65 protein-coding genes and 3 pseudogenes (1 of these 68 cut by a window edge) are annotated in these 56,812 nt (G+C 30.7%); 41 read left to right on the forward strand and 27 right to left on the reverse strand.

What is annotated here, in order from left to right; translation table 11 throughout:
* A partial coding sequence (locus AJ888_RS02105; protein WP_002934477.1) for a methyl-accepting chemotaxis protein occupies window positions 1–915 on the forward strand: 915 nt, incomplete at its 5' end.
* A 47-nt stretch (window positions 916–962) separates the two neighbouring features.
* On the opposite strand, the gene AJ888_RS02110 is transcribed toward AJ888_RS02105, so the two are convergent.
* From AJ888_RS02110 to AJ888_RS02205, 20 genes are all read right to left on the reverse strand, one after another.
* Window positions 963–3,329 (reverse strand): tetratricopeptide repeat protein, encoded by a 2,367-nt coding sequence (locus AJ888_RS02110; protein WP_070296110.1) that lies wholly within the window; start codon window positions 3,327–3,329, stop codon window positions 963–965.
* 21 nt (window positions 3,330–3,350) lie between these two features.
* A complete protein-coding gene (locus AJ888_RS02115; RefSeq protein ID WP_044794378.1) occupies window positions 3,351–4,739 on the reverse strand; it encodes an NADH-quinone oxidoreductase subunit N in 1,389 nt (462 codons plus the stop codon).
* Window positions 4,729–6,216, reverse strand: coding sequence for an NADH-quinone oxidoreductase subunit M (locus AJ888_RS02120; RefSeq protein ID WP_070296111.1), 1,488 nt, complete (start codon window positions 6,214–6,216; stop codon window positions 4,729–4,731). Before AJ888_RS02120 ends, AJ888_RS02115 begins: the two co-directional genes overlap by 11 nt.
* Before the next feature lies 1 nt (window position 6,217).
* Complete coding sequence (nuoL, locus tag AJ888_RS02125) at window positions 6,218–8,008, reverse strand: NADH-quinone oxidoreductase subunit L (RefSeq protein ID WP_070296112.1); 1,791 nt, start codon at window positions 8,006–8,008, stop codon at window positions 6,218–6,220.
* A 1-nt stretch (window position 8,009) separates the two neighbouring features.
* Window positions 8,010–8,306 (reverse strand): NADH-quinone oxidoreductase subunit NuoK, encoded by a 297-nt coding sequence (gene nuoK, locus AJ888_RS02130; RefSeq protein ID WP_002858466.1) that lies wholly within the window; start codon window positions 8,304–8,306, stop codon window positions 8,010–8,012.
* Entirely contained in the window at window positions 8,303–8,821 is a 519-nt protein-coding gene (locus tag AJ888_RS02135; RefSeq protein WP_002856161.1) for an NADH-quinone oxidoreductase subunit J, read from the reverse strand. Before AJ888_RS02135 ends, nuoK begins: the two co-directional genes overlap by 4 nt.
* On the reverse strand, window positions 8,818–9,459 hold the full coding sequence (nuoI, locus tag AJ888_RS02140) for an NADH-quinone oxidoreductase subunit NuoI (RefSeq protein WP_002862213.1): 642 nt from the start codon (window positions 9,457–9,459) through the stop codon (window positions 8,818–8,820). The genes AJ888_RS02135 and nuoI overlap by 4 nt, the downstream gene beginning before the upstream one ends.
* A 9-nt stretch (window positions 9,460–9,468) precedes the next feature.
* The gene (gene nuoH, locus AJ888_RS02145; RefSeq protein WP_002856570.1) at window positions 9,469–10,467 is read right to left on the reverse strand and encodes an NADH-quinone oxidoreductase subunit NuoH; all 999 of its coding nucleotides are present in this window, start codon (window positions 10,465–10,467) and stop codon (window positions 9,469–9,471) included.
* Window positions 10,460–12,922: an NADH-quinone oxidoreductase subunit G gene (locus AJ888_RS02150; RefSeq protein WP_002862214.1), complete on the reverse strand. Its 2,463-nt coding sequence runs from the start codon at window positions 12,920–12,922 to the stop codon at window positions 10,460–10,462. Before AJ888_RS02150 ends, nuoH begins: the two co-directional genes overlap by 8 nt.
* Window positions 12,919–13,611: a hypothetical protein gene (locus AJ888_RS02155; RefSeq protein ID WP_002862215.1), complete on the reverse strand. Its 693-nt coding sequence runs from the start codon at window positions 13,609–13,611 to the stop codon at window positions 12,919–12,921. Before AJ888_RS02155 ends, AJ888_RS02150 begins: the two co-directional genes overlap by 4 nt.
* Window positions 13,608–13,835 (reverse strand): NADH-ubiquinone oxidoreductase subunit E family protein, encoded by a 228-nt coding sequence (locus AJ888_RS02160; protein WP_002824979.1) that lies wholly within the window; start codon window positions 13,833–13,835, stop codon window positions 13,608–13,610. Before AJ888_RS02160 ends, AJ888_RS02155 begins: the two co-directional genes overlap by 4 nt.
* Window positions 13,832–15,058 carry an NADH dehydrogenase (quinone) subunit D gene (gene nuoD / locus AJ888_RS02165; RefSeq protein WP_002862216.1) on the reverse strand — a complete coding sequence of 409 codons (1,227 nt, stop codon included), beginning with the start codon at window positions 15,056–15,058 and terminating at the stop codon, window positions 13,832–13,834. The genes AJ888_RS02160 and nuoD overlap by 4 nt, the downstream gene beginning before the upstream one ends.
* A 1-nt stretch (window position 15,059) precedes the next feature.
* On the reverse strand, window positions 15,060–15,854 hold the full coding sequence (locus tag AJ888_RS02170; RefSeq protein WP_079396365.1) for an NADH-quinone oxidoreductase subunit C: 795 nt from the start codon (window positions 15,852–15,854) through the stop codon (window positions 15,060–15,062).
* Entirely contained in the window at window positions 15,851–16,354 is a 504-nt protein-coding gene (locus AJ888_RS02175) for a NuoB/complex I 20 kDa subunit family protein (RefSeq protein WP_002851253.1), read from the reverse strand. Before AJ888_RS02175 ends, AJ888_RS02170 begins: the two co-directional genes overlap by 4 nt.
* A complete protein-coding gene (locus tag AJ888_RS02180; protein WP_002824972.1) occupies window positions 16,336–16,725 on the reverse strand; it encodes an NAD(P)H-quinone oxidoreductase subunit 3 in 390 nt (129 codons plus the stop codon). The genes AJ888_RS02175 and AJ888_RS02180 overlap by 19 nt, the downstream gene beginning before the upstream one ends.
* A gap of 112 nt (window positions 16,726–16,837) precedes the next feature.
* Complete coding sequence (locus AJ888_RS02185) at window positions 16,838–17,503, reverse strand: ATP-binding cassette domain-containing protein (protein ID WP_002862218.1); 666 nt, start codon at window positions 17,501–17,503, stop codon at window positions 16,838–16,840.
* Window positions 17,496–18,206, reverse strand: a complete 711-nt coding sequence (locus AJ888_RS02190) for an ATP-binding cassette domain-containing protein (protein WP_032603387.1) — start codon at window positions 18,204–18,206, stop codon at window positions 17,496–17,498. The genes AJ888_RS02185 and AJ888_RS02190 overlap by 8 nt, the downstream gene beginning before the upstream one ends.
* Window positions 18,203–18,997: an ABC transporter permease gene (locus AJ888_RS02195; RefSeq protein WP_074487149.1), complete on the reverse strand. Its 795-nt coding sequence runs from the start codon at window positions 18,995–18,997 to the stop codon at window positions 18,203–18,205. The genes AJ888_RS02190 and AJ888_RS02195 overlap by 4 nt, the downstream gene beginning before the upstream one ends.
* Window positions 18,984–19,928, reverse strand: coding sequence for an ABC transporter permease (locus tag AJ888_RS02200; RefSeq protein WP_002862221.1), 945 nt, complete (start codon window positions 19,926–19,928; stop codon window positions 18,984–18,986). The genes AJ888_RS02195 and AJ888_RS02200 overlap by 14 nt, the downstream gene beginning before the upstream one ends.
* A complete protein-coding gene (locus AJ888_RS02205) occupies window positions 19,928–21,463 on the reverse strand; it encodes an ABC transporter substrate-binding protein (protein ID WP_002862222.1) in 1,536 nt (511 codons plus the stop codon). Before AJ888_RS02205 ends, AJ888_RS02200 begins: the two co-directional genes overlap by 1 nt.
* Before the next feature lie 334 nt (window positions 21,464–21,797).
* Between AJ888_RS02205 and AJ888_RS09350 the strand changes: the two genes are divergently transcribed.
* From AJ888_RS09350 to cgb, 12 genes and pseudogenes are all read left to right on the forward strand, one after another.
* A complete protein-coding gene (locus AJ888_RS09350) occupies window positions 21,798–21,947 on the forward strand; it encodes a hypothetical protein (RefSeq protein ID WP_002862223.1) in 150 nt (49 codons plus the stop codon).
* A gap of 151 nt (window positions 21,948–22,098) precedes the next feature.
* Window positions 22,099–22,506: a molybdopterin-dependent oxidoreductase gene (locus AJ888_RS09355; RefSeq protein WP_002862224.1), complete on the forward strand. Its 408-nt coding sequence runs from the start codon at window positions 22,099–22,101 to the stop codon at window positions 22,504–22,506.
* 228 nt (window positions 22,507–22,734) lie between these two features.
* Window positions 22,735–22,863, forward strand: a complete 129-nt coding sequence (locus tag AJ888_RS09360; RefSeq protein WP_257841613.1) for a hypothetical protein — start codon at window positions 22,735–22,737, stop codon at window positions 22,861–22,863.
* A gap of 19 nt (window positions 22,864–22,882) precedes the next feature.
* On the forward strand, window positions 22,883–23,107 hold the full coding sequence (locus AJ888_RS09365; protein WP_050376792.1) for a molybdopterin-dependent oxidoreductase: 225 nt from the start codon (window positions 22,883–22,885) through the stop codon (window positions 23,105–23,107).
* Between the two features lie 88 nt (window positions 23,108–23,195).
* Entirely contained in the window at window positions 23,196–23,336 is a 141-nt protein-coding gene (locus tag AJ888_RS09370) for a hypothetical protein (protein ID WP_002862228.1), read from the forward strand.
* 16 nt (window positions 23,337–23,352) lie between these two features.
* Entirely contained in the window at window positions 23,353–23,535 is a 183-nt protein-coding gene (locus AJ888_RS09375; protein ID WP_002862229.1) for a hypothetical protein, read from the forward strand.
* Window positions 23,536–23,559: 24 nt separating this feature from the next.
* Complete coding sequence (locus AJ888_RS09380) at window positions 23,560–23,745, forward strand: hypothetical protein (RefSeq protein ID WP_002862230.1); 186 nt, start codon at window positions 23,560–23,562, stop codon at window positions 23,743–23,745.
* A gap of 256 nt (window positions 23,746–24,001) precedes the next feature.
* Window positions 24,002–24,406: a 4Fe-4S dicluster domain-containing protein gene (locus AJ888_RS09600; RefSeq protein WP_243832894.1), complete on the forward strand. Its 405-nt coding sequence runs from the start codon at window positions 24,002–24,004 to the stop codon at window positions 24,404–24,406.
* Window positions 24,343–24,555, forward strand: coding sequence for a DmsC/YnfH family molybdoenzyme membrane anchor subunit (locus tag AJ888_RS09140; protein ID WP_002862234.1), 213 nt, complete (start codon window positions 24,343–24,345; stop codon window positions 24,553–24,555). Before AJ888_RS09600 ends, AJ888_RS09140 begins: the two co-directional genes overlap by 64 nt.
* A complete protein-coding gene (locus tag AJ888_RS09145) occupies window positions 24,533–24,973 on the forward strand; it encodes a hypothetical protein (protein ID WP_002862235.1) in 441 nt (146 codons plus the stop codon). The genes AJ888_RS09140 and AJ888_RS09145 overlap by 23 nt, the downstream gene beginning before the upstream one ends.
* Before the next feature lie 75 nt (window positions 24,974–25,048).
* A pseudogene (locus AJ888_RS02235) lies at window positions 25,049–25,447 on the forward strand (molecular chaperone); the annotation flags it as partial.
* A gap of 66 nt (window positions 25,448–25,513) precedes the next feature.
* Complete coding sequence (gene cgb, locus AJ888_RS02240) at window positions 25,514–25,936, forward strand: single-domain globin Cgb (RefSeq protein WP_002862237.1); 423 nt, start codon at window positions 25,514–25,516, stop codon at window positions 25,934–25,936.
* A 19-nt stretch (window positions 25,937–25,955) separates the two neighbouring features.
* On the opposite strand, the gene AJ888_RS02245 is transcribed toward cgb, so the two are convergent.
* Entirely contained in the window at window positions 25,956–27,587 is a 1,632-nt protein-coding gene (locus AJ888_RS02245; RefSeq protein ID WP_002862238.1) for a multidrug ABC transporter permease/ATP-binding protein, read from the reverse strand.
* Window positions 27,588–27,636: 49 nt separating this feature from the next.
* Window positions 27,637–28,933: pseudogene (locus AJ888_RS02250) on the reverse strand (MFS transporter).
* A gap of 87 nt (window positions 28,934–29,020) precedes the next feature.
* On the opposite strand from AJ888_RS02250, the gene AJ888_RS02255 reads away from it, so the two are divergent.
* The 15 genes from AJ888_RS02255 to hisIE all read left to right on the forward strand — a co-directional run bounded on the left by AJ888_RS02255 (window position 29,021) and on the right by hisIE (window position 39,330).
* Window positions 29,021–29,818 (forward strand): MBL fold metallo-hydrolase, encoded by a 798-nt coding sequence (locus AJ888_RS02255; RefSeq protein ID WP_002862240.1) that lies wholly within the window; start codon window positions 29,021–29,023, stop codon window positions 29,816–29,818.
* 87 nt (window positions 29,819–29,905) lie between these two features.
* Window positions 29,906–30,124, forward strand: coding sequence for a translation initiation factor IF-1 (gene infA / locus AJ888_RS02260; RefSeq protein ID WP_002781436.1), 219 nt, complete (start codon window positions 29,906–29,908; stop codon window positions 30,122–30,124).
* Between the two features lie 171 nt (window positions 30,125–30,295).
* On the forward strand, window positions 30,296–30,409 hold the full coding sequence (gene rpmJ / locus AJ888_RS02265; protein WP_002781429.1) for a 50S ribosomal protein L36: 114 nt from the start codon (window positions 30,296–30,298) through the stop codon (window positions 30,407–30,409).
* Window positions 30,410–30,411: 2 nt separating this feature from the next.
* Entirely contained in the window at window positions 30,412–30,777 is a 366-nt protein-coding gene (gene rpsM, locus AJ888_RS02270; RefSeq protein WP_002800121.1) for a 30S ribosomal protein S13, read from the forward strand.
* 9 nt (window positions 30,778–30,786) lie between these two features.
* A complete protein-coding gene (gene rpsK / locus AJ888_RS02275) occupies window positions 30,787–31,179 on the forward strand; it encodes a 30S ribosomal protein S11 (RefSeq protein WP_002779544.1) in 393 nt (130 codons plus the stop codon).
* Between the two features lie 28 nt (window positions 31,180–31,207).
* Window positions 31,208–31,834 (forward strand): 30S ribosomal protein S4, encoded by a 627-nt coding sequence (gene rpsD, locus AJ888_RS02280; RefSeq protein ID WP_002856574.1) that lies wholly within the window; start codon window positions 31,208–31,210, stop codon window positions 31,832–31,834.
* Between the two features lie 12 nt (window positions 31,835–31,846).
* On the forward strand, window positions 31,847–32,860 hold the full coding sequence (locus tag AJ888_RS02285) for a DNA-directed RNA polymerase subunit alpha (protein ID WP_002862241.1): 1,014 nt from the start codon (window positions 31,847–31,849) through the stop codon (window positions 32,858–32,860).
* A gap of 3 nt (window positions 32,861–32,863) precedes the next feature.
* The gene (rplQ, locus tag AJ888_RS02290) at window positions 32,864–33,217 is read left to right on the forward strand and encodes a 50S ribosomal protein L17 (RefSeq protein ID WP_002851332.1); all 354 of its coding nucleotides are present in this window, start codon (window positions 32,864–32,866) and stop codon (window positions 33,215–33,217) included.
* 172 nt (window positions 33,218–33,389) lie between these two features.
* Window positions 33,390–34,289, forward strand: a complete 900-nt coding sequence (hisG, locus tag AJ888_RS02295) for an ATP phosphoribosyltransferase (protein WP_002862242.1) — start codon at window positions 33,390–33,392, stop codon at window positions 34,287–34,289.
* 7 nt (window positions 34,290–34,296) lie between these two features.
* The gene (gene hisD, locus AJ888_RS02300) at window positions 34,297–35,583 is read left to right on the forward strand and encodes a histidinol dehydrogenase (protein WP_002862243.1); all 1,287 of its coding nucleotides are present in this window, start codon (window positions 34,297–34,299) and stop codon (window positions 35,581–35,583) included.
* Complete coding sequence (hisB, locus tag AJ888_RS02305) at window positions 35,580–36,641, forward strand: bifunctional histidinol-phosphatase/imidazoleglycerol-phosphate dehydratase HisB (RefSeq protein ID WP_002862244.1); 1,062 nt, start codon at window positions 35,580–35,582, stop codon at window positions 36,639–36,641. Before hisD ends, hisB begins: the two co-directional genes overlap by 4 nt.
* Complete coding sequence (gene hisH / locus AJ888_RS02310) at window positions 36,638–37,225, forward strand: imidazole glycerol phosphate synthase subunit HisH (RefSeq protein ID WP_002862245.1); 588 nt, start codon at window positions 36,638–36,640, stop codon at window positions 37,223–37,225. Before hisB ends, hisH begins: the two co-directional genes overlap by 4 nt.
* Window positions 37,222–37,956, forward strand: coding sequence for a 1-(5-phosphoribosyl)-5-[(5-phosphoribosylamino)methylideneamino]imidazole-4-carboxamide isomerase (hisA, locus tag AJ888_RS02315; protein WP_002862246.1), 735 nt, complete (start codon window positions 37,222–37,224; stop codon window positions 37,954–37,956). Before hisH ends, hisA begins: the two co-directional genes overlap by 4 nt.
* Complete coding sequence (hisF, locus tag AJ888_RS02320; RefSeq protein WP_002862247.1) at window positions 37,938–38,705, forward strand: imidazole glycerol phosphate synthase subunit HisF; 768 nt, start codon at window positions 37,938–37,940, stop codon at window positions 38,703–38,705. Before hisA ends, hisF begins: the two co-directional genes overlap by 19 nt.
* 1 nt (window position 38,706) lies before the next feature.
* On the forward strand, window positions 38,707–39,330 hold the full coding sequence (gene hisIE, locus AJ888_RS02325; RefSeq protein ID WP_002862248.1) for a bifunctional phosphoribosyl-AMP cyclohydrolase/phosphoribosyl-ATP diphosphatase HisIE: 624 nt from the start codon (window positions 38,707–38,709) through the stop codon (window positions 39,328–39,330).
* A gap of 22 nt (window positions 39,331–39,352) precedes the next feature.
* Here the strand turns inward: hisIE and AJ888_RS02330 are convergent, their stop codons facing one another.
* On the reverse strand, window positions 39,353–40,513 hold the full coding sequence (locus tag AJ888_RS02330) for a tetrahydrodipicolinate N-succinyltransferase N-terminal domain-containing protein (RefSeq protein WP_002862249.1): 1,161 nt from the start codon (window positions 40,511–40,513) through the stop codon (window positions 39,353–39,355).
* A 25-nt stretch (window positions 40,514–40,538) separates the two neighbouring features.
* A complete protein-coding gene (locus AJ888_RS02335; protein ID WP_002856052.1) occupies window positions 40,539–41,645 on the reverse strand; it encodes an Mrp/NBP35 family ATP-binding protein in 1,107 nt (368 codons plus the stop codon).
* Window positions 41,646–41,767: 122 nt separating this feature from the next.
* On the opposite strand from AJ888_RS02335, the gene AJ888_RS02340 reads away from it, so the two are divergent.
* The 6 genes from AJ888_RS02340 (at window position 41,768) to prfA (ending at window position 46,838) form a co-directional block, all read left to right on the forward strand.
* On the forward strand, window positions 41,768–42,883 hold the full coding sequence (locus AJ888_RS02340) for a bifunctional 2-C-methyl-D-erythritol 4-phosphate cytidylyltransferase/2-C-methyl-D-erythritol 2,4-cyclodiphosphate synthase (RefSeq protein ID WP_002862250.1): 1,116 nt from the start codon (window positions 41,768–41,770) through the stop codon (window positions 42,881–42,883).
* Window positions 42,880–43,767, forward strand: a complete 888-nt coding sequence (locus AJ888_RS02345; RefSeq protein ID WP_002862251.1) for a response regulator — start codon at window positions 42,880–42,882, stop codon at window positions 43,765–43,767. The genes AJ888_RS02340 and AJ888_RS02345 overlap by 4 nt, the downstream gene beginning before the upstream one ends.
* Entirely contained in the window at window positions 43,745–44,905 is a 1,161-nt protein-coding gene (locus AJ888_RS02350) for a sulfate adenylyltransferase (RefSeq protein WP_002862252.1), read from the forward strand. The genes AJ888_RS02345 and AJ888_RS02350 overlap by 23 nt, the downstream gene beginning before the upstream one ends.
* 4 nt (window positions 44,906–44,909) lie before the next feature.
* Window positions 44,910–45,410: a phosphatidylglycerophosphatase A gene (locus AJ888_RS02355; RefSeq protein ID WP_002862253.1), complete on the forward strand. Its 501-nt coding sequence runs from the start codon at window positions 44,910–44,912 to the stop codon at window positions 45,408–45,410.
* A 78-nt stretch (window positions 45,411–45,488) separates the two neighbouring features.
* Window positions 45,489–45,752 carry a 30S ribosomal protein S20 gene (gene rpsT, locus AJ888_RS02360; RefSeq protein WP_002856547.1) on the forward strand — a complete coding sequence of 88 codons (264 nt, stop codon included), beginning with the start codon at window positions 45,489–45,491 and terminating at the stop codon, window positions 45,750–45,752.
* Window positions 45,753–45,770: 18 nt separating this feature from the next.
* Window positions 45,771–46,838, forward strand: a complete 1,068-nt coding sequence (gene prfA / locus AJ888_RS02365) for a peptide chain release factor 1 (protein WP_002862254.1) — start codon at window positions 45,771–45,773, stop codon at window positions 46,836–46,838.
* A gap of 13 nt (window positions 46,839–46,851) precedes the next feature.
* Here prfA and AJ888_RS02370 read toward each other — a convergent pair whose 3' ends face one another.
* The gene (locus tag AJ888_RS02370; RefSeq protein WP_002862255.1) at window positions 46,852–47,607 is read right to left on the reverse strand and encodes a HugZ family heme oxygenase; all 756 of its coding nucleotides are present in this window, start codon (window positions 47,605–47,607) and stop codon (window positions 46,852–46,854) included.
* 193 nt (window positions 47,608–47,800) lie between these two features.
* Here AJ888_RS02370 and AJ888_RS02375 point away from each other — a divergent pair, with 193 nt between their 5' ends.
* From AJ888_RS02375 to AJ888_RS02390, 4 genes are read left to right on the forward strand one after another with little or no spacing between them, the layout of a single operon-like run.
* On the forward strand, window positions 47,801–49,951 hold the full coding sequence (locus AJ888_RS02375) for a TonB-dependent receptor (protein ID WP_002862256.1): 2,151 nt from the start codon (window positions 47,801–47,803) through the stop codon (window positions 49,949–49,951).
* Window positions 49,926–50,912 (forward strand): FecCD family ABC transporter permease, encoded by a 987-nt coding sequence (locus AJ888_RS02380; RefSeq protein ID WP_002851460.1) that lies wholly within the window; start codon window positions 49,926–49,928, stop codon window positions 50,910–50,912. The genes AJ888_RS02375 and AJ888_RS02380 overlap by 26 nt, the downstream gene beginning before the upstream one ends.
* Complete coding sequence (locus AJ888_RS02385; RefSeq protein WP_002862257.1) at window positions 50,912–51,688, forward strand: ABC transporter ATP-binding protein; 777 nt, start codon at window positions 50,912–50,914, stop codon at window positions 51,686–51,688. Before AJ888_RS02380 ends, AJ888_RS02385 begins: the two co-directional genes overlap by 1 nt.
* A complete protein-coding gene (locus tag AJ888_RS02390) occupies window positions 51,685–52,491 on the forward strand; it encodes an ABC transporter substrate-binding protein (protein ID WP_002862258.1) in 807 nt (268 codons plus the stop codon). The genes AJ888_RS02385 and AJ888_RS02390 overlap by 4 nt, the downstream gene beginning before the upstream one ends.
* Here the strand turns inward: AJ888_RS02390 and AJ888_RS02395 are convergent.
* Window positions 52,488–53,345 (reverse strand): radical SAM/SPASM domain-containing protein, encoded by an 858-nt coding sequence (locus AJ888_RS02395; protein ID WP_002862259.1) that lies wholly within the window; start codon window positions 53,343–53,345, stop codon window positions 52,488–52,490. The two genes, AJ888_RS02390 and AJ888_RS02395, sit on opposite strands and share 4 nt — an antisense overlap.
* Before the next feature lie 165 nt (window positions 53,346–53,510).
* Here AJ888_RS02395 and AJ888_RS02400 point away from each other — a divergent pair.
* Window positions 53,511–54,763, forward strand: a pseudogene (locus AJ888_RS02400) (MFS transporter).
* On the opposite strand, the gene mutY reads toward AJ888_RS02400, so the two are convergent.
* Window positions 54,749–55,768 (reverse strand): A/G-specific adenine glycosylase, encoded by a 1,020-nt coding sequence (mutY, locus tag AJ888_RS02405; protein ID WP_032603448.1) that lies wholly within the window; start codon window positions 55,766–55,768, stop codon window positions 54,749–54,751. The pseudogene AJ888_RS02400 and the gene mutY overlap by 15 nt on opposite strands.
* 187 nt (window positions 55,769–55,955) lie before the next feature.
* On the opposite strand from mutY, the gene AJ888_RS02410 reads away from it, so the two are divergent.
* Window positions 55,956–56,552: a hemerythrin domain-containing protein gene (locus AJ888_RS02410; protein WP_250482857.1), complete on the forward strand. Its 597-nt coding sequence runs from the start codon at window positions 55,956–55,958 to the stop codon at window positions 56,550–56,552.
* A 3-nt stretch (window positions 56,553–56,555) separates the two neighbouring features.
* Window positions 56,556–56,812, forward strand: the start of a protein-coding gene (locus AJ888_RS02415) for a bacteriohemerythrin (RefSeq protein WP_002862264.1). Its footprint extends 343 nt past the window's final position; the window shows 257 of its 600 coding nt (coding positions 1–257); it begins with the start codon at window positions 56,556–56,558; its stop codon lies off the right edge, out of view.

The raw sequence follows: 56,812 nt of genomic DNA on the forward strand, positions 1-56,812 counted from the left end.
ATCAACGAAAACATCCTTGCTACTAAAAAAGGTTTAGAACAAGACAATCAAGCTGTTAAAGAATCAGTTCAAACCGTATCAGTTGTAGAAGGTGGTAATTTAACAGCAAGAATTACTGCTAATCCAAGAAACCCACAACTTATTGAACTTAAAAATGTTCTAAATAAACTTCTTGATGTTTTACAAGCTAGAGTAGGTTCTGATATGAATGTTATTCATAAAATATTTGAAGAATACAAAAGCTTAGATTTTAGAAATAAAATCTCTAATGCTTCAGGAAGTGTTGAATTAACTACTAATGCTTTAGGCGATGAAATAGTTAAAATGCTAAAACAAAGTTCAGACTTTGCTAATGCTTTAGCTAATGAAAGTGGAAAATTACAAACTGCTGTTCAAAGCTTAACCACTTCTTCAAATTCTCAAGCTCAATCTTTAGAAGAAACTGCAGCAGCTTTAGAAGAGATCACTTCTTCTATGCAAAATGTTTCAGTTAAAACTAGTGATGTTATCACTCAATCTGAAGAGATTAAAAATGTTACAGGTATTATAGGAGATATCGCAGATCAAATCAATCTTCTAGCTTTAAATGCAGCTATTGAAGCAGCTCGTGCTGGAGAACATGGTAGAGGCTTTGCTGTTGTGGCTGATGAAGTTAGAAAACTAGCTGAGAGAACTCAAAAGTCTTTATCTGAAATAGAAGCTAATACTAACTTACTTGTTCAATCTATCAATGATATGGCAGAAAGTATTAAAGAACAAACTGCAGGTATTACTCAAATCAATGATAGCGTAGCACAAATTGATCAAACTACTAAAGATAATGTTGAAATTGCTAATGAATCAGCTATTATTTCTAGTACAGTAAGTGATATAGCTAATAATATCTTAGAAGATGTTAAGAAGAAGAGGTTTTAATCTTAGATAACTAGCTAAAAAGCTAGTTATCTATAAAATAAATTTACTTATTGATTTAAAATTTGATTTTTACTCTTACATAAATTCTGCCAATTTGAAACACTTTTGATTTCAAGACATTGTTTTAAACTTTCTTTTTCAGCTTGTATATTTTGCATTCTTTCATAAGTTAAAGCTTGGATATATAAAGCTCTTGCTCTATCTTCATCTGAAAGTTTTAATTTAAGCAAATCTGCTAAAACAGCTAAACTTTCTTCATTTTTATTGATTTTAGCCAAAGCATCAAGATACATAAATTCTAAATTAGGACTAAAAAGATTTATACCTTTAAAATTTTGATAGTCAATGGCCTTAGGTGCGTAAGTTAAAATAGTTGTTTGCATATTATGATCATTAGCATAAGAAAGTAAAGCATCATAAGCTTCTACCATACTAAAATTCATTGGAAAACTTTCTAAAATTTGCAAAATTTTAATGGCTTGATTGTAGTCATTTAAACGCAACAAAGACAAAAATTGCAAATAATAAGCCTTAAAATTCTCATCATCGCTTTTTAAAATTCTAGAATTAGCTATATCTTTAGAAATTTTAATCACCTGAGGATATTGTTTATTATCAAAAAGAATAGATGCTTTTTGAAGACCATAAAATATAGAATCTTCGCTATAATTTTTATCTATATAATCAAGTGCTTGTTCAACATTAGAAGTTCTGATAAGACAAGCTAACATTTGTTTTTTATTCTCAATTTTCTGACCTATATCATAAGCGCTAAAACGCATAAAAATATTTGCAGCATTGATACAATTATCAGCTTTTATCGCATTTTTTAAATCATTAACAGCTGCTTTCTCTAAAAATTGAATAGCATTTGGAATTTTTTTACTTTCTATAAGATCTTTATAAGCTAAAATCGCACTAAAATTTCCCTCTTTATAATAAAGTGCAACATCTTCATCTAAAGCTTTATTTGCAATATTCTCATCTTTATTTGCATATTGCTTCATTAAATCTGTATAACGCTGATGCAAAAAGCTTGCATTATTATCACCTAAAGCAAAGAATACCTCATCACTTGCTTTTTTGATTTCATCTAAATACCTACCATCTAAATAATCATCCATATACAAATCAAGGTATTTTTTAGCATCACTAGATCTGTTAGTATGTGATAAAACTAAGGCTAAATCTTTTAAAGTTTCTTCATAACTTGGATCAAGTTTGGACATTTTAGCAAAGGCATCTTCATAAATACTTGCACTTATATCAAATTGTCCTTTTTGATTAAATAATTTAGCAAGTTCTAAAGATCTTGGAATATCTTTTCCAAAATATTCAGGATTGGCTTTTAAAATAGTGTTAATATACTCTATAGCTTTATTTACTTGCCCATTTGAAAGCAAATTCTTTGCCAAACTCATAGCTGCTCTTGCAGCTAAATCTAAATTTTTTGTATTAAAATAAGTATTTTCATAAATATTTACAGCTTTTTCTTTTTCATTTAAATTATAAATATAGTCTGCATAATCAAGTTTTGATAACTGAGTAAAATAATTATTAGGTTGTTCATTATCCAAAATCGACATTGTATATTCTACATCAGCACGCTGGGCTAAAGCGATATAAGTTCTTAACATTATATGTAAAACTTCTGAAAAATTTTTATCACTTGTAAAAGTACGCGTCCAATTTTTAGCATCATCAATCATCTTTTCTAAAATTTGTTGATCACGCATGCTTGGATCTTGGGTGTAAAGTTTATTTTGAGCTCTTAATTTATATAGTATAAATTCACTAATAAAAATACTACCACGATATCTATTGATAGCATTTTGCGCATCAATAGCAACCTGACTATAATTAGCCTTATCGTATTCTTTTTTGATGCGTAAATAAGTATTAATATCTGCACTTTGAGGGATAATAACAGGATCAGAATTTAAATCCAAAGCTCCAACATAAGGCAAGCTCTCGTGTGGAAAATTGATATTAAAATCAAGTCCATCATAGTCTTTAATAGGTGCTAGCTCTGGTGCAAAAATAAAAGTAAAAGCCTTACTTTTATGCGAACTTGATGAACTAAGTTCTTTATCTATATAAATATTTTGAGAAGTGTCAAACATTCTTGCTTGTATTTTTGGCAAAATGATCATTTTAATTTTTTGAGCTTCTTGTATAAATTTTAAATCAAAAGCAGAAAAACTCTGATCTTTTAATTTATTATCAACCATACCTGCAATATCACATTCAAAATGAACTTTTGATTCGGTAATAAATTTTTGACATGTAAATTCTAAATCATTACTCGCATGTAAAACTGCAAAAGCTTGATTATTTTCGCGACCCGTGTTTAAAACAAGCTCAAAAGCAAAAGCATTTAAAAAACTTAATAAAATTAAAAATAATATTCTCATAAAATAATTATAGCAAAACTCTTATAACATTAACAATATAGCAAAAGTGCTTATACAAACACAAAAAGCTAAAATAAAATTTTGTATAAAACTAAACTTAATATTATGAACCCTATCATTTTTCATAAATAAAGCATGAATTAAAATCTTTAAATACGCATAAAGCATAATAACAGAAGATAAAGCCACAAAAAGTGCCAAATACCAATATCCATTTAAAATTGCTGTATTTAAAATCATAAATTTACCCCAAAATACTCCAAAAGGCGGGACACCTGCTAAAGAAAGCACACTAATGCTCAAACAAAAAGCAATTAAAGGTTTTTTAACCAAAAGTCCATTTAAACTCTCATAAGAATTATTCTCATAATTGCTTAAAATCATAAATACAGCATAATTTGCAAAAGCAAATAAAGTCCAATATCCAAAAATAGCAAGCAAAATTCCATCAAAATTTTGTTCTTTTAGTAAAGGAATACAAGCCACCAAAACCAAAGAAGAATGCACTACAGAACTATAAGCAAACATTTTTTTGATATTGTTTTGACTTAGAGCCGCAAAAGCACCTATAAGCATAGAAAAAATCGCTAGAACTATTATGATATATTCAAAACCTGTATTATTTAAAAAATCAAACAAACGAATAACCACACCCAACATGGCAACTTTTGGCACAACTGAAATAAAAGCAACCAAATTTGTATGTGCTGCATAATACACATCTTTAAGCCAAAAATGAAAAGGTGCCAAAGAAAGCTTGATTGCACAAAGAACAAAAATCATCACTCCAGCACCCAAAAGCATGGGATCTTTTTGAAACTCATTTTTTAACGCTAAATTAGCAGATAAATCTAAAGTTCCTGTTTTTAAATAAATAAAAGCTACAGCCATAACAAAAAACCCAGCTCCTACAGCCGCTACACTAAAGTATTTTATCGCACTTGAAATAGCATTATCACTTCCACGCATTGCTATTAAAGTATAAAGTGCTAAAGAAGAACTTTCAAGTCCTATAAAAATAAGTACTAAATTTGAGCTTGAAACCATCAAAAGCAAAGATGCAATCACAAATAAAAATAAAGCATAAAATTCACCCTGATTTTCTTCTTTTTGCATTAAAAGATATAAAAATGAAAAACACAAAATCACCAAAGAAGCATAAAATGAAACAATATCATTATTTAAAGTAGCCAAAAAAGCTTTTGCTTCTAAACCTTGAGCATTTGCATTATTTAAAATCAAAAAAGCACTTACAATTAAAGATAAAGAACTTATACCGATATAAAACGATCGATGAAATTTCCAAAAACCAGAGCAAAGCAAAAGAACTATTGCAGTTGTAATTAAAAATAAAAATGGATAAGATAAGCTTATATTTAAAAGTTCTAAATTTAAAAAATTATTTAACATTTGCCTCTCCTATTTTAGATAAAAAATCTAAAGTATTTTGCTCAACAGCTCTAATATTCATTGTTTTTATAAGATTATCCACATCTTTTTGTATCGGCTTTAAAAGTATATTTGGCATAAGCCCTAGTCCAAAAATCATTACTACAATGCACACAAGCGCTACTATTTCTCTAAAACGTAAAGAAAAACCCTCTATAAAGCTTTGTTTTTGCATGAAAAATATTTTTCTAAATACTGCAAACATATAAATCGCTCCTAAAATAATCACCAAACCTGCCAACAAAGCGTAAAATAAATTAATCTTTGCTATACCTAAAAGAATTAAAAACTCTCCCACAAAAGAAACAGTTAAAGGCAAAGAAACGCTTGCGAGTAAAATTAACATAAAGAAAATTGAAAATAAAGGTGCTTTTTTGGCCAAAGAATGGTAAAAAGAAATATCATAAGTATGATATCTTTGGTATAAAAGTTCAACCATTAAAAATAAAGTTCCTGTTACAATACCGTGTGCAAACATATAAAAAACTGCACCACTAATACCCAAAGCATTTAAAGAAAAAATTCCCAAAATCATCACACCAAGATGTGAAATAGAACTATAAACGATCAATTCTTTAATATTTTCTGCTCTATAAGCAATTAAAGCATTATAAACGATACTCACTATACATAAAGCTACAATTAAAGGCATAAAATACACACTCGCATCTGGAAAAAGTGGTAAACAAAAAAGTAAAAATCCAAAAGGAGCCATTTTAAAAACTACAAGCATTACAGAAACAAGCACAGGCGAATTTGCATAAACCTTAGGTGCCCAAGTATGAAGTGGAAATAAAGGAGCTTTGATAGCAAAAGCGATAAAAAATGCTCCAAAAAGTAAAAGTTGCTCTGTGAAATTTACTGCTGAGGCATTATTTTTCCAAATTTCCAAGTCAAAAGTGAAAATATTTAAAAGTTGATAATTTAAATAAGCTTGATAAATCAATGCTACAAGCATTAAAATTGAACCCGCAAAAGCATAGATAAAAAATTTCACCCCTGCTCTAAAATCTTTACCATAAACTCCCATAATATAAAGCAAAGGCAAAAGAGAAAATTCCCAAAAAACATAAAATAACAAACCATCTTTTGCGCTAAAAAGTCCCATAATGGCAAATTCTAAAAAGAATATACAAGATACAAGTGCTTTTTGTTCCAGCTTTAAAAATAAAAAGCTTAAAAATATCATCAAAGAACTTAAAAGCATCAACACAAGTGCAATACTGTCTACTCCTACATGAAAGCTAAAAAATTTCAAAATTTTAAAAGAGAGATTATAATCAAAGCTTGCCCCTTGTAAAAAATCCGCAAAAATATCCAAATTTAAAGCCAAAATTATAAAACTTACAACAACGCTAAAAACCTTAACGCCTCCGCGATTTAAAAGCAAAACCACAAAAGCAGAAATTAAAGGAAAAAATATCAAATAATTTAGCATTTTACACCATCCATACCAAAATCAACAAAATCACAAAAGCTGCCACCAAAAATCTAAGCATTAAGTTTAAGCTGTTTGGCATAATCATTTTTTGTGAAATATTTTGAGAATACAAAGCAATTTTTTCAACTATTCTATCAAAAATGTAAAGATCACAATGTTTTAAAATCGCACATAAGCTTTCATATTTTGAAACGATAAATTGATGATAGAATCTAGGAATAAAATAATCATTGCTTAAAAGTTTGTGAATTTTATTTTCTTCAATACTTTCTTTAAACCAAGAATTTTTATAAGCAAAAATAGCCAAAATTACACCCAAAATAGCTGCTACACTCGCACAAATCATTACAATTTGATTTTGTGCATCAATAAAAACTAATTTTGTGCTTAAATATTCAAAAAAACTATGTTCAAAAAATCCTGCAACAATAGCTAAAACCATCAAAGGACTCATAGCCAAAAGTGCGATTTTACTTGCTTCATGTGGATGTTCATCATGTCTTGTAGGGGTAAAAAATACCAACATTAAAAGTCTAAAGCTATAAAATGCTGTTAAAAAAGCTGCGATTAAAAGCACTAAAAAAATACCATGGTGAAAAGAAATGAAAGAATATCCCAAAATCAAATCTTTAGAGAAAAATCCTGCGAAAGGATAAATTCCTGCTAAAGCTAAAGATCCTATACACATCAAAATAGCTGTAAATTTTAAAGGTTTAAAAAGTCCACCCATTTTTTTAATGTCTAATTTATCATTCATAGCATGCATTACATTTCCAGCACCTAAGAAAAGTAAAGATTTAAAAAAAGCATGTGTAGCTAAGTGAAATAAAGCTATACCATAAGCCCCAAGTCCTGCAGCCACAAACATATATCCAAGTTGAGATAAGGTAGAATAAGCAATAATGCGTTTTAAATCCCTAGCCACCAAAGCCATAGAGGCTGCAAAAATCGCTACAAAAGCTCCAAGTAAGGCAATAATATAAGAAACCTCAGGAACTAAATCATAAAGCGTACTCGCACGAATTACCAAATAAACCCCCGCTGTTACCATGGTTGCTGCATGGATTAATGCAGAAACAGGAGTTGGCCCTGCCATAGCATCAGCAAGCCAAGTGTGAAAAGGAAATTGTGCAGATTTTCCCATAGCCCCTATAAATAAACAAGTTGCGATTAAAATCAAAGCGTTGCGATCTAGGCTTTGTGCCATGGAAAAAACTTCATCATATTTTAAAGTTCCTGCTTGTAAATAAAGCCAAAAAATTCCTAAAAGCATACCCAAATCCGCAATACGATTCATAATAAAGGCTTCATTAGCTGCAAAAGAATAAGTATCATTTTTATACCAAAAACCTATAAGCAACCAAGAGCAAAGCCCAACGCCTTCCCAACCTACAAAAAGTCCTAAGAAATTATCACTCATAACTAAAAAAAGCATAGAAAAGACAAAAAGTCCTAAATAAGCAAAAAATTTATTAAAACCTTCATCATGAGCCATATAAAAAATACTATAAAAATGCACACAAGTAGCTACAATACCTACAACACTCATCATAGTAAGCGAAATGGCATCTATATCAAATCCAAAATTTACTCCAGCAAACCATTCAAACAAACTCACATTAAAAGCTTCATTGCAAAAAAGCAAATACAAAGAACAAAAAGCACTCAAAGCTATTAGAAGTGAGCAAATTATCCCTACAAATTGTTTTTTCTCACTCAAAGCAAAACAACTTGCAAACAAAAAAGCTATAAAAGGACTAAAAAGAGAAATCAAAGCCAAATTTTGCATACTAAGCCTCCACTTCTTTTAAGCTTTTTAATTCCAAAGTGCCTTTTCTTCTATACCAAAGCACACACAAAGCTACACCAACAGCTACTTCACAAGCCGCTACACCCATGATAAAAAGTGCAAAAACCTGTCCATTTAAATCATTGTGCATTTTAGAAGCTGCTACTAAGGCTAAATTAGCACTATTTAATAAAATTTCACTCGAAATAAAAAGCATGATGAGATTTTGTCTTTTTAAAATCCCTACAAGCCCTATGACAAACATTAAAATAGCTATAAAAAAATACTTTTCTATCATTGTTTTTCCTTTGTAAGCTCTTTATGAGTAAGAGTGATAGCACAAACTAAAGCAATCAAAAGCAAAATAGCTATAAATTCAAAAGCTAAAAGATATTTTGAAAAAATCGCTAAAGCCAGTTGTTTATTAAAATCAAACAAAGCAGGATCATTTAAAGGCAAATCCGTGCTGATATTTTGGTATTTAAAACCTATAAGCATGGCCAAAAGTAAAATTGCACTTAAAACTACCAAAGTAAAAAAACTTTTTTTAGCTTTAAGTTGTTCTTTAAATTCTTTAGAAGCATCAAAAAACATCATCGCGAAACTATAAAGTCCAAGCACAGCTCCACTATAAACAATAATTTGTATCACGCCTAAAAACTCTGCATCAAGTAAAAAATAAAATCCCGATAAAAACACCATTCCACCCGCTAAAGCCGAAAGAGAATAAAGCATATTTTTACTTAAAACCGCAATGCCAAAAAAGCCTAAAACCACTACACTAAAAAATACAAAGGCTAAATTTTCTATCATTTATTTTCTCCTTGCTCTTGTGTATTTTGATTTTCTAAGGCTCTTTCAATCATCACATCGTAATAACTTGGTGTTTTTACCACCAATAAATCAGCATCTTTTCTAAGGCTTCCTGCTCCTTCAAATTCAACTTGATTTTTAAGCTTATCAATAGGAGTTAAAAAATCTTGCTTATAGCCAAAATAAGACCTTTGCTCGGCTGCATTTTCATACTCTGTCCCATGTACTATAGCAAGTTCTGGGCAAACCTCAGCGCAAAAACCACAATAAATACAACGCCCTAAATTAATACTATAATTTCCTACTTTTTTACGCCCATTTTCATCTAAAGAAGTTTCCATTCTAATACAATTGCTAATGCAAATTTTTTCGCAAAGCCCACAACCTATACATCTTTCATTTTCGCTTTCTATAAAACGCATCAAACGATGAACAGCACGGTAACGATTGTCAAGCTTTACCTTTTCAAAAGGATATTTAATCGTAGCGCTATTATTTCTCTTAAGTAATTCTCTCATCATCACAAAAAGCCCTACAAAAAGCTCTAGTTTAACGCTTCTACGCAAAGCTTGTGAAATTTTCTCCCAAGTGCTAACAGGAGTTTTTCTTTTCTCATCCACTAAATAATAATTTTTCATATCAAACTCCTATAAAAGAACTGCCAAAGCAGTGATTAAAAGGTTTAAAACCGCTAAAGGGATTAAGATCAAATAGCACATTTTCATCACTTGATCTGGACGCAATTGCGGAAAAGCAGCTCTTGCCCAAAAATACCAAAAGAAAATAAAACTTGATTTTACTATCATCATAATCCAACCAGGAATAATCCAAAAGCTATTAAAACCCCCTAAAAACAAAAGAGTTACCAAAATAGCTCCAGCTATCATAGAAGCATATTCACCTATAAAAAACATACCCCATCTTAAACCCGAATACTCCGTTCCATAACCCGCTACAATTTCAGCATCATTTTCCGTCAAACAAAGCGGAGTTCTATTGGTCTCTATAAATAAAGCAATTATAAAAAGCACAAAAGCCAAGGGCTGTTTAAAAATAAGCCAAGAAAAAAATCCATCACTTTGATAATTGTTAATATCCACCAAAGAAAAAGAACCTACAAGCATTACAATAGCAATCAAAGCCAAAGCTCCTACGCTTTCATAGGAAATAATCGCTACAAGCCCTCTTGCAGCCCCTAAAATCGACCATTTATTATTACTTGCAAGTCCACCCAAAAACACCGCATAAAAGCAAAGTCCTGAAGTGCCGATGACAAAAAGCAAAGCTACATTGATATCTGCCACTATAGGCTGAATCACCCTTCCAAATAAAGTAAATTCAGGTAGCATAGGAATAGCCGCTAAAGAAACAAAAGCACAAATAGCAGAAATCAAAGGTGCTATAGCAAAAATAAATTTTTGCGAATTTGAAGGGATTATATCTTCTTTAGTAAAAAGTTTTATCATATCAGCTACAAGTTGAATAAGCCCAAAAGGCCCTACCATATCAGGCCCTATGCGTCTTTGAAAATAAGCTAAAACTTTTCTTTCAGCATAAGTTGCAAGACCTGCTAAACTCGCAAATATTGCAATGACAATAATACATTTAATCAAAGCCTCTAAAGCAAAAAAAGCAAAATCACTCATGGTTTGTTCCTAATTTTTCTAAATTCGCCACAACAAATCTTTCATCAAAAAAGCTTAGCGTGTCAAGTTTTTCATCAAAATACGGTAAGAAAGCTCCATTTTTTATATCCTTATCCACACGCACACTAAGGCTTAATTCTTTATCTTTTATTTTAAGTTTTACAAGATCTTTATCTTTTAAATTTTTCTCTTTAGCTAAATTTTCACTTACACCTAAAAAAATCACCTCATTAATCGCACTAGCACGATTTGAAAATCTACCAAATTGATAGCTAGGATTAGCACTATAAAGCAAAATTTCATCTTCTTTTGGGTTTAAATTTTCAAAATTTGGAGAGATGAATTCTTTTTTAGCAACTTGTTTAAAACATTCTAAATTAAGCTCATATCCCCTTTTACAATCGCCTGCATTGGTATAAAAATTGTCTAAATGATCAAAATCAATCGGAGAAAAACCTTTATTTATAGGGAGTCTCTTAGTATAATTTATGGTATATTCCTCATCAAAACCTAAAGCATTAGCTAAATCATTTAAAAAATATCCCTTAAATTCTAAAGCAGCGTTAGTTGGCACCACTCTTTTATCGTAATTTAAAAAAGTTCCTTCTTGCTGATTTAAACTCGCACTAGCTAAATTTGCATGCTCTTCATAAGAAAAACTAAAATCACCTTTTTCATTATAACCTAAAGTCTTGCCTTCTTGTGTGTTTTTATCCAAATCGCAAATCATGGCCACACCTAAGGTATTGGTATGCGTAGGATTTAAAAAGACTTTAAAAGGAGTGGTATTTTGGATCAAAGCAAGTAATTTAGCAAGTTTTTTCGCATTTTTATGAAAATAAAAATCACTCCCTATAACAAGAGTAAAATTTGCTTTTTTAAGCAATAAATCTTCTAATTTATCTTCATCTATGCCTAAATTTTTAGCAAAAATAGAGCGTTGCACTTCTATGATTTTTTTCACTTTCTTAGGCACGACTTTTTTTACTTCTTTTTGGATTTCATTGCCTTCTTCATCTTTTTCTATGACTTGCTCTACAACTTCTTCGTTGATACTTTCTTCTATTTCTTTATTTTCACTAACAAAAAACTCTGCTAAATGAGTTTTAATACCTTCATCTTGGCTAAATTTTTGAAGTAAAAAATATAAAATTTGCTCTTCATCGCCACTTTTATGAATGTGTGAAATAAAATTTTTAGAATATTTTGCTATACCCATATCTTCCATAGGATGAAAATAAAGCCCTGAGCCTTTATTCATCACTAAAGCATTATTGATTTTATAGCTAAGTGTTGGAGCATCATATCTTAAAAGCATTCCAGCCACAACCAAAAAATCACTTTTTGTTATATCTTGAGTATTAGCACTATAAAACTCGCCAGAATTAGCGATAAATTCTTGTAAAAATTCTTTAAATTTCAAAGCTTCTTCATTGATCAAAGAAAGATTAAATTTCTTTTTTAAATTTTGTAAAATCAAAGCTTCTTCATTGGTAATAAAACTATTAAATTTAATGTTTTTAATTTCATTTTTCTCAAAAAGCTCCACAAGTTCTTTAAAGGCTTTTTCATCTTTATCTGCCTCATTTTGCGTATCAAAAGCAAATCTTGCAGCCTTATTTAAACTCGCAAAGGCAAAATCATTACTCACACGATAAATTTTTTCTTTTTGATTGCTAATACCACTTTGCTTAATATCATAATACATCAACTCACAATCGCTTGAATGCGGATTTGAAGCAGGGATTCTTTTAAGTTCCCAAATATTTGAAGTGTATTGAAATTTCGAACCTATCAAAGCTCCTGTTGGGCATACGCTTGTACATTCCCCACAAAATGAACAATCAAGCGTGTCGCCATTTGCAGGACCTATCAAACTTTTTTGAAATTTAGTCCAAATCGCATAAGCATCTTTTCCCATGCTCTCTTTAAAGCTATTATCCACACTATCTCCGCCACGAGGAACGGTTTTTAAAGCACTTTCGCCGATTTTATCCTTACAAACTGTAATACAACGCTCACATACTATGCAAAGTGCGGGATCGTAATTAATCATTCCCCAATGTTTATGCGGTTTATGCGTGTCTTTAATCCAATGTTTTTGAACATTTACACGACTTTTATGAGTGAAATTTTGCAATTCACACTCGCCTGATTTATCGCAAACTCCACATTCTAAAGGATGATTGATACAATAAGCTTGCATGATCTCATTTCTTTCATCCCAAAGATTTTTTAAATCACTTTCTACAACCATACCCTCTTTTGCTTTAGTATTGCAAGAATATACCTTTTTACCATCAGCTTCAACCATACACATACGACAAGCCAAAGTAGGACTACAGCCTGAAAGATAGCAAATCGCTGGGATAAAAATATCATTTCTTCTTGCTATATTTAAAATATATTCGCCTTCTTCAAAGGCGCAATTTATACCATTAATCTTAACTGTCATTTTGCTTCCTTTATGCGAATTGGAGTAAAATCAAAACCATTGTTTTCATAATTTAAAAAAGCTATGGTGCCTTGTAAATTTTCATCTAAACAAAGCTTGGTTTTAAAACTAAAATCTTTAGCCAAAATTTTAACTTCACTTTGATCTTTGCATTTTGCAATTTGTAAAAATTGCTTTGAACAATGTAAATTTTTATCTTGCAAATTTGCTCTAAAAAGCACTAAACCATCATAATTATCTAGTTCTTTTAAGGTGTTTAATTTTGCCTTTTTAAAATCGCATTCTTCTTCATCGCTATCTAAAATCTTTAATTCATATTTTACGCTTAAGAAATTCAAAAAATATTTGATATTTTCGCTATCTTTATAAAAATGGATATTTTTATCTATAATTAAATACTTAGCCTCTTTTAAAAAAGCAAGCACTTCACCTGCTTCTTCCTCTCCAAAGCAAGATTCAGCACTTAAATATCCCTCATCTAAATCGCTAAATTGTCCTTCATCGCTTAATTTACAAAGCAAGGCTAAAACAAAACTCAAACTTGCAATTTCGCATTTGTAAAATTTAGCTTTTAAATTTTTATCTTCCAAACAAGAAATATTAATACTATTTACACCTATTTTTTCACATAAATTTTTGTTTTTAAGGCTTGGCATATCTAAAAAACAAAGAGCATTATCATAAATCATACCCTCTCCTTTTTTATAACAATAGTCCAATCCACTTGATTAAATTTCAAAGAATTTAAAAGCTCGCAACCTTGTTCTTTTACAAAAGAAAAACTTTTTTCAACAGGAGAAAAATCGCCGATTTCAAAAAGCACCACTAAAACCTCACCTTGTTTTGCTTCTTTTATGATTTGTGCTAAATCTTCAAAAAGCTCTTTGCTTTTTCTTAAATCTACTCTTCTCATCGATCTATCTCACCTAAAACTATATTTACATTACCCATAATGGCTACAACATCAGCCAAATAAGTACCTACAAGCATTTCTTCAAAAAACGCACAATGCCAATAACTAGGCGTTCTAGCCTTTAAACGATAAGGTCTTCCTGTACCATCACTATGGATAAAAAAGCCAAGCTCACCTTTTGGACTTTCGGTAGGCACATAAACTTCGCCTTTAGGAGGTTTTAAACCTTGAGTGATTAAAACAAAATGCTGCATTAAGGAATAATTCTGCGTTAAAATTTGTTCCTTTGAAGCACTTACATACTCAGGATGCGTAGCTAAAATTTCAGGTGGAGTATCTTTATAAAGCGTGGCACATTGCCTAAGGATTTTCAAACTTTCACGAAATTCTTGCATATAAACTTTATATCTTGCATAAGAATCCCCTTGTGTAGCATAAGGCACACCAAATTCGACTTCATTATAAAGCAAATAAGGCTCTTCTTTGCGTATATCGTATTTTATACCACTTCCTCTTAACATCACACCCGTACAACCCCAATTTAAGGCTTGTTCTTTGGTAACCACACCTACATTTTCAGTTCTTAAACGCCAAATTCTATTATCATCTAAAAGATCTTCATAATCTTTTAGATCATTTGGAAATTTGTCACAAAATGCAAGCATTTCTTCTAAATAATTCTCAGGTAAATCAAGCATAACCCCGCCTATTCTCATAGAAGAATGCGTAAGCCTTGCACCGCAATACTTTTCTATCAAATCCAAAACATACTCACGTTCTCTAAAGCAGTATAAAAACACACTCATCGCACCAATATCAAGCGCATGAGTGGCAAGCCAAAGTAAATGCGATGCAATACGGTTTAATTCTAAAAGTATCATGCGTATGACTGCTGCACGGCGTGGAATCTCTAAACCACAAAGCTTTTCAACCGCTGCACAATAAGCATAATTATTCGCTGAAGCGGCGATATAATCCATTCTATCAGTAGTAGGAATAAATTCTTGATAAATCATATTTTCAGCCATTTTTTCCATACCACGATGCATATAACCTATACAAGGACGCGCTTTTACAACTTGCTCTCCATCAAGTTCTAAAATAAGACGTAAATTTCCATGTGCTGAAGGGTGTTGAGGGCCTAAATTGATAATCATTTTTGAGTCTTCTTGCTCAAAAGCTATATTTTCATAATAAGGTTTTAACTTGCTAGGAATTTGCATTTTAACGCCTTTTCTCTAAAATTTTTGCTTCATCACGTTTTACTTTTTTTACAAAAGCCACGCCTTCATCTTCTTGATATTCTTGTTTAAAGGAAACTTCCTTCTTTTGACCACCTTTTGGCACTTCATGATAAAGTCTTGCAAAATTTAGCGTATCTTTATCATCAACAAAACCAGAATCTCTTTGTTCTTTACCCACTACTTCACGATATTCTTTACCAAAAATTTTATCAATCTCATACCATCTTGCAAACTCATCACCCTTTAAAGGATAAGTTTTTAAAAGCGGATGTCCAAACCAATCATCAGGCATTAAAATGCGTTTTAAATTGGGATGATTTATGATGAAAATTCCAAACATATCATAAATTTCTCTCTCACTCCAATTTGCCCCTTTAAAAACATGAGCCACGCTTTGCAAACGCTCTTTTACGCCTACAAAAGTTTTTATTCTCACTCTTAATTTTTTTTCTAAATTTAAAAGCTGATAAAACACTTCAAAACCATTTTTATCTGCTACAAAATCAATAGCACTTGCCTCTGTAAAACTTAAATACCCTAAAGTTTTAAGCATTTGCAAAGTTTTAACATTGTCTTCTTTTTTAATTTCTATTACCCAAAAATCAAGCTCTACAAAGGAATTTAAAATTTCTACTTGAGTTTTTAAAACTTCAAAATCATCTTTAAAAACACTTTCATTAACATCAGATTTTACAGTGTGTGGTGCGTGATAAAATCTATCTTTGTAATAATTTTGAGTTTGAGCATTTTTTTTATCGCTATACTTTCTCATCATATCAACCTTTTAGGTGCGATCTTACGACTTGCTTTTTCTTTGCGGATCTTTTTTTGCAAAATCATCAAAGCAAACTGAAAACTTTCTGGGCGTGGAGCACAGCCTGGCACATAAATATCTACAGGTATAATTCTATCCACTCCTTGAACCGTAGAATAAGTATTAAACATACCGCCTGTATTGGCACAACTTCCCATAGAAATCACCCATTTAGGATCAGGCATTTGATCATAAAGTCTTCTTGTAAATTCAGCGTGTTTTTTACACAAAGTTCCTGCGATAATCATCACTTCACTATGGCGTGGTGAAGCTCTAAAAATCGTTCCAAATCTATCAAAATCATATCTTGAACCCCCAGCTGCCATCATCTCAATCGCACAACAGGCAAGTCCATAAGATAAAGCCCATAAAGAATTACTCCTACCCCATTGAACTAGTTTATCAACACTAGTTAAAACTACGGGCAAACCACTTGCATAATTTACTTGATGCTCTGCCATGCAAACGCTCCTTTTTTATAAGCATATAAAAATCCAACTCCTAAAAGTACGATAAAAACAAAAACTTCTAAAAGCCCAAACCAACCTAAATCTTTAAAAATCAAAGCCCAAGGAAATAAAAACACAACTTCTATATCCAAAAGTATGAAGATTAAGGCGATGATGAAAAATTGAGAGTTAATCTTGTTAGCTTGTTTAACAGGAATAGGACCACATTCATAAATTCCAAGTCCTAATTTTTTGCGATTTTTTGCGGCAAAATTATTACCAATTTTTGAAGCTAAAAAAACCAGTCCAAAAAAAATAACACTAGCAAGTACTAGCATTAAAAAAATACCAAAATAAGGATGCGAAGCATCTATATGAGACATTTATTCTCCTTTTTTAAAGCACTTTAATCACTCCACAACAAAAATTAAATTTACACTTTTCTTTATTTTACTCTAAACTTTCTATATTGAAACTTATATTAAAAAATATTTTTTAAAGTTTTAATTTTTTATGATTAAATTTATAAAAAAGATCACTTTGATGGGTTATAAATATATAAGAAATATTATTTTTTTGCTGATAGTCATATAAAAAAGTTAAAATTTCTTTAGAAGTTTTAATATCAAGTGCTGAAGTAATTTCATCTAAAATCAACAATTTAGGATTTAAAATCAAAGCACGGATAAGACCTACACGCGTGGCTTCTCCTCCGCTTAACTCATAGGGTTTTTGTTCTAAAATTTGCTTTTTTAGACTAAAAAAATCAAAAAATTCTAAAATCAAGTCATCATTCTTTTGTAAATTAAAATTTTCCAAACCATCTTGTATAAGATTTTTGATTTTTTTATAAGGGTTTAAAGCCATTTTTTGATCTTGAAAGCAATACTGAATTTGCTTTCTTAAAAGTCTCTGTTTGTTTTTATCAAGCTTGTGTAAGTTAAGATTTTCATACCATACCTCACCCTCGCTTGGATCTTCTAAAAAACAAAGAATTCTAGCTAATGTACTTTTACCTGCACCACTTTTACCTAAAATTATTAAATTGTCATTTTTATTTAAAGAAAAATTGATATTATCAAAAATAATATGTCTTTCTTTTTTTAAATACCAATGCTTTTTAAGCTCATAAAACTTACTTAAATTACAAACTTTAAGCATTATAATACCTTAAAAACTCATCTAAGCTATATAAATTTGAACTATTTTTTTCTAGCATAAGAATTTCATCTGCTAAAGAATTTACCAAATTTAAATCATGAGTGATGCAAACTAAGGCTGTGTTATTTTTTAATTCTTCTAAAATCGATATAATCTTAGAAGCGTTTTCTTTATCCAAAGAAGCTGTGATTTCATCACAAATTAAAATTTGGGGTTGATTTAATAATGCCAAAGCTAGGCTCACCCTTCTTGCCATACCCAAACTTAATTCATTAGCATAAGAATGCCACAAACGATCAAGATTTTCAAATCCTAATTTTTTAAAATAAGAAAAAGCGTAATCTTTTCTTTCTTTTTGTTTTAATTTTGTATGAGTTTTTAAAACAAGATGACATAAATTTCCAATATCCAAATAAGGATAAAGACTAAGCTCTGCATCTTGCAAAACAAGTGCCACCTTAGAACGAAAATCTCTAAGTTCTTCTTTGTTAAAATTAAAAATACAAGAATTATGAAAACTTAATTCATCAAAACTTATTGTGAAGTTAGAATCTAAAAGTCTTACCAAAGCTTTTCCTAACAAACTTTTGCCTACTCCACTTTGTCCTAGTATCATTAAAGTTTTGCCTATTTTTATATCTAAATTAATATCCTTAAGCAACAAATTATTCTTCAAACTGATATTTAAATTTCTTACCTTCAAGATCTTATACCCCAAATTTTTTGTAAAAAATTACCCAACCATAAAAGAGGTAAAAACAACAAAAGCAAGCTTAAAAGTGGAAAAAGTATCATCCACCAAGCACCTATAAAAACTGCTTTTGAAGACTCACTCAAAAGAGTACCTAAAGTTGGAATTTCAAATCCTAAACCCAGTCCAAAAAAACTCAAAGTAGCTTCTGTGGCTATAGCATGAACGATATTAAATATAAAAAGTGTAAAAATCAGTGTTTTTAAAGCAGGTATTAAATCTTTAAAAAAAGCTCTAAATTTAGTTCTTCCAAGCACTATATTTGCTTTGTAAAAATCTAAATTTTCAAGTCTTTTTAATTCACTTTCTATAATTCTTGCTATAAAACACCAATGAATTAAAGCGATTAAAAAAATCATCAAAAACACATCAGAAGTTATCATACTTTGAAAAAACATCATAAGTAAAAAAGCAGGCAAGGCTAAAAAAAACTCTAAAATACGCATCCAAAAAATATAAAAAAAACATCGTGCTAAAAACAAATAACACAAAGCAAAGATAATAGACAATAAAGATCCACCAACACCTATAATCAAAGAATTTCTCAAAGCAAAAAGCAAACGAGAAAACAAATCTCTGCCTAAAAAATCAGTCCCTAAAATATAAGTAAAATTAGGAGCTTGATGCAAATTTTCTAAATGAGTACTTAAAATATCAAAAGGAGTCAAAAAAGGTGCAAACAAGGCGCATAAAAACAAAAAAATTAAAGGCGCAAGTATGATAAGAAATTTAAACAAAATCAAGCCTTCTTAATCTAGGATTTAAAATCCTAGCTACAATATCACTTAAAAATGTAAAAAATGCTGCAAGCAAAACACTAAAAAATATAAGCGCAAGCACAATAGGATAATCTTTAAAAATAATACTTTTAAAAAGTAAAGATCCAAGCCCCTCGTAAGCAAAGACACTTTCTACCACATAAGTTCCCATCATAAAACTTAAAGCACTTCCCCCAAAATAAGCCACAATAGGACTTAAAGAATATTTCAAAACTAAAAAATAAATATCTTTTTCTCTCAAAGCTCTAGCGTATAAATTTTGAATAAAAATTTGAGAAAAACTTTCATTGATAAAATTTCTAGCAATCCTTAAAAATAACGCTAAATGTGATAAAACAAGCACCAAAACAGGCAAAATCAAATGCTCTAAACGATTTAAAAAATCATCTTCAAAGCCTATATCACTACTTCCCATAACAGGCAAAATTTTCCAAAAAATTCCAAAAATCAAAACAAACAATAAAGCCAAAACAAAAGGAGGTAAAGCAAAAAAATTAAAAGCTAAAAAAGTGATGATTTTATCTATAAAACTTTCTTTATAATAATATCCCAAAAGTGCCAAAAAAACACTGAGTAAAAATAAAAGCATTAAGGCACTAAAACCCAAAATAAAAGTATTAAAAATTCTTTCTTTTATAAGCTTTAAAACACTTTCTCCACTTAAAAAAGAAACCCCTAAATCTCCTTTTAAAGCCTTAAAAAGCCAAATTTTATACTGCTCTAACAAAGGCTTATCAAGCCCTAAATTTTGTTCTATTCTTTGAACAAATTCTTTACTTTGTGAATTAACTCCATTAGCATAAGCTATACTGCCTTTACTAAAATAAAGCAAAATAAAACATAAAAAAGTGCTAAAAAATGCTATAAAGATACTAAAAACTAAGCGTTTTAGCACTATTTACTCCACTCATAAACATTCCAAGTAAAACCCACTCCATGATGACCTAAAGTCCTTGCTTTGATACCTTTTAAATCTTTATTATAAACTAAAGCAAAATCAAGATAAGCTAAAAAAATAAAAGGAGGATTTTCATACAAAGCATCTATAAAATCTTTATAATATTTTTTTCTCTCTTCTAAATTTGAAGTATTTCTTGCTTTTTGCAAGGCTATATCCACTTTTTTATCATGATAATGTCCAAAATTCCAACCCTCATCATTTAAAGCACTATCTTGCGAACTTTCAAATACCCTAAAAGTGTGAAAATCAGGATCTAAAGGACTTCCCCAGCCTATTAAAAAACTATCCACTTTAGAATAATCAAAACTTCCAGCAGGTTTAGCCACCACCTTGCTTACAACTCCTATTTTTCTAAATTCGCTTTGCAAAATTCCAGCTAAACTTACCCTTAAAGGATCATTACTCATCGCCCAAATTTCAAATTCTAAAATTTTCCCATCTTTTTCAAAATTTCCATCTTCATTTTTCTTAAAACCTGCACTTACAAGCAAGTCCTCGGCTTTTTTAGAATCATATTTGTAAATTTTAAAATTCTTAGAATTTGCCCAAGAACGCTCTAAAGGGTGATTGGCCACAAAAGCATAATCATGTAAAAGATTTTTTACTATACTTTCTTTATCAACTGCGTAATTTAAAGCTTGTCTTACTTTTAAATCTTTTAAAAATTCATTATCAAAATTAAACATTAAAGCCCGATAATCAGCCGATTTTTCACGTAAAATTCCAAAATTTTCATCATTTTTAAAAATATTTAGCAAAGAAACATCGATTAAAGCTGCGTCTATCTTGCCATTTTTAAGCTGGGCACTAGCTATAGAAGGATCAAAAATGTGTTTTATAATAAGTCTTGGAGTTTTTACCTTATCAAGATAAAAATGTTCATTGGCTTTAAATTCAACATATTCACCTTTTTTCCATTTTACAAATTTATAAGGACCTGTGCCTATAGGATTTTGATTAAAAGAGCTTGTGTTTAAATTCTCATTTTCAAGCAAATGTTTAGGAAGCATTCCTATGCTTAAAGCATCTAAAAATGCGGGATAAGGTTTAAAAAGTGTGATTTTTACATGAGAAGGATTTAAAATTTCCACACTTTTAATGTCTTCAAAATTGACATAAACAGAAGAATTGTTTTTAGGATTTTTAAAGGCTTCTATACTAAATTTCACATCATCAGCACCAAATTTGACTCCATCATGCCATAAAACATCATCTCTTAAAAAAATATCATAAACAAGCCCATCTTTACTAACATCCCAAGACTTAGCCAAATCAGGTTTTAAACTCATATATTCATCAAAACGCGTAAGCCCTGAAAATACAAGATTAATCACTGCATCATGATCCTCACTATAAGCAGGATTTATCCTTGTGATTTCATTTTCAACCGCTACAATAAGTGTATCTTTTGGGATTTTTGCTTCTAAATTTACAAAAAGTAACAATACAAAAATTAAAAATCTCAACATAAAAAACCTTTTTATTTTAATAACGCACAAAATTATAAAACAAAAAAACTCAACTCGCAAGCCTATACGGGGGATAAAGTTATATTTTAGTTATAAATTTCTATTTAAATACTATATTTAATAAATTTTTATCATTATATTATTCAAATTTTTATTTTTTGAAGTTAAATTCATAAACGAAAAATCCATTATAAAGCTTATATTTAGGAGTTTTAAAGTCTTAATTTTAATTGAATAAAATTATTATTTGTATTATAATTGCAATTACTTTTGTCACATAAATGCAAGGAGATAACATGAAACAAAATCGTAGAGATTTTTAAAATGGAGTTCCTTGTTTGGTGGCTTAACCTTAAGTCCTATAAGTCTAAGTGCAAATTTATTAAAAACTCCACCATTGATCAGCAAATGGGCTGAATGTAATGTAAATTGCGGAACAAAATGTCCTGTAAAAGTGCATACTCAAGATGGAATTATTAAATAATCAGTACTGATAATGAAGGTGATGATAGCTTTGATAATCGTCAAGCAAGAGCCTGTATTAGAGGGCGTAGTTCAAGATATAAAGTTTACAACGCAAATCGCCTAAAAAGATCTTTAAAAAGAGTGGGAAAAAGGGGTGAAGGTAAATTTTTATGCCTATTTCTTGGAAACAAGCTTTTGATGAAATTTCTGCCAAAATGCAAGAAATTAAAGAAAAATACGGCAATGAAGCCTTTTATATAAATTATGCAACAAGAACAATAATCAATCGCTGTACACAAGGTCCATGGGCTAGACTTTTAAATCTTTATGGTGATTATTTAAATTATCATAATTCTTATTCTACGGCTCAAATTTCAAATGCTATGAATTTTTTCTATGGAGGATCTCCTGCTAGCGATATATACACTTTACGCTCTGCAAAATTAGCTATATTTTTTGGAGTAAATCATGTTGAAACTAGAATGGGAGGTGGTGGAGTAGGCTATGCTTATCAAAAAGCCTTTAACACCAGGAACCGATGCAGCTTTGATTATGTGATGATAAAAAGATTTACTTGATAGAACTTTTCTTGATAAATACACCATAAGCTTTAGCGAAAATACTCTGCCACAAGATACAACCAAAACTCAAGCTATGAAAGCTATGTTTTAGGACTAAACGATGGAGTAGAAAAAACTCCTGATTGGGCTAGCAAGATTATAAACCACATAGTTCAACTTGCAAGAGAAATTACCACCATAAAGCCTTGTTTTTTATTCACAGATGCCATTTATCGCGGAAAAGAAATGGCAGATATTAGCGATGGAGTACGTGGTAAAACACAATTAAAACAAAATATCAAATTTATTTTAATACGGCAGGAAATTGCCTTACAAATCAGCACAACACCATTAAATAAGTGCATGATATTTTAAACGATGAGAATTTGTGTGAGTGTATAGTAGAGATATTAATGTAACTAGAACTCCGTCAAATAACTGCGCAGATTATATCTTACCTGATGCAACTATGCTAGAGCAAGAAGATTTTATAAGACCTAGTGCAGGATATTATAGCAATAAGCCTTATATTATTTATTGTCAAAAAGCTATCGAGCCAGTTGGTGAAGTAAAACCTATTTATGAAATGTGTCTTGAACTTGCTAAAGACTTGGCATAGAAAAAGAATTTAGCGAAGGAAGAACGCAAAAAGATTGGCTAAAATATCTTTATGAAGAAAAAATCCACTTTTGCCTAGTTTTGAAGAAATGTGCGAAAAAGGACTTGTAAAATTTGAGCCTGTAAAACCTGTAGTGGCATTACAAAGTTTTATAAAAGATCCCATCAATAATCCTTTAAAAACTCCTAGCGGAAAGATAGAAATTTATAGCAAAAAACTTGGAAATTAAAAGAAGGACAACAATAATGCCTATTCCTGTTTTTGAAAGCCAAAGAGAAGGGATTTTGGATCTATTAAAACAAAAGTATCCTTTGCAATTTTTTGGCTATCACTACAAAGGCAGAACGCATTCTAGCTTTTGGGAAATTCCACAAATTAGAGAAGCTAATCCACAAGAAATTTGGATAAATACTATAGATGCAGAGTAAAGAAGTATCAAAACAGGCGATGTGGTGCAAGTAAGAAATGACTTAGGAATCATACCAGGTTGTGCAGTAACCCCGCAAGATGCATGGGTAAAATATGAAAATGGCATCGATGTGGGAACTTGTGTGAATTCTTTGGCAAGTATAGTGCCAACTGCTATTTCTAAAGGAAATGGACAACATTCTATTTTAGTTGAAATTGCAAAAGTTTAAGGAGAAAAAGATAAAATTAGAAGAAAATTCACAATTTGGTTTTATACTAGATCAAAGCAAATGCGTAGACTGTAGGACTTGCTCACTTTCTTGCAAGGATTATAAAAATATGCCTGTGGGTTAATTTTCGCCGTGTATTTGAGACTGAAGCGGGAAATTGGACAGCTAAAAAAGATGGAAGTTTTGAGCAAAATGTTTTTGCTTACTACACTTCTATTTCTTGTAATCATTGCTCTAATCCATCTTGTCTTAAAGCTTGTCCAACCGGTGCAACAACGAAAATAAATGGGGCATAGTAGCAATCGATGATAGTATGTGTATAGGCTGCAAAGCTTGTGCTATAGCATTTCATTATGGCGCACCTCAATTTAACCATGAAAGTGGTCATATGAGCAAATGCGATGGGTGTTATGAGAGATTAAAAGAAGGTAAAAATCCAAAGGAATTTGCAATGGTGGTTGCTTTTATCCCTTCATTTTTTCATTTAAATGATATTATACACATTGTTAATGTATTAAATAGAATGGGTGTTTTTTATGCAAACAATGAGTGGCATATAGGCTGGATGAATAATGAAATTTTATTTATATCTCTTGTATGTGCTTTGGGCTTTTTGCTTTATCTAATAAACTTCAAATTGGGGCGGAGTATCTTACGCTAATATGTGGAATTTTAGGACTTTTCTTTATGAGTGGAGCTTATGACTCCATGCAAGAAAGTGTGCCTACTTGGGATTTTAAGATCACTTTGCTTTATTTTTTCGCTAGTACTATATTTTTAGGTGCTATTGTTTATTATTGTTTTTTTTGAAAATAGCGAACATGAAAAAAATGTCGTTTTTTACAGGACTTATGGGCATAGGGCTTTAAGCACTGCTATAGTTTTGCAAACCCTACATGTAGGACAAACTTGGATTATGGGGCTTGTAAACCCTTTTGAACTTTTAGGTGGAGCCTATGATTGGTTTATACCGCTTTCTTTTGCATTCTTAGGACTTGGGATTTTTACTTGGTATTTGCATAATTATTTACATGAAAAATTTAAAAGTAAATTTTTTGCTTATTTTTCCCTACTTTGCACATTTTTAGGGGTATTTACCACCAGAATGCTATTTTATGGACTTATAAATACTAGGACATTCTTAATGCAAAAATTGGCAATAGACATATTTATCAATTTTTTGCAAAATCCACCTAATCATTTTTTGCTAGAAAAACTTAAAAAATAAAAATTCTGGCAAAATTGGTTTTTAAAAAATAATAGCAAATTACAATGCACCGCTTTAAAGCTTTTATCATCTTCAAACGAAGATGATAAATTAATAGCAAGTGATTTTACATCTTTGTTTTTCAGCGATGTTGATTATGTAAAAGCACCGCCTTTTGCTTCTTTTTATCTTGATAAAAATAAAGAAATTTATTCAGATAATTCTGATAAAGTTAAGCAAATTTTTGCGCAAAATAACTTTTTTTCTTTTTTTAATGAAGAACCTGCAGATAGCTTGATAAATGAATTATTATTTATTAGTTTTTTAATCAAAAAACAAGATGATATAACTTTGCAAAAATTCTTAAAAGAAGAATTTTTTACTTGGTTTAACATGTGGAGTTTTGATGTTTATAATAAATCAAAATCTAATTTTTACAAAGCTTTAATAATGCTAATGAAAGATTTTTTCAATCAACTAAATACAAAATTTTAACACAAGTCAATTTTTTTCTCCTTTTTAAGATATAAAATATCTCTTTTACAATAAAAAGGAGAAATTATGACAAAAGAACAAATTCAAATCATCAAAGATTGTGTGCCTATTTTGCAAAAAAATGGAGAGGATTTAACCAATGAGTTTTATAAAATAATGTTTAATGATTATCCTGAGGTAAAACCTATGTTTAATATGGAAAAACAAATTTCAGGAGAACAACCAAAAGCTTTAGCGATGGCGATTTTAATGGCAGCCAAAAATATAGAAAATTTAGAAAATATGAGAAGCTTTGTTGATAAAGTTGCCATAACTCATGTTAACTTAGGGGTTAAAGAAGAGCATTATCCTATAGTTGGAGCTTGCCTTTTAAAGGCTATTAAAAATCTTTTAAATCCTGATGAAGCCACTCTTAAAGCTTGGGAAGTTGCTTATGGAAAAATTGCTGAATTTTATATCGATATAGAAAAAAAGCTCTATGATAAATAATACAAGCCCATTTTGGGCTTTAATCAAATTTTTCTACTAAATTTTTAGCTAATTCCTTTATATTCTCACCCTTTAATTCGCTGATTTCACCATTTTGAGCCAAGAAAATTCTATCAGCACTATCAAAATATGCATCATCATGTGTGATAGCAAAGATTGTTTTGCCTTGCTCTTTTAACAAAGGTAAAAGTTTTTTATAAAAAAATCTTCTAAAAACAGGATCTTGATCAGCCGCCCATTCATCAAGCACTAAAATATCCCTTTCTTCAAGCAAGGCTATAAGCATAGCTAAACGCTTTTTTTGCCCTGTAGAAAGTTTGGTTAAGGTCAGTTCATTATCTTTGACACTTGTTTTATCTTTAAGTTCTAAAAACTCCAACCAAAAAGCAATTTTTTCTTCGCTTGCAAAATTTTCTTTATTTAAGGTTTTAGTAAAAAGATGAAAATCGCTAAAAACAGCAGAAATAAGAGATCTATACTCATCTAACTTTTTATCATCTATAAGCGTATCATCAACATAAATTCCGCCTTTGCTTGGCTTAAAAAGTCCTGTCAAAAGCATACAAAAAGTGGATTTACCACTTCCATTTTTACCTATTAAAAATACCAATTCACCTTTTTTAAGTTCTATATTTACAGGATTTAAGTGAAAATTTTCTTCATAAGCAAATTGAGTATTTCTAAAAGAAATTTTTTTCCATTCGCTAATATAATGTGTTTTTTTAAAACCTTCTATATAATCATCTAATTCCAATTTTGCGATCTTATCCAAAGCGATTTTTGCCAAAAGCAAAGTAGGAAAAGATCCTATCATAGATACTAAAGGGGTTCGTAAAAACAAAATAGAAAGAGCTATAGTTGTAGCATCTGCAACACTTGCCCATTCAAATTTTAAAGCTAAGTAAAACTCTACGCCCACTAAAGCCAAAAGAGTTACATTTGTCCAGTTGTTTGAGAGATTGTTAAAAAGATTGCCTAAAGTACTATTTTTCTTTTTCAATCTTGCATTATTTTCAAATTCATCTTCATAATAAAGCTTAGCTCTATCACGATTGATCAAAAGTTCTTTATGTCCATCTAGTATATTTTGGTAATTATTTTGCAAAGCATCGTCATTTTCCCTTGCCTTTCGAAAATACTGATATACTTTCATCATCAAAAAATTATTAGTAATAAAAATAACCATAATCCATACCATACACAAAGCAAAAATTTGTGGTGAAAGATAACATAAATAAACACTAGTGCATAAAATCAATATACTTGATTGTAAAAAATCAGGCAATCTTAAAAGCCCAAAAGATATATTTCTCACATCACTTCCCAAAGAAGCTAAAATTCTAGCCTTACCTACTTTAGCCACTCTTAACAAAGGGGTATCTAAGATCTGCTTTACTACACGCCTTTGCATTTTAAAAATAAAATTTTGTCCAAAAATACTAAGTCCAAGTTCAACTATGGTAGAACTTATAAAAAATATCAAAAGCAAAACAATAAAATAAAAAATAGGAATGTTTTGTGCATTTTTAAGCAAATAATCATTGATAAAAACAAGAGTTAAAACTCCAACAGCACTTGTAATAAAAGAAAAAAGCAAAAAAGAAATCAACTTTAATTTATTTTGCTTAAGTAATTCCATAATAAAAGGCATTTATAAACTCCAAAATATAATTTTAATTATAACATTTTAAGAGTGATTATCAAAATTTTATTTTATCTTTTACTATAAAAACGGCACAAATAGCCAATAACGCTAAAAAAATCATATATATACTCATACCATATAAAAATGGATTTTCATTATTTACTCGCGAGTGTATTAAGCCAAAAAACGAGTTGCGGAGTAATACCGCCTGAAATTGCATAAGCAATATTATAAGAAAAAGAAATTCCTGAAAATCTTATTTTAGCTCTAAAAACTTCACTCATTAAAATAGGCGCAAACACATTAATCCCACCTAAAAAACAAACAATCGAATACAAAATACACACCAAAACCAAATTTTTAAGCTCATATAAAGCATAAAAATATAAAAAAGAAAAAAATACAAAAGTTAAAGAAAAGAAAATGCAAATTTTAAATAAACCAAATTTATCTACAAGATAACCCATAAAAGCCCCGCCTAAAGCTATTCCCAAAATTCCTAATATCTGCAAATAACTTCCTTCAACCCCATTTAAATTTAAAATACTAGGCATAAATTTAGGCATCAATAAAACAAGCACAATAACACAACCTGTTAAAACCCAAGTCATCATCATTGATGAAAATAAATTTTTTACAATATCCTTTTCTTTAAATAAATCTTTAAGTGGAAAAGAACTAAGCGATGATTCTTTTTTCATTTGTTTAAAAACAGGAGTTTCTTGCAAAAATCTACGCAAATAAATAGAAATAATCCCAAAAATTCCACCTACAAAAAAAGCAATACGCCATGCATAAGCAGCAATTTCTTCTATACTAAAAAAAGCATTAATGATTAAAAATACTATACTTCCTAACAAAATTCCTAAAGCCATAGCTGAATTTAAACAGCTTAAAAAGAAAGCTTTTTGTTTTTCTTGACAATGTTCTCTTACAAAAACCCAAGCTCCAGGCAATTCTCCACCTATAGCTATACCTTGAAAAATTCTTACAAGTATCAATAAAACAGGAGCTAAAAACCCAAGAGTTTCATAACCTGGAATAAAAGCTAAGACAAAGGTAGGAAGAACCATTAGTAAAATACTTAGCATAAACATATTTTTACGCCCAAATTTATCTCCAAAATGTGCCATAACTATACCACCTAAAGGACGTGCTAAATATCCAGCTGCAAATGCTCCATAAGTATTTAATAAAGCCCAAAATTCACTCATATCTTTAGGAAAAAATACATTGGCTATATATTCAACAAAAAAGACAAAAATAATAAAATCATAAAATTCTAAAGTTCCTCCTAGTGAAGAAAGTCCTAAGATCTTAATTTCCTTTGTTCCAAATTTTGATTTTCTCATTGATTAATTACCTTAAATTTTAAAAACATTGTTTTTATTATACTATAATCATTTCCAAAATATTATCTAAAAAATTTAAGGATAAATATGTTTAATTTTATAACCACCCTTTTAAAAACCAATCTTTATTTTTTAGAAGAAAAAACCACAAGTAAAAATTCAAATCAAATCCATATAATCTCACTTAAACAATCTGATGATGAATTTTTAAATTTATTATTTTCTTTTTTAGTGCCGCAAAACGATGAAGATAAAAATTTTATAAAAAAAACTCGCACAAAAATCAAAAGAAATGAGCATAATATTGCTCTGATAAAAAATCCAAATTTTAATGCTTTAATAGACACAGGGTTTTTAGATACTATTGACACATTAAAAGAAAAATTGCATATCCACAAAACCGATTTTAAAGATATCACTCATATTATCTTAACACATGCGCATCCTGATCATATAGGAGCTTTAATGAGCGAAGAAAATCTTTTTCCAAAAGCTCAAATTTTAATCGATAAAAAAGAATATGATTTTTGGATCAAAAGCGATAGACAAGAAATTAAAAACACCTTGCTTAAACTTAAAAATATAGAATTTATTAACCACTCTAAAGATTTGATTTTTCAAAATTCAGGCATTAAAGCCATACCTGCTTATGGACATACCCCAGGACAAAATGCTATAATAATTGATGATAAAATAGTCTTTTGGGGAGATTTACTTCATCTTTATGATATACAAATCCCAAAACCTAAAATCGCTATAAAATTTGATATAGATCAAAATGAGGCTATACAAACAAGGGAAAAACTACTTAAAGAATTTAAAGAAAGAAAACTCAAAGTTATAGGGACTCATGTGCCTTTTATCGAACCTAAATTTTTAGATTAATTACTTAAAAATTACTAAAAATTAAGTAAAAATTTTAATAATTTTTGCTAAAATTATAGCCTTTTTATTTCATGAAAGGAGAAAATTTTGGCAAAAGATGATGTAATCGAAATTGATGGCACCGTACTTGAAGCATTGCCTAATGCAAATTTCAAGGTTGAACTTGACAACAAACATGTAATTTTATGTCATATTGCAGGAAAAATGCGTATGCATTATATAAGAATAATGCCAGGTGATAAAGTAAAAGTAGAACTTACACCTTATAGCCTTGATAAAGGGCGTATAACTTTTAGATATAAATAATCTAAGTTATTTAAAAGCTAATTTTAGATAAAATTAGAGTTTTTGCGACAAATTACATCGAACTATATGAAGAAGTATTTTTAAAATCCACCACTTATTTTGAAAATAGTTGGTTATTCATAAAACCTGATGTAGTCGTAAATCAAGTGGAATTCATTCAAGGAGACGCTCATGAAAGTGAGACCATCGGTTAAAAAGATGTGCGACAAGTGCAAAGTAGTTCGCCGTAAAGGCGTGGTTCGCATTATTTGCGAAAATCCAAAACATAAACAAAGACAAGGATAAACATGGCTCGTATTGCAGGTGTGGATTTACCAAAGAAAAAAAGAATTGAGTATGGACTAACCTATATTTATGGTATAGGGCTTTTCACTTCAAGAAAAATTCTAGATAAAGTAGGAATTTCTTATGATAAAAGAGTTCATGAGTTAAGTGAAGATGAAGCAGCAGCTATCCGTAAAGAAATTCAAGAAAACTATATGGTTGAAGGGGACTTGAGAAAACAAGTTGCTATGGATATTAAAGCACTTATGGATTTAGGAAGCTTTAGAGGCTTAAGACACAGAAAAGGCTTACCAGTTCGCGGACAAAAAACAAAAACAAACGCAAGAACTAGAAAAGGTAAGAGAAAAACTGTTGGTGCAAAATCATAAGGATAAATCATGGCAAAAAGAAAAATCGTAAAGAAAAAAGTAGTTAAAAAAAATATAGCAAAAGGTATTGTTTATATCAGTGCGACTTTTAACAATACTATGGTTACAGTAACTGATGAAATGGGAAATGCTATCGCTTGGAGTAGTGCAGGTGGTTTAGGATTTAAAGGTTCTAAAAAATCAACTCCTTATGCAGCACAACAAGCAGTAGAAGACGCTTTAAATAAAGCAAAAGAACACGGAATTAAAGAAGTAGGCATTAAAGTACAAGGACCAGGAAGCGGTAGAGAAACTGCTGTTAAGAGTGTAGGTGCTATGGAAGGAATTAAAGTAACTTTCTTAAAAGATATCACTCCATTAGCTCACAATGGTTGCAGACCGCCTAAGCGTCGTCGTGTCTAAGATATTAAGAAAAATTTAGGAGAATATTATGGCAAGATATAGAGGACCAGTAGAAAAATTAGAAAGACGCTTTGGTGTTAGCTTAGCATTAAAAGGGGAAAGAAGACTAGCTGGCAAAAGTGCACTAGATAAACGCCCTTATGCACCAGGACAACACGGAGCAAGAAAAGGTAAAATTAGTGAGTATGGACTTCAATTAAGAGAAAAACAAAAAGCTAAATTTATGTATGGAGTAAGTGAAAAGCAATTCCGTCGTTTATTTGCTGAAGCAGCAAGAAGAGAAGGAAATACAGGGGTATTACTTATCCAACTTTTAGAACAAAGATTAGACAATGTAGTATATAGAATGGGTTTTGCTACAACACGTCGTTTTGCAAGACAACTTGTAACACATGGACATGTTTTAGTAAATGGTAAAAGAGTGGATATTCCTAGCTTTAGAGTAGAAGCAGGTGCTAAAATCGAAATCATCGAAAAAAGCAAAAACAATCCTCAAATTACAAGAGCTATCGAACTTACAGCACAAACTGGAATCGTTGCTTGGGTTGATGTTGAAAAAGATAAGAGATTTGGAATTTTCACAAGAAAACCTGAGAGAGAAGAAGTTGTCATTCCGGTTGAGGAAAGATTTATCGTTGAGCTTTACTCTAAGTAATAGGGGCTAAATATGAGAAACATTACAACATCTGCTTATACGCCAACAGAATTTACAATAGAAAACATTAGTGATACTGTGGCTAAAATCAGTGCTTGGCCTTTTGAGATCGGCTATGGAATCACCCTAGCCCATCCTTTACGCCGTTTGCTTTACACTAGCACCATAGGATATGCTCCAACTGCAATTCATATTGATGGCGTAGCTCATGAATTTGATAGCATGCGTGGTATGCTTGAAGATGTAGCACTTTTTATCATTAATCTAAAAAAACTACGCTTTAAAATTAAAGGCGAATCAAATAAAGAAATAGTAGAATTTAGCTTTAAAGGCTCAAAAGAAATTTACGGCAAAGATCTAAATAATGATCAAGTAGAAGTAGTAAATAAAGACACCTATCTAGCAACAATCAACGAAGATGCTGAACTCAAATTCACATTGATTGTTGAAAAAGGTATTGGCTATGTACCAAGCGAAGAAATTAAAGAGCTTATAAATGATCCTAAATTTATAGCTTTAGATGCTTTCTTTACACCTGTAAGAGAAGCAACCTATGATATTGAAAAAGTTTTATTTGAAGATAATCCTGATTATGAAAAAGTGGTTTTAACCGTAACAACTGATGGACAAATCACTCCAAATGAAGCTTTTCAAAATGCTTTAGAAGCTATGTATAAACAATTATCAGTATTTGATAAAATTACCAATGTTAGAAGTGTAATTAAAAATCAAGCAACAAGCAATGAACTAGAAAATACTAAATTATTGCAAAACATTACAGATTTAAATTTAAGTGCTAGAAGTTATAATTGTCTTGAAAAAGCAGGAGTAGTTTACATAGGCGAGCTTGCTTTGATGAGTGTAAGTGAACTTGCAGGGCTTAAGAATTTAGGTAAAAAATCTCTTGATGAAATTAAAAACATCATGGAAAGCATAGGTTTTCCTGTGGGAACTTCTAAGCTTAGCGATAATAAAGAAATACTTAAAAATAAAATCGCAGAATTAAAAGCACAAAACGAAGGATAAAGAATGAGACATAAACATGGATATAGAAAACTTGGCAGAACTTCATCTCATCGTGCTGCCTTATTAAAAAATTTAACTATAGCTTTAGTAAATAGCGGAAAAATCGAAACCACTCTACCAAAAGCTAAAGAATTAAGAGGTTATGTAGAAAGATTGATTACTAGAGCAAGACTTGGAGATTTTAACGCTCATAGAGCAGTTTTTGCTTCATTACAAGATAAAAACGCTACTAATAAATTAGTGACTGAAATTGCTCCGAAATTCAAAGATCGCAATGGTGGATATACAAGAATCATCAAAACAAGAATTCGCCGTGGTGATGCTGCTGAAATGGCTTTCATCGAATTTGTAGCTTAATCAAATCCTAGCTTTTGCTAGGATTAATACTTCAATTAAATACCCTAAAAATAAAAAGTTTTAAATAATTATTTTAAATAAAATTAAATTTATTTATTTTCTAAAACCCTTGCTAAAAATTCAACTACTTATGCTAATATAAGTTTTTAATTTTTAATTTCAAGGATATGTTATGCAAGAAAACACTCGTTTACGCATTGCGATACAAAAATCAGGTAGACTTTCAAAAGAATCCATAGAGCTTCTTTCAGAATGTGGTGTTAAAATGCATATCCATGAACAAAGTTTGATCGCTTTTTCTACAAATTTATCCATAGATATTTTACGCGTTAGAGATGATGATATCCCTGGGCTTATTTTTGATGGGGTTGTAGATTTAGGCATTATAGGGGAAAATGTTTTAGAAGAAAATGAACTTGAACGCCAGTCTTTAGGAGAAAATCCAAGCTATAAACTTTTAAAAAAGCTAGATTTTGGCTTTTGTCGTCTTTCTCTTGCCTTACCTCAAGAAAGTAAATTTCAAAATTTGAAAGATTTTGAAGGCTTAAGGATAGCTACTTCTTATCCACAACTTTTAAAGCGTTTTATGAAAGAAAATGGAATTAATTATAAAAATTGTATGCTTACAGGTTCTGTTGAAGTAGCCCCTAGGGCAAATTTAGCCGATGCAATTTGCGATCTTGTTTCAAGTGGAGCAACTTTACAAGCAAATAATCTTAAAGAAGTTAAAGTCATTTATGAATCTCGTGCTTGTTTGATTCAAAAAGAAAATGCTTTAAGCAAAGAAAAACAAGCCTTAGTGGATAAAATTATGTTGCGTGTAGCAGGAGTAATGCAAGCAAGAGAATCTAAATACATTATGCTTCATGCTCCAAAACAAAAGCTTGATAAAATTCAAGCCCTACTTCCAGGAGTTGAAAGACCAACCATCTTACCTTTAGCACACGATGAAAAAAATGTAGCTTTACATATGGTAAGTAAAGAAAATCTTTTTTGGGAAACCATGGAGGCTTTAAAAGAAGAAGGTGCGAGTTCGATTTTGGTTCTGCCTATAGAAAAAATGTTAAAGTGAGTAAAAAATGCAAATTTTAGTATATGATAATTTAGATGAAAAACAAAAAGAAGAAGCATTAAAACGCCCTGCTATAAGTGCGAAAGATGAAATTTCAAAAATAGTAAGTTCTATCATTAAAGAAGTGCAAGAAAAAGGCGATGAAGCTTTGATAGAACAAGCTTTAAAATTTGATAAGGCTGAAATTTCTAATATTAAAATCACTCAAGAAGAAATTACTCAAGCAAGCAATCGTTTGGATAAAGATTTGCAAGAAGCTATTTTAGTAGCTTATGAAAATATCAAAAAATTCCACGAAGCCCAAATCCCACATGAAATCGCTCTTGAAACTACAAAAGGCGTTAAATGTGAGGTTTTAACACGCCCTATAGAAAAAGTAGGACTTTACATACCAGGGGGTTTAGCACCTTTGTTTTCAACGGTTTTAATGCTAGCTATTCCTGCAAAAATTGCAGGTTGTGAAAAAATCGTTTTAGCAAGTCCTGCAAAAATCAATGATGCCGTGCTTTTTTGTGCTAAGCTTTGCGGCGTGGATGAAATTTATCAAATGGGTGGTGCAGGAGCTATAGCGGCTTTGGCTTACGGTACGCAAAGTGTTTTAAAGGTGGATAAAATTTTTGGCCCAGGAAATGCCTTTGTAACCGAAGCAAAACGCCAAGTAAGTAGCGATATAAACGGAGCAGCTATTGATATGCAAGCAGGACCTAGTGAAGTTTTAGTAATAGCTGATGATTTGGCTAATGAAAAATTTGTAGCTAGTGATTTGCTTTCACAAGCTGAACATGGTGCAGATTCTCAAGTGATTTTGGTGTGTTTAAGTCAAGATTTTGCTAAAAAAGCAAGCGATGAAGTCCAAAGTCAATTAGAACTTTTGCCTCGCAAAGAACTTGCAAGCAAAAGTATTGCGAATTCACGCATTATCATAGCTAAAGATTTAAATCAAGCTTTAGAAATTTCAAATCTTTATGCCCCTGAACATTTGATCATACAAACTCAAAATCCACGAGAACTTTTAAAAGGTGTAAAACACGCAGGATCGGTATTTTTAGGAGCTTATTCCCCAGAGTCTATGGGTGATTATGCAAGTGGGACAAATCATGTTTTACCTACTTATGGACTTACTAAAACGCATTCTAGTTTAGGTTTAGCAGATTTTAGTAAAAGAATGACCGTTCAAGAATTAAGTAAAGAAGGCTTTTTAGCTTTGGGTAAAAGTGTTGAAATTTTAGCGCAAAATGAGCATTTAGACGCACACAAAAATGCAGTAACTTTTCGTTTAGAGAGCTTAAAATGAGTCAAAAAATCCTTTTTATAGATAGAGATGGCACTTTAATAGAGGAGCCAAAAAGCGATTTTCAAATCGATACTCTTGAAAAATTGCGTTTTGAAAAAGATGCTATTCCTACTCTTTTAAAACTAAAAAATTTTGGATTTAAATTTGTCATGGTAAGCAATCAAGATGGTCTTGGAACGCCAAGTTTTCCAAAGGAAAATTTTGAAATTGCTCATGAAAAAATGCTTGATATTTTAAAAAGTTGCGGTATAGAATTTCAAGATATTTTTATTTGTCCGCATTTTGAAAATGAAAATTGTGCTTGTAGAAAACCTAAAACCGCTATGTTAGAAGAGTATATCAAACACGAACTTTATGATAAGGAGCAAAGTTTTGTTATCGGAGATCGTGAGAGTGATATGATCTTAGCTTCAAATTTAGGCGTGCGTGGTTTAAGATATGGCGAACTTTCTTGGAAAGAAATAGAAAATGAAATTTTAAGTTCTTTTAGAAGTGCGAGTTATCAAAGAACTACTAAAGAAACAGATATAAAAGTAAAAGTGTGCTTAAATGGGGGCAAGGTTAGCATTAAAACAGGTATTGATTTTTTTGATCACATGTTAGAGCAAATCGCTGTACATGGAGGCATAGGGCTTGAAATTTCTTGCAAAGGGGATTTAGAAATCGATGAGCATCATAGCGTTGAAGATGTAGCCTTAGCACTTGGAGCTTGTATCAAAAAAGCCTTAGGGGATAAAATCGGCATTGCAAGATATGGTTTTGCTTTACCTATGGATGAGTGTTTGGCAAGTTGTGCGATGGATTTTTGCAATCGTCCCCATTTAGTCTATAAAGCCAAATTTAAAAAATCTCATTTAGGGGCGGCTTTAAGCACAGAAATGATCGAGCACTTTTTTTATTCTTTAAGCTATGCTATGGGCGTGAGTTTGCATTTAAAAGTTAAAGGCAAAAACGATCATCATAAAGCCGAAGGGCTTTTTAAAGCCTTTGCAAAAGCTTTGAAAATGGCAGTGAAAATAGAAAGTGAAAATTTAGCCAGCTCTAAAGGAGTGATATGAAAATCATCATCATCGATACAGCCTGTGCGAATTTAGCATCTTTGAAATTTTGTTTGGATAGATTAGGTTTTAATGCAACTATCAGTAGGGATTTAAAAGAACTTGAAAGTGCGGATAAGCTTTTTTTACCTGGAGTGGGTACTGCAAAAGAAGCGATGAAAAATTTAGAACAATTTAATCTTATTGATTTTATTAAAAATACCAAAAAACCTTTACTTGGTATTTGTTTAGGTATGCAAATTTTAGGAAATTTTTCCGAAGAATTAAATCAAGAAACCTTAAAACTCATAGATTTTACAACTCAAAAATTTAAAGCTAAAGAAGGCTTTACTTTTCCACATATGGGATGGAATCAAGTTCATAGCTCTCATGCTTTGTTTAAAGGTTTAGAAGGGGCTTATTTTTATTTTGTGCATAGTTATTGTGTAGGACTTGGAGAATACACTATAGCAGATTGTGAGTATTCGCAAAAATTTAGCGCAAGTGTAATGAAAGATAATTTTTACGGGGTGCAATTTCACCCTGAAAGAAGCAGTGAAGCGGGAGAAATTTTAATTTCAAATTTTATTAAGGATATAGGATGACTCAAATCATACCCGCACTCGATCTTATAGATGGCGAAGTGGTGCGTCTTGTAAAAGGGGATTACGAACAAAAAAAAGTATATAAATACAATCCCTTAAAGAAATTTAAAGAATACGAAAAAGCAGGAGCGAAAGAACTTCATCTTGTAGATCTTACAGGCGCAAAAGATCCTAGCAAAAGACAGCTTGTTTTGATAGAAAAATTAGCTAAAGAAGTCAGTGTCAATCTACAAGTAGGTGGAGGCATACGCTCTAAAGAAGAAGTTAAAGCTTTGCTTGATTGTGGAGTAAAAAGAGTAGTGATAGGATCTATGGCGATTAAAGATGCGACTTTATGTCTTGAAATTTTAAAAGAATTTGGTAATGAAGTTATAGTTTTAGCCTTAGATACGATTTTGAAAGAGGATTATGTTGTGGCTGTAAATGCTTGGCAAGAAGCAAGCGATAAGAAGCTTATGGAAGTTTTAGATTTTTATAGCAATAAAGGCTTAAAACACATACTTTGCACAGATATTTCAAAAGATGGCACCATGCAAGGAGTAAATGTAAGACTTTACAAACTTATCCATGAAATTTTTCCTAATATTTGCATTCAGGCAAGTGGTGGAGTAGCGAGCTTAAAAGACCTTGAAAACTTAAAAGGAATTTGTAGTGGGGTTATCGTAGGAAAAGCTTTATTAGACGGAGTTTTTAGCGTAGAAGAAGGGATAAGATGCTTACAAAACGCATAATTGCATGTTTAGATGTCAAAGATGGCAGAGTAGTAAAAGGAACACAATTTAAAAACCATAAAGATATGGGAGATATCATAGAGCTTGCTAGGTATTATTCTCAAAATGGTATTGATGAGCTTGTTTTTTATGATATTGCTGCAAGTGCTAGAAAAGAACGCATATCAAGAGAATGGGTAAGTGAAGTAGCAAAAAATATCAATATTCCTTTTTGTGTTGCAGGGGGTATTAAAAGCGAAGAAGATGCAGCTGAACTTTTGGCTAATGGGGCAGATAAAATTTCTATCAATTCTCCTGCTTTAAATGATCCAAGCCTAATCACACGCCTTGCTAAAAGCTTTGGCGTGCAATGCGTAGTAGTAGGGATTGATAGCTTCAAAGATGAAAATGGAAATTTAAAAGTATTTCAATACACAGGCGATGAAAAAACAAGCAAACATAGTGGAAAAAGCACTTTAGAATGGGTTAAAGAAGTACAAGATCTAGGTGCAGGCGAAATTGTTTTAAATATGATGAATCAAGATGGCGTTAAAAATGGCTATGATTTAGAACAATTAGAAGCTGTATATAAAATTTGCAAAGTACCTTTGATCGCAAGCGGGGGAGCGGGAAAAATGGAGCATTTTTTAGAAGCTTTTAAACTAGGTATAGATGGGGCTTTAGCTGCTTCTGTTTTTCATCAAAAACTTATAGACATTAAAGAATTAAAAATTTATCTTAAAAATCAAGGTTTAAGTATAAGGATATAATATGCAAAATTTCAAAGAACTTAATGAAAAAATTGCTTGGCAAAAAGTGGATCATCTTTTACCTGTCATCATCCAAGATGCAAAAACTTGTGAAGTTTTAATGCTAGGCTTTATGAATAATGAAGCCTTAGAAAAAAGCTTAGAAAGTGGTAAAGTAGTCTTTTTTTCACGCACAAAACAGCGTCTTTGGATGAAGGGTGAAGAAAGTGGAAATTTCTTAAATATCGTAGATTTAAGCTTAGATTGTGATAATGACACGCTTTTAATTTTAGTAAATCCTGTAGGACCTACTTGTCATACGGGCGATATTTCTTGTTTTGAAAAAATTTCTAAAAATGCGGATTTTGTTTTTCTAGCCAGACTTGAAAAGCTTATTAATGCACGCAAAAATGCCAATGAAAATACTTCTTATACAGCAAAACTTTTCAAAATTGGCACAAAACGCATCGCACAAAAAGTTGGTGAAGAAGGCGTAGAAACAGCTTTAGCAGCGACAGTAAAAGATAAAGAAGAGCTTATTTGTGAAGCAGCGGATTTAATGTATCATTTAAGTGTTTTACTTGCAGATGCAAATCTTAGTTTCTCAGATGTGATTTCAAAGTTAAAAGAAAGACATAAAGCTTAAAGCTTTATGTAAATAAATTTAATCAATGCAAGGCTTCGTTAAGTTTGACTGCTTTTTTATTTAAAGCTACTATCATAGCACCACTTATAGAATCTTGACGGAAATGTAGTCCATTTAAACCTTTAAGCTCTAAGCCTTTATAAATTTCTTTATCAAAATTAAAATAAGGATTAAGTTTAGCAAGTTCCTCAGCATCTTTGAGTAAAAATTTCGTTCCTTCTAGCACTGCAATACCTGCATCAACTATACAATTATCCCCTAAAGGAATTCCTGTCACTGAATTAGCCCCTAAAAGACAAGCCTTACCTACACTTATAGCATTACCACTTGTTCCACTTAAAACACCTAAAATCGAAGCTCCACCACCCACATCAGAACCTTCTCCTACTATAGCACTCGAGCTAATACGCCCTTCAACCATGCAAGCTCCTGTTGTGCCTGCATTAAAATTCACATAACTTGCCCCTGGCATGATGGTTGTTCCTGCTGCTAAAGACGCACCCATTCTTACTTTAGAACTTTCTAAAATTCTTGTATTATCCTCAGGGATAATATGTGCTAAAAATCTTGGGAATTTATCAACAAAATCGATTTTTGGATATTGATTGCTCATTTTTAAACGCATTTCATTTGCTCTTAAATACTCAAGCTCGATAGGTTTATCATCGCTCCAAGCTACATTGCTTAAAAGTCCAAAAGCTCCATTTAGATTAATACTTCTTAAAGGCACTTTTTTAGTAGAAAGCAAATAAAGTTTTAGATAAACACTTTCTACGCTTAAAGGTTCTTTATCCTCAAAAAGACAAACAAAAGCAAATTCATCGTCTTTAAATTTATCTTTGATAATCTTTAATAAATCAATATTTTGATGCCCTTCTTCTTCTAAAAAAGGTTTAAAACAAGAAAGTGCAAAATCAATATCTTCTAATTTCAAAGTTTGCACAAACTCACTCGCATTAAAATCAATCTCCACACCCCTTTGCATAAAAGCTTCAAGCATGATTGCTGCTGAGCCAAAATTTTGCTCATAATTAATCAAAGCAAAACTTGCTTGCAAGATTTTATTTTTATTTAGCTGTCCTCTATCAAGCCTTGCTATACCAAAAGCTTTAGGTTTTTTATAGCCGCTTTTTTGCTCGATTTGTTTGATTAAATGTAAAAAATCTTCTTTAGTATTAATCATTTTCTTTTCCTTATCCACTTAATTTTTAATGCGAACACGCACTTTTTCCATTCATCACAGGTTGTATAGCAGAATTATCCGCACCGCCTTCATTGTTAATCTTTTCTATAAAGCTCCAAATTTTTTCAGCCGCCATTAAATAACGCTTTGAACTCACACTTTCAGGGTGATAAAAACTCACAGGCTTGCCTTCATCTCCACCTTCTCTTACTATCATTTCTATAGGAATTTGTGCTAAAACTTCACTTTTATAAGCTTTTGCCATATCCTCAGCTGTTCCTTTGCCAAAAATATCATACTCTTTACCATTATCAGGACATAAAAATCCACTCATATTTTCAATCACACCCGCTATAGGAATGTGAAGTTTATTAAACATATCTAAAGCTCTTTTACTATCGTCTAAAGATACGGTTTGAGGTGTGCTTACGCAAACTCCTGCAGTAATAGGAATACTTTGTGCAGAAGTAATTTGCGCATCACCTGTTCCTGGAGGCATATCTAAAAACAATACATCAAGTTCAGGCCAAATCACATCAGCTAAAAGTTGCTCGATTGCTTTCATAATCATAGCTCCACGCCACATAAGACCTTGACCCTCTTCGATCAAAACCCCCATACTCATCATATAAACACCATGAGTTAAAATAGGCTTTAATCTCTGCCCTACTACTTCAGGCTGAGTTTTGGTTTCACCTAGCATTCTTGGAATATTTGGCCCATAAATATCCGCGTCTAAAATACCTACTCTTTTTCCCATTTTAGCCATGGAAATTGCTAAATTTACTGTAGTTGTAGATTTACCCACACCACCTTTTCCACTTGAAACCATGATGAAATTTTTTACTTGTGGAGCGATATTTTTTCCACTTCTTGAATTACTTTTTTCTTCAGGAATTTTTGGAGTGATGATATTAAGTTCGATATTTTTTAAAGCCAAACTCGATAAAGCTTCAGTAGCATTTTTACGAATTTCATTGGCTACTTCAGGATTTGCTGAAACGATTTCTATATCAATAAATACACCATCATCTTGAATTTTAATATCTTTTACAAAGTTAAAACTCACTATATCCTTTTCAAAACCAGGATATTTTACAGTTTTTAATTTCTCTAAAATTTGTTCTTTCATGTTTTTTCCTTATCTTTTAAAAAAATCAATTTTACTAATAAAATGATAAAATTTAGCTTTTTATAAGTGTATAATATGGTAACATTATAAAAACCAACAATATTAAAAAGAGGAATGAAAAAATGAGTGAAATGAGCCTCATTATGTTAGCAGCTGGAAATTCTACTCGTTTTAACACAAAGGTAAAAAAACAATTTTTACGACTTGGAAATGACCCTCTTTGGCTTTATGCAACAAAAAATTTAAGCTCTTTTTATCCTTTTAAAAAAATAGTTGTTACCTCTAGTAATATCGCTTATATGAAAAAATTTGCTAAAAACTATGAATTTATAGAAGGTGGTGATACCAGAGCAGAATCCTTAAAAAAAGCCTTAGCGCTCATAGATAGTGAATTTGTTATGGTAAGTGATGTAGCAAGGGTATTGGTGAGTAAAAATTTGTTTGATCGTTTGATTGAAAATTTAGATAAAGCAGATTGTATTACCCCTGCTTTAAAAGTTGCAGATACAACACTTTTTAACAATGAAGCCTTACAAAGAGAAAAAATCAAACTCATTCAAACCCCTCAAATTTCTAAAACCAAATTGCTTAAAAAAGCTTTGGATCAAAACCTAGAATTTACAGATGATAGTACAGCTATAGCTGCAATGGGTGGAAAAATTTGGTTTGTTGAAGGTGAAGAAAATGCAAGAAAACTAACCTTTAAAGAAGATCTTAAAAAGCTTGATTTACCTAAACCTAGCTTTGAAATTTTTACTGGCAATGGTTTTGATGTGCATGAATTTGGAGAGAATCGCCCTTTGCTTTTAGCAGGAGTGCAAATTCATCCTATTATGGGGCTTAAAGCACACAGCGATGGAGATGTTTTAGCTCACTCTTTAACCGATGCGATTTTAGGTGCTGCAGGACTTGGAGATATAGGAGAGCTTTATCCTGATACTGATATGAAATTTAAAAATGCCAACTCCATGGAGCTTTTAAAACAGGCTTATGATAAAGTCAGAGAAGTAGGTTTTGAACTCATTAATATAGACATTTGCGTCATGGCACAAAGCCCTAAACTTAAAGACTTTAAACAAGCTATGCAAAGCAATATAGCTCATACTTTAGACTTAGATGAATTTAGAATCAATGTTAAAGCCACAACAACGGAAAAATTGGGTTTTATTGGAAGAAAAGAAGGTATGGCGGTGCTTAGTAGTGTAAATTTAAAATATTTTGATTGGACAAGATTATGAAAGTTTTAATTATTGAAAATGAAATTTATCTAGCGCAAAGCATTAGCATTAAACTAAGTGATGCTGGATATAGCTGTGAAATTATAAACTCGTTTGATGAATACAATGGTGAAAAATACTATGATATTGTACTGCTTTCTACAAATACTAATAATTTTCTAAAAGCCGTAGGTCAGTTTAAGCATAGTATTATTATTTTGCTTATTTCTTATATAAGCACAGATACAGTTTCAAATCCTTTGAAATTAGGTGCTAGTGATTATATTCAAAAACCCTTTATGATAGAAGAGCTGATTAGAAAAATAAAGCATTATCAAGATTTTAGAAAACTTTCAATCCTTAATAAAGCTTATCAAAGCTATATCAAATCAAGATTAGAAACAATCAAAATTCCAGAGTATAATTATAAAAAATTAAAACTTCCATTGATATTAAAATCCAACAAGCAAAGCAGTGCTGATGCTTTTGTTTTTAATTATGCAAATGAATGTGACATTACTCTTTCTTTTATTGATTTAACATCTACAAATTCAGTTGAAAAAGTTATGAAACTTCCCACAGAAAACAATCTCTTATTTTTGAGTAATTTTCAAGCATTAAAAGCAGCAGAAAAGGAAAAACTCCTAGATTTTATACAAAACAAAAATGTTATTTTGCATACCAATTCAAATACAGATGATTTAAAAATAAACTGCATTAATTTAAATGATAATGAAAAAAATATCGATAGCAATGAAATTTTAACCATAGATGAGTATGTAAAATATGTTATTATAAACTACCAAAATATATTTCCTGATACTGATCTTTCAAAAAAATTAGGCATTTCACGTAAATCTTTATGGGAAAAAAGGAAGAAATATGAAATCAGCAAGAAAAAATAAAAACATTACCATAGATCAAAATGAATTTGGCATCTTATCACTTATTAAAGAAGGTTTGCTAGGCACTTGCACTCATTTAATGAATGAAAAAGAAGTCAATGAAATCATTAAATCAGGAAAATTTAAAGGAGAAAGTTTTCCCTATCCCTTAAGCTTTGCACCAAAAAATGCTGAAGAAGCACTAAATGATATAAAATCTGGCGATAGAATCGATCTCATACTAGATGAAAAAGTAGTAGGACATATAGATTTTAAAAGCCAATTTAAAAATAATAAAAAATTTTCTGATATTTTCAATCCCAACACTTGCTCTCTAAAAGACATAGGAACAACTTGCATAAGTGGAAAAATAGAAATTTACAATTCTCAAATTAAAAAAATAAAAGAAAATTTTCAACAAATCAAAAACAATCTTAATGCACAAAAAATTACCGCTATAGTTTCAAGTTTTGATCCTTTGCATCGTGCCCATGAAAGAATGTTTCGTTGGACTATTGATAAAGCAGATTTAGTTGTAATTTTTCTTGTAGAATCTTTTGATACAAATGGGTTTGAATTCGAACTTAAAGAAGCTTATTTGAAAAAATTTATTCAAAACTATCTTCCACCGGATAGAATTTTCATTTTTCCATTAAAAAATATTAATATTTTTCACGCTCATTTAAATCCTGGCCTAGAAAGCATTATCGCAAAAAGTCTAGGTTGTACCAAACTAGTAGTAGGACAAAATCATACAGGACTTGGAATGTTTTATGATGATAATCAACCAAAAACCATACTTGATGATTTTTCCAAGGACTATGGCATAGAAGTGATTGTTTTGCCTGAATTTGTATTTTGCGATCAATGTCGCATGATTGTTAGCACAAGATCTTGCCCTCATGGTTGTCATCACCATTTGCACTATAATTCTCAGTCTTTAAAAGATTTGTTAAGAGCGGGCATCATTCCTCCAGCAATTTTCATGCGTAAGGAAGTATCTAGTGTTATTTTAACTTCTCTTTTTCCAAATAGATTAAAAAATATGCAAAAAATTTATAATGAGCTTTTTCCAACTGATGGAATTTTAGAATACAAAAATGATGAAGAATTTTATCAAAAACTTTTAGAAATTCATCAAATGTCTTATATGGTGTAACAAAATGCAAAAATTATTTTTAACTTTTTTTTATTCAGGTTCTATAAAAAAGGCAAGTGGGACTTTTGGTACTATCGCTGCTTTAATACCTGCTTTTTTTATACTTAAATATCTTGGGATTAATACTTTGTTTTTACTAAGTATTTTAATTTTTGTTGCAAGTATTCGTGTTATAGATGATTATGAAAAAAAAACAGGAATTCACGATGACAAACACATAGTTATCGATGAAGTTGCTGGGGTTTTTCTTGCTTGTGCTATTGCAGCAAGCGTTGAAAACTCGATAGTCAATTTTGTTTTGGCTTTTGTTTTATTTAGACTCTTTGACATTACAAAACCTTCTATTATTGGCAAGATAGATAAAAAAGTCAAAGGCGGACTAGGTGTAATGCTTGATGATATGCTAGCAGGATTGTTTGCTGGACTTTTAAGTGCGGTAATTTATGGATTTTTACTTAAATTTAATTTAGTTTTTTGGGATATAAATTTAAAAGATTTATTTTGAAATTTTGCTTAAATTAATTAAATTTTAAATTTTATTCTTATATAATTTAGTCTTTAATTTCAAAAAAGGAAAATATAAATGGCAAACCATAAATCTGCTGAAAAAAGAGCAAGACAAACTATTAAAAAAACAGAAAGAAATAGATTCTATAGAACAAGACTTAAAAATATAACTAAAGCTGTAAGAGAAGCTGCAGCAAATGGAGATAAAAATGCTGCTAATGAAGCTTTAAAAGTAGCTAATAAAAGCATTCATGCTATGGTAAGTCGCGGTTTCATTAAAAAACAAACTGCTTCTCGCCGTGTAAGCCGCTTAGCCCTTTTAGTAAATAAAATCGCATAATTTTCTATATAGTTTTTAATGTTAGCTAGCAAACTAGATCCTTTTTTAAAACGCTTTGAAGAGTTAAATTCTCTTCTTAGCAGTTCTGATATACTCAACGATATCAGTAAAATGACTACACTCTCTAAAGAACAAAAAAATTTAGAACCTATCGTTTTAAAAGCTAAAGAGTATTTAAAAACTTTAGACAATATAGAAGAAAATAAAGCTTTGCTAAACGATCCAGAACTTGGGGAACTTGCAAAAGAAGAACTAAAAATTTTAGAAGAATTAAAACCAAAACTTGAAGAAGAGATTAAAATTTTACTTCTTCCTAAAGATCCCAATGATGAAAGAAATATTTTTCTTGAAATTCGTGCAGGCACAGGTGGCGATGAGGCATCTTTATTTGTAGGAGATCTTGTAAAAGCTTATGCAAGATATGCTGAAAATCGCGGCTATAAACTTGAGATTGTAAGCTCTAGCGAAGGAAGTGTAGGTGGATTTAAAGAAATCATCATGCTTGTTAAAGGAACAGGGGCTTATTCAAGACTTAAATATGAAGGTGGAACGCACCGTGTTCAAAGAGTTCCTCAAACAGAATCCCAAGGACGCGTGCATACTTCTGCTATCACCGTGGCAGTAATGCCAGAAGTTGATGATATAGAAATCGAAATCAATCCAAACGATCTTAAAGTTGATGTTATGCGATCTTCAGGACATGGTGGACAAAGTGTAAATACTACTGATTCGGCTGTTCGTATCACTCATATCCCTACAGGTATAGTTGTAGTCAATCAAGATGGAAAAAGCCAACACAAAAATAAAGAAAGTGCGATGAAAGTCCTAAAAGCAAGGCTTTATGAAATGCAAGAGAGTGAAAGACTAGCAAAAGAAAGTGAAGCAAGAAAATCACAAGTAGGAAGCGGAGATAGAAGCGAACGCATTCGCACTTACAATTTTCCACAAAATCGTATCAGTGATCATAGAATAAATCTTACTTTATATCGCTTAGATGCCATTATGCAAGATGGGCTTTTTGATGAAATCATAGAACCTTTAATCACTCATCATCAAGCCCAAGCTTTACAAGAACAAAATTTATAAGATTTTATACAAATTAATGCTTATGTGGGAATTTATGTGGATTTCCACTAGCACCTACATGTGTAACATTTCCATTTTCTATATCATAAGCTTGACCAAAACCTTTTACAAAGCGTCCTTTTTTAAATTCAAGCTTTACTAGATGAAAATCAAGCATCTTGCGTATAGTTTTAATGCCTCCTTCTCCTCCGGTTTGTTTTTCAAACTCATCATAAATTTGATCAAATCTTTCACCTCTCTCTAAAAAGCTTGCATTTACTCTATAGCGCAATCTTTTGCGCAGTATAACAGAAGCAGCTTTACTCTCATCCTCTAAAAACATTATTTCTATATTGTTTGGATTTACTTTGATGTTGTTAAAATGTTCGCTTACTTCACTTATATAAATATAATTTCCCCATTGTGTGCTTACAAAAGGTGCATACGAGCAAACAACTTCTCCATTTGCATTTAAAGTTGCCAAAGCTACAGAATTAAAACTTAGCATAAATTCATTTAATTCTTTTTCTACGCCACTAAAATTTTGCTCGCTCTTTGCACTCATGCAAAGGGATATTATAGTATCTTTAATCGTGTTTTCATCGGCTTTTTTAGGAAATTCCACTCGTAAATTTTCTTTATCATTGTAAACAAGATCCAAGCCATTAAAATCAACACTTTTTAGAAAAACATCTTGCACTTGCTCAATACCACCAAATTTTTTACAAAGATCAACTAAATTTGATTTATGATGATCATTCATATGAGAAATAATGCTTTCAAAATTCATTTTTATCCTTTCTTGACTTTAAAATAAAATATTAAAAAAAATGGTATCAATTATCAAATTAAAAAGCACTTAAAATATAAAAATTATCTATTTTAACAAAAATTTATACCAAATTAAGTTAATAAAGGATAAATTTAGTTCTAAATTATTATGATATAAATTATCATTATTTATTTTATTTAAGGAGTAAAATTTGTACCCAAATAAAAAAGTTTTTAAATTATCTTTATTTGCATTATTACTAATAACTAATTTAAATGCACAAGAGTCAAATGAAGCTATCAATCTACAAAAAGTTGTTGTTAGTGCAATAGGTTTTGAGCAAGATGCGGACTCAAATTTACGCAATGTAATCAGCATAGAAGGCAAAGATCTACAAAATAAAGGTTATGTTTCCTTAGAACAAGCCTTAGAAAGAATTTCGGGCATTAGTTTTGTAAACTTTGGACTTGGACGCAATATAGATATGCGTGGACAAGGAGATAAATCCAATATAGCTGTAAAAGTTATGATCGATGGGCGTGCTATTAATGTTCTTGATAATTCCCATGGTGTAACCCCGCTAGATAGTATCAATTTAGATAATGTAGAACGCATAGAAATCATACCTGGAGGTGGTTCTGTGCTTTATGGAAGTGGTACTAGAGGGGGCGTGATTAATATCATTACAAAAAAACAAAAATCAGATTCTTTTGCTATAAATTTAAAAAGCAGTGCTTATGATCATGGTGGACTAGGTGGAAATTTAGGTATCAATGGCGCCAAACAAATAAATGAAAATTTAGCTTTTAGCTTTGATATACAAAGTTTTAACCTTGATGGATATCAAGAAGGTTATAATGAAAAAGGTTATTTTATCAACACAAAAACCTATATTGATATCAATGATAATAGTGATTTAACTTTGGGGTATAATTATTTTAAAAGCAAAAATACCAGCAGTGGCTATCTAACAAAAGCACAAGCTCAAAGCGATCCAACTCAAAAAGGCAATAGTGACAATATCACACAAATCAATCGTCCTGAAATTTCTTTGGATTATCATTACTATTTTGATGATATATGGGAATTTAACCTAGAAGCTTTTTGGCAAAATCAAAAGATCAATTATCTAAAAGATGTTTCTACAATGAGCTACATGAATATGAGTCTTCCTGTATATCAAAATGGAAGTGGTTTTGAAGACACACTTACAGGGATAAGTTTAAAAAATAAGCTAAATTATGCAAATAATTCTTATTTTATTTTTGGTTATGAATTTGCAAACCATGATGCAAAAAGAACAAGTATTATTCATTATGATGTAAATAGTCCTAATTTTCAAATGAGTCACACCATGACAACGCTTATGGATATGGATAAACAAAGCCATTCTATTTTCGCTCTTGATTCTCATGAATTTAACGATATTTTTAGTATTTCAGGTGGAGCTAGATATGAATTTAGCTCTTATGATACCGATAGATCTTATAGAAATGAAATGAGTATGAACATACCCCGACCCCCATCATCTAATATTATAGACTCAACAACCCTTTTTAATACCAATAAAAACACCAATAATTTTGCTTTTGAAATCACTCCTAACTTTAAATACTCTGACACAGGCAATCTTTATCTTAAATACGAAAGAGGTTTTGTTTCTCCTACACCTGCTCAGTTTGTCAATCGCAACAACAACACTAGTAGTGGAATACCACCCTATTATTCGTCGAACCTAAAAGCTGAGATCTTTGACACCTTTGAACTAGGAATTGATGATTTTTGGTGGGATTTTTACGGCTTTAATCTAACTTTATTTTACACCCTAAGCAAAGATGAAATTTCTTATCTTGGAAACCCTCATTCTACTAGTGGATCTTGGTGGAAATATTATAATATAGATCAAACTCGCCGTTTAGGAGTAGAATTAAGCCTGAGTCAAAATTTCTTAGATGATGATTTAATCTTTAGAGAAAGTCTAACTTATCTTGATGCTAAAATTTCTAAAGGTGTTAATGACGGCATGAGAATTCCTTATGTTTCAAAAATCAAAGCCACAGCTGGACTTGAATACGCTTGGAATAAAAATTTCTCAAATTTTATTGATTTAACCTATTTTTCTAGAGCAAAAGATGGTGGAACTATAGATGAAAATACAGGAAAAATGTCTAAAAATTCTTGGATAAGGGATTATTTTTTAACAGATATTGGCATGAAATATAATTATAAAAAATTACAAATTTTAGCAGGAATTCGCAATCTTTTCGATAAAAGATACTACACCTATCAAGATAGTATAAATGATCAATACCTAGTTGGAAATGGCAGAAACTACTATGTTGAATTTAAATACGCATTCTAAAATTTTAGTGATTATAGGGCTTTTAGTAGCTTATATAATCGCTTCTTTTACAGCACTTTGCTTAGGAGATGAGAATTTAAACCCAAAAGAACTTTTTTCGTATATCTTTAGCCAAGATGAAATTTTAAGACAAATCATCATAGATGGACGCTTACCACGGATTATAATGGCGATTTTAATCGGTATGCTTTTAGCTAGTAGTGGGGCTATCACTCAAAATGTATTTTCAAATCCTATAGCCGATCCTTATATCATAGGTATAGCTTCTGCGGCAACCTTTGGAGCGGTTTTGGCGTATTTGTTAAAATTGAATGATTATTATTATGGAATTTTAGGTTTTGTTTGCTCTGCCTTTTTTGCCCTAGGAGTTTTTAAAATTTCTTCTAAAGCCTCTATAGCAACTTTACTCATTATCGGCATAGCAGCTTCATCTTTTTTAGGAGCTTTTACTTCTTTTTTCACCTATCTTATAGGCGAGGATTCTTTTAAAATAGTCGCTTGGCTTATGGGAAATATAGGCAATGCTTCTTGGTTTCGTGTAGGAATTTTAATCTTGCCTTTAATTTTTTGTTTGTTTTATTTTTACGCTCATAAAAACGAATTAAACATACTTTTAAGCGGAGATGATGAAGCTAGAAATCTAGGGGTAAATGCTCAAAAATTAAAAATAAATTTACTCATTGTCTCATCCTTAGCTGTATCTTTTGCGGTTGCTTTTAGCGGACTTATAGGCTTTGTTGGACTCATCATTCCTCATACTATAAGACTTTTGCTTAAAAATTATAATAATGCCTTAGTTATCCCTTTATGTACAGCATTTGGAGGATTATTTTTACTTATTTGTGATACTTTAGCAAGAACTCTTTTAGCTCCTGTGCAAATTCCGATTGGAATTTTAACTGCATTTTTTGGAGCTCCTATTTTTTTATACTTAGCTTTAAGCGCTAGGAGATTTTTATAATGCTAAAAATACATAATTTAAGCTTTGCTTATCACCAAAAAGATTTACTAAAAAACATTCATTTAGAACTTAAAAACCAAGCTTTTATAGGAATTTTAGGGCCAAATGGCTCGGGCAAAAGCACTCTTTTAAAACTTATACTTAAAAATTTAAGTCCAAATAAAGGAGAGATAAGTCTTTTTAACACAAATATCAAAGATTTTTCTCTTAAAGAATTTGCCAAAATTTGTGGCTTTGTGCCTCAAAAATCAGAATTAAACACCCCTTTAAAAGTCATCGATGTGCTTTTAATGAGCAAATATGCGAATTTAAAACACGCTTTTAGTTCTTATTCTAAAGAAGATATTTTAGAAATTAAAGAATTTGCTAAGGATTTAAGACTTGAAAATTTTCTAGAAAGAAGCATACTTTCTTTAAGTGGGGGTGAATTTCAAAGAATGCTTTTAGCAAGAGCTTTGCTTAAAAAGCCAAAAATTCTTTTTTTAGATGAACCCACTTCAGCCCTTGATTTAAACTATGCTATAGAGCTTTTAAACCTTTGCGAAAAACTAATTAAAGAAAAAAATATAGCCGTTGTTGCTATCTTGCATGATTTAAATTTAGCTTCTATATTCTGCGATAAAATCCTTTTTTTAAAAGAAGGGGAGATAAAGTATTTTGGAACGAGCAAAGAGCTTTTTACTCAAGAAATTTTAAAAGAAATTTATGATTTAAACTGCGAGATTATTTATAAAAATTCTAAACCTTATATTTTAGCTTTAAAGGAGAAAAAATGAAAAAAATTTTAATTATTATGAGTTTGTTTTTAATCGCACTAAATGCAAAAGAACGCCTTGTAGTGCTTGATCCTGCAAGCATAGAAACCCTTTTTATGCTTAAGGCTGAAGATCAAATCGTAGGCATTGCCACTTTACAACACTCAAATATCTATCCTAAAGATCAAACCTCAAAACTTACAAGCGTAGGCACTTTTTCAAATCCTTCACTTGAAAAAATAGTAGCACTAAAACCAAGTTTGGTGATTTTAAGCTCTTATTCTTTAAATTTAGAAGAAGGACTTAAAAATTTTGGTATCAAAAGTATCAATTTAAAAGCCGAGCGTTTAGAAGATATAACAAAAAATATCACAACCTTAGGCCAAATCACCAAGAAAGAAAAAGAAGCAGAGCTTTTAAAACAAGAATTTACCCAAAATTTAAAAAAAATAAGCGATAAACCCCTAAATAAAAGTGCGATTTATCTTTATTCTAGCAACCCTTTAATGGCCTTTAATGATAATTCTTTAATAGCTGATATTTTAAGACTTATAGGGATTAAAAATTTAAGTCCGCAAAGTCAAATTTCAAGACCTGTTATATCAGCAGAATACATACTTAAACAAAATCCAGATATACTCATTCTTGGAATGGATGCCAAAAATAATCTTTTAGATACAAATGCTTTATTGAAAAATACCAAAGCAGTTAAAACAGGAAGTATTTATTTTAACAAAGATACACATATATTATTACGCCTTAGTCCTAAGATAATAGATAGAATTCAAGAATTTAAAACAAAGCTAGAAAATAACAATTTTTAATCACCCAATCTTGCTTTAAAAAATTCGCAAGTTTGACAAAGTTTTTCTATGCGTTTATCTTCTTCAAAAGCTTTTTTCATCATCTTTATACGCGGTGATTTAAAAAGCTTATCAAAGTTATTTTCAAAAACATTTCCTAAGTTAATATCTGCTTTAGTATCCAAACAGCAAGGCACTAAACTTCCATCACTTAAAATCCCAATTTGCTCTTTTAAAGCATGGCATTTTCCTTTTTTATAAAGGGGTTTATCTTTTAAATTTGGCCATTTAAAAAGTTTATTTTGATGAAGCAAAATATGTCTTTGCAAGCGATTTTTACTTAAGCTTGCATTGATCTTGGCTTCAAATTCTTTGGCTAAAAACTCATAAATTTTTAAATTTGACTTAGGTGCTTTAAAATTAGCATCTAAATTCCAAAGTCTTAGATTGATAAAAGAAAGGCTTTTTTGCTCTAAATGCTTTTTGCAAAGTTCTAAAATAGGCTTAAAATACTGTTCTAAAGAAATTTTGCTTTGACTTAAAAAAGACATTAAAGAAATATTGATTTGATGGATATTCTCATACCCTAACAATAAAGCTTGATTTTTAGAATTTAGATAAAAGCCACTTGTAGTGATTTCAAGTTTCATAGCTTCACCTTTTGCGATTTTTAGATAATTTTCCAAATTAGGTAAAAGCAAAGGATCACCCAAAAGATGAAAGGTAAAAAGCTCAGCTTTATTAGAAATTTCATAAGCTAAGTTTTGAAATTTTTCTTCACTCATTACCCCGCGAATTCCTTTTTGAGAAGGACAAAAATCACATTTTAAACCACAAATATCGCTTAATTCTATATATATTTTTTTAAATTTCATTATATTTCCTAGAGTAAACATTTTACCAAAATTTATGAAATTTATTAAAATATGTAACATTTTTATCGATATTTTTATCTTTTTTATTTCTCTTCTTTATTTTTAAATATATTAAACAAAAATCACACTATACTTAAATAAAAATCTAAAATTAAGGAAGGGTTTATGCAAGAGCTTACTCGCACGAAAAAAATTCGCTCTATTATTGCTGCAAGTAGCGGAAATTTAGTAGAGTGGTTTGATTTTTATATCTATGCTTTTACAGCAACTTATTTTGCTCATACTTTTTCAACTTCAGATAATCCTGTTATCCAGCAAATCAATGCCTTTGGGGTTTTTGCAGCAGGATTTTTTATGCGTCCTATAGGTTCTTGGCTTTTTGGCTCTTTAGCTGATAAAGTAGGTCGTAAAAAATCTATGGTTATATCAGTGGTTTTAATGGCTTTGGGCTCTTTTATGATAGCAGCCTTACCAAGCAAAGATACAGTGGGAGATCTTGCTATTATCTTACTTTTAATAGCAAGACTCATTCAAGGTCTTAGTGTAGGCGGGGAGTATGGCATAGCAGCTACTTATCTTTCAGAACTTGCTACAGAAGGAAAACGCGGTTTTTACTCATCTTTTCAGTATGTAACCCTAATAGGCGGTCAACTTTTGGCCGTTGCAAGCATTAGTATAATGTTTTTATTTTTTAGTATTGATGATATGAAAGATTATGCTTGGAGAATACTTTTTGTAATAGGCGGAATTTTAGCGCTAGGCTCGCTTTTTGTAAGAAAAATGATGAATGAAAGTGCTACAAAACTTCACCAGCATGAAGATCGTGGTACTTTAAAAGCATTATGTAAATCTTGGAAACCTTTTTTAATGGTGCTTGGGGTTACTTCTGGAGGTTCTTTAGCTTTTTATACTATTACAACTTATACTAAAACTTTTATGGAAAATACGGGTATGGATAAAATGCTTGTTAATAATCTTTTCTTAGGTGCTTTATTTATACTAATGATCATTCAACCTCTTTTTGGATATATAGGAGATAAAATAGGTCACAAACGATCTTTAATTGTATTTTGTATTTTGGCATTGGTAGGAATTTATCCTATTTTTTCACTTATAGCCAATAACGCACAAAATAATCCTTCTTTGACATTTATGTTAGTGGTATTGTTATTTTAAGTTTTTATACTTCAGTTGCGGGGATTTTTAAAGCAAAACTTTTTCCTGAACATGTAAGAGCTTTAGGGACAGGTTTAGGTTATGCTATTGCAAATGCTGTTTTTGGAGGATCTGCTCCTTGGGTTGCTTTACAATTTAAAAATGCAGGTATAGAAAATGGCTTTTTTATCTATATAGCTATTTTTACAATCATCATGCTTATAGCTACTTTATGTTTGCCTAAAAAATCAGAGCTTAATTAATTTTAACGCTTTTAAAGAAAGTGCCGAAAGTGCGGTACTTTCTAACTCTTTTAAGGTTTTAAATTCATAATTTTTATTTTCATTGTTTAAAATTTGATGATAAACCTTGATATTAAGTTTATACTTAGTATAGCTGTGCTTAAACTCCCCTACAAAACCCATATCTTTAGAAAGTTTATACTCTCCTTCTTTAAAAAAAGGAAAATTATACATACCCTTATAAAGCTTATCTTGACTTTGCCCTATGGCAAATTTTTTATTAAATTCAAACAAAAAAAGATTTAAATTTACACTCTCATAAAGTATTTTTTTAGCTCTTGGATAAAGCTCTGTATTAAATTTACCTTGACAAAAATCATACAAAGGACAAATTCCACACTTTGCATTTTTACCCACACAAACTAAAGCCCCTATATCAAGCAAAGCTTGGTTATGATCAAAGGCATGATTTAAATTTAAAAGCTCTTTAGCTCTTTTTTCAAGTTCTTTCATACTAGGATTTTCCAAAGTAAAAAGACGAGAAAGCACACGGCGTATATTACCATCAACAAAAGAAACCTTTTGATCATAACCAAAACAAGCTATAGCGCCTGCTGTATAAGCTCCTATACCGCTTAATTTTTTTAGATCCTCAACTTCTTTGGGTAATTTAGCCCCAAACTTATCCACACATTCTAAAGCTGCCTTTTTTAAATTTCTAGCACGAGTGTAATAACCAAGTCCTTGCCAAGCCTTTAAAAGCTCATCTTCATTAGCATTAGCCAAACTTTCTAAAGTAGGAAATTTTTGCAAAAAGGGGAAATAAAACCTTTCCAAAACTGATTTAACTTGAGTTTGCTGAAGCATAATTTCGCTGATATAAACCCCATAGGCTCTATCAATATGCTTTAAACTTTCATCACAATTTTGACTTTGTAAATTACGCCAAGGTAGAGTTTTGCGTCCATTTTTTTCATACCAAAGAAGTAAATTTTCTTGTAGTTTTTCAAGCTCTTTTTTTTGCATAAATGAGAGTATAACAAAAAATTTTAAAACTTTTGTAAGCATATAATTTATTGTATTTTTTACCATTAAAAATGTTTTATAAAATCAAAATTTTTGATATAATTTTACCATATGATTTAAATGAATTCCAAGGATTGGGAAAATGGATGGTCAAAGACTAATCCCGATTTGAGATGAGCGCTATAACATCAATAATCAAAAAATCGATACTCAGCATAAAAGACTTTTTGAGCTGGCAGCACAAGTTGAAAATGCTGTTTTTAAATTTGTTAAACGAGATGAATTAAAAGAAATTTTAATTGAACTCTTTACTTATATGAAGGAACATTTTCATGACGAAGAAGAATTTATGCAAAGCATTCAGTATCCGCGTCTTTATGAACACAAACAAATACATAAAAATATTATCTATGAAATGTCTCAACTAATACAGAATATAAAAACTACAAACGACCTTAAAGAAAAATTATATTCAATTATGTCAAACTGGCTATCTAAACATATACTAAGCCATGATGTAATGATAGTTACTTGGATTAATGAGAATTTAATAAAAGATCAAGAAAAAACACGAGCTCCAATTAACCGAGAACAGATTCAAGAACAAATTATGATGTATGAAGAAAATTTTGAATTTATTTATTCTTGCCCATGTCAAATAAACCATAGATTAACTTTTAAAGACCATGTAAGTGTAATGAATGATGGTAAAGTTATGAAATGTAAAAAATGTCACAAACTTTTGATTTTTGTCAAAAGCGAAGAGAAAACTTACAAAGGATAAAATTTGCTTCCAAAATGGGATAAAAGCTATAGTGTCCGAAATGGAAAAATTGATGATCAACATAAAAAACTATTTGAATTAGCAGCCAAAGTTGAGCATATCTTTGATAAACCTGTAAATAGAAATGAAATTAAAATTTTACTTACAGATTTTTTTAACTACATGAAATACCATTTTAACGATGAAGAAAAATACATGATGTTTATTAGATATCCTGATTTTGAAAGACATCGTAGAATTCACAAAGAAATTATTCAATC

Source organism: Campylobacter sp. BCW_6467 (assembly GCF_001762855.1).
Classification (GTDB): Bacteria; Campylobacterota; Campylobacteria; order Campylobacterales; family Campylobacteraceae; genus Campylobacter_D; species Campylobacter_D jejuni.

Excerpts from the sequence above, each read along its gene's own strand:
- AJ888_RS02110 (WP_070296110.1), bottom strand. The coding sequence starts at position 3,329 with ATGAGAATATTATTTTTAATTTTATTAAGTTTTTTAAATGCTTTTGCT.
- AJ888_RS02115 (WP_044794378.1), bottom strand. The coding sequence starts at position 4,739 with ATGTTAAATAATTTTTTAAATTTAGAACTTTTAAATATAAGCTTATCT.
- AJ888_RS02120 (WP_070296111.1), bottom strand. The coding sequence starts at position 6,216 with ATGCTAAATTATTTGATATTTTTTCCTTTAATTTCTGCTTTTGTGGTT.
- nuoL (WP_070296112.1), bottom strand. The coding sequence starts at position 8,008 with ATGCAAAATTTGGCTTTGATTTCTCTTTTTAGTCCTTTTATAGCTTTT.
- nuoK (WP_002858466.1), bottom strand. The coding sequence starts at position 8,306 with ATGATAGAAAAGTATTTTTTTATAGCTATTTTAATGTTTGTCATAGGG.
- AJ888_RS02135 (WP_002856161.1), bottom strand. The coding sequence starts at position 8,821 with ATGATAGAAAATTTAGCCTTTGTATTTTTTAGTGTAGTGGTTTTAGGC.
- nuoI (WP_002862213.1), bottom strand. The coding sequence starts at position 9,459 with ATGAAAAATTATTATTTAGTGGATGAGAAAAGAAAAACTCCTGTTAGC.
- nuoH (WP_002856570.1), bottom strand. The coding sequence starts at position 10,467 with ATGAGTGATTTTGCTTTTTTTGCTTTAGAGGCTTTGATTAAATGTATT.
- AJ888_RS02150 (WP_002862214.1), bottom strand. The coding sequence starts at position 12,922 with ATGACAGTTAAGATTAATGGTATAAATTGCGCCTTTGAAGAAGGCGAA.
- AJ888_RS02155 (WP_002862215.1), bottom strand. The coding sequence starts at position 13,611 with ATGATTTATGATAATGCTCTTTGTTTTTTAGATATGCCAAGCCTTAAA.
- AJ888_RS02160 (WP_002824979.1), bottom strand. The coding sequence starts at position 13,835 with ATGAGAAGAGTAGATTTAAGAAAAAGCAAAGAGCTTTTTGAAGATTTA.
- nuoD (WP_002862216.1), bottom strand. The coding sequence starts at position 15,058 with ATGCAAATTCCTAGCAAGTTAAAACCTTATTATGAAAATATAGCTTTT.
- AJ888_RS02170 (WP_079396365.1), bottom strand. The coding sequence starts at position 15,854 with ATGATGAGAAAGTATAGCGATAAAAAAAATGCTCAAACTCAAAATTAT.
- AJ888_RS02175 (WP_002851253.1), bottom strand. The coding sequence starts at position 16,354 with ATGGCAGAGCATCAAGTAAATTATGCAAGTGGTTTGCCCGTAGTTTTA.
- AJ888_RS02180 (WP_002824972.1), bottom strand. The coding sequence starts at position 16,725 with ATGTCTCATATAGATGCTTCGCATCCTTATTTTGGTATTTTTTTAATG.
- AJ888_RS02185 (WP_002862218.1), bottom strand. The coding sequence starts at position 17,503 with ATGCTTAAAGTTTGTAATTTAAGTAAGTTTTATGAGCTTAAAAAGCAT.
- AJ888_RS02205 (WP_002862222.1), bottom strand. The coding sequence starts at position 21,463 with ATGTTGAGATTTTTAATTTTTGTATTGTTACTTTTTGTAAATTTAGAA.
- AJ888_RS09355 (WP_002862224.1), top strand. The coding sequence starts at position 22,099 with ATGCCTATTTCTTGGAAACAAGCTTTTGATGAAATTTCTGCCAAAATG.
- AJ888_RS09360 (WP_257841613.1), top strand. The coding sequence starts at position 22,735 with ATGGCAGATATTAGCGATGGAGTACGTGGTAAAACACAATTAAAACAA.
- AJ888_RS09370 (WP_002862228.1), top strand. The coding sequence starts at position 23,196 with ATGTGCGAAAAAGGACTTGTAAAATTTGAGCCTGTAAAACCTGTAGTG.
- AJ888_RS09375 (WP_002862229.1), top strand. The coding sequence starts at position 23,353 with ATGCCTATTCCTGTTTTTGAAAGCCAAAGAGAAGGGATTTTGGATCTA.
- AJ888_RS09140 (WP_002862234.1), top strand. The coding sequence starts at position 24,343 with ATGTGCTTTGGGCTTTTTGCTTTATCTAATAAACTTCAAATTGGGGCG.
- cgb (WP_002862237.1), top strand. The coding sequence starts at position 25,514 with ATGACAAAAGAACAAATTCAAATCATCAAAGATTGTGTGCCTATTTTG.
- AJ888_RS02245 (WP_002862238.1), bottom strand. The coding sequence starts at position 27,587 with ATGCCTTTTATTATGGAATTACTTAAGCAAAATAAATTAAAGTTGATT.
- AJ888_RS02255 (WP_002862240.1), top strand. The coding sequence starts at position 29,021 with ATGTTTAATTTTATAACCACCCTTTTAAAAACCAATCTTTATTTTTTA.
- rpmJ (WP_002781429.1), top strand. The coding sequence starts at position 30,296 with ATGAAAGTGAGACCATCGGTTAAAAAGATGTGCGACAAGTGCAAAGTA.
- rpsM (WP_002800121.1), top strand. The coding sequence starts at position 30,412 with ATGGCTCGTATTGCAGGTGTGGATTTACCAAAGAAAAAAAGAATTGAG.
- rpsK (WP_002779544.1), top strand. The coding sequence starts at position 30,787 with ATGGCAAAAAGAAAAATCGTAAAGAAAAAAGTAGTTAAAAAAAATATA.
- rpsD (WP_002856574.1), top strand. The coding sequence starts at position 31,208 with ATGGCAAGATATAGAGGACCAGTAGAAAAATTAGAAAGACGCTTTGGT.
- AJ888_RS02285 (WP_002862241.1), top strand. The coding sequence starts at position 31,847 with ATGAGAAACATTACAACATCTGCTTATACGCCAACAGAATTTACAATA.
- rplQ (WP_002851332.1), top strand. The coding sequence starts at position 32,864 with ATGAGACATAAACATGGATATAGAAAACTTGGCAGAACTTCATCTCAT.
- hisG (WP_002862242.1), top strand. The coding sequence starts at position 33,390 with ATGCAAGAAAACACTCGTTTACGCATTGCGATACAAAAATCAGGTAGA.
- hisD (WP_002862243.1), top strand. The coding sequence starts at position 34,297 with ATGCAAATTTTAGTATATGATAATTTAGATGAAAAACAAAAAGAAGAA.
- hisB (WP_002862244.1), top strand. The coding sequence starts at position 35,580 with ATGAGTCAAAAAATCCTTTTTATAGATAGAGATGGCACTTTAATAGAG.
- hisH (WP_002862245.1), top strand. The coding sequence starts at position 36,638 with ATGAAAATCATCATCATCGATACAGCCTGTGCGAATTTAGCATCTTTG.
- hisA (WP_002862246.1), top strand. The coding sequence starts at position 37,222 with ATGACTCAAATCATACCCGCACTCGATCTTATAGATGGCGAAGTGGTG.
- hisF (WP_002862247.1), top strand. The coding sequence starts at position 37,938 with ATGCTTACAAAACGCATAATTGCATGTTTAGATGTCAAAGATGGCAGA.
- hisIE (WP_002862248.1), top strand. The coding sequence starts at position 38,707 with ATGCAAAATTTCAAAGAACTTAATGAAAAAATTGCTTGGCAAAAAGTG.
- AJ888_RS02330 (WP_002862249.1), bottom strand. The coding sequence starts at position 40,513 with ATGATTAATACTAAAGAAGATTTTTTACATTTAATCAAACAAATCGAG.
- AJ888_RS02335 (WP_002856052.1), bottom strand. The coding sequence starts at position 41,645 with ATGAAAGAACAAATTTTAGAGAAATTAAAAACTGTAAAATATCCTGGT.
- AJ888_RS02340 (WP_002862250.1), top strand. The coding sequence starts at position 41,768 with ATGAGTGAAATGAGCCTCATTATGTTAGCAGCTGGAAATTCTACTCGT.
- AJ888_RS02345 (WP_002862251.1), top strand. The coding sequence starts at position 42,880 with ATGAAAGTTTTAATTATTGAAAATGAAATTTATCTAGCGCAAAGCATT.
- AJ888_RS02350 (WP_002862252.1), top strand. The coding sequence starts at position 43,745 with ATGAAATCAGCAAGAAAAAATAAAAACATTACCATAGATCAAAATGAA.
- AJ888_RS02355 (WP_002862253.1), top strand. The coding sequence starts at position 44,910 with ATGCAAAAATTATTTTTAACTTTTTTTTATTCAGGTTCTATAAAAAAG.
- rpsT (WP_002856547.1), top strand. The coding sequence starts at position 45,489 with ATGGCAAACCATAAATCTGCTGAAAAAAGAGCAAGACAAACTATTAAA.
- prfA (WP_002862254.1), top strand. The coding sequence starts at position 45,771 with ATGTTAGCTAGCAAACTAGATCCTTTTTTAAAACGCTTTGAAGAGTTA.
- AJ888_RS02370 (WP_002862255.1), bottom strand. The coding sequence starts at position 47,607 with ATGAATTTTGAAAGCATTATTTCTCATATGAATGATCATCATAAATCA.
- AJ888_RS02380 (WP_002851460.1), top strand. The coding sequence starts at position 49,926 with ATGTTGAATTTAAATACGCATTCTAAAATTTTAGTGATTATAGGGCTT.
- AJ888_RS02385 (WP_002862257.1), top strand. The coding sequence starts at position 50,912 with ATGCTAAAAATACATAATTTAAGCTTTGCTTATCACCAAAAAGATTTA.
- AJ888_RS02390 (WP_002862258.1), top strand. The coding sequence starts at position 51,685 with ATGAAAAAAATTTTAATTATTATGAGTTTGTTTTTAATCGCACTAAAT.
- AJ888_RS02395 (WP_002862259.1), bottom strand. The coding sequence starts at position 53,345 with ATGAAATTTAAAAAAATATATATAGAATTAAGCGATATTTGTGGTTTA.
- mutY (WP_032603448.1), bottom strand. The coding sequence starts at position 55,768 with ATGCAAAAAAAAGAGCTTGAAAAACTACAAGAAAATTTACTTCTTTGG.